General features: G+C 68.8%; 54 protein-coding genes, 2 tRNA genes and 1 riboswitch (2 of these 57 only partly in view). Of the genes, 37 read left to right on the forward strand and 19 right to left on the reverse strand.

From position 1 onward, the window contains the following. Window positions 1-764, forward strand: the 3' portion of a protein-coding gene (locus RIC31_RS25075; RefSeq protein ID WP_350114716.1) for a GNAT family acetyltransferase. The gene continues 304 nt to the left of window position 1, outside the view; only the last 764 of its 1,068 coding nucleotides appear in the window; the start codon falls outside the window, past its left edge; it ends in the stop codon at window positions 762-764. Window positions 765-806: 42 nt separating this feature from the next. Here the strand turns inward: RIC31_RS25075 and RIC31_RS25080 are convergent, their stop codons facing one another. From RIC31_RS25080 to RIC31_RS25100, 5 genes are all read right to left on the reverse strand, one after another. Continuing rightward, window positions 807-1,886 (reverse strand): SDR family oxidoreductase, encoded by a 1,080-nt coding sequence (locus RIC31_RS25080; RefSeq protein WP_350114719.1) that lies wholly within the window; start codon window positions 1,884-1,886, stop codon window positions 807-809. 118 nt (window positions 1,887-2,004) lie between these two features. Continuing rightward, window positions 2,005-2,796, reverse strand: coding sequence for an amino acid ABC transporter ATP-binding protein (locus tag RIC31_RS25085; protein ID WP_350114722.1), 792 nt, complete (start codon window positions 2,794-2,796; stop codon window positions 2,005-2,007). A 34-nt stretch (window positions 2,797-2,830) separates the two neighbouring features. After that, entirely contained in the window at window positions 2,831-4,180 is a 1,350-nt protein-coding gene (locus tag RIC31_RS25090; protein ID WP_350114725.1) for an amino acid ABC transporter permease, read from the reverse strand. A gap of 3 nt (window positions 4,181-4,183) precedes the next feature. After that, window positions 4,184-5,383, reverse strand: a complete 1,200-nt coding sequence (locus RIC31_RS25095) for an amino acid ABC transporter permease (RefSeq protein WP_350114728.1) — start codon at window positions 5,381-5,383, stop codon at window positions 4,184-4,186. Between the two features lie 101 nt (window positions 5,384-5,484). Then, window positions 5,485-6,525 (reverse strand): amino acid ABC transporter substrate-binding protein, encoded by a 1,041-nt coding sequence (locus RIC31_RS25100; protein WP_350114731.1) that lies wholly within the window; start codon window positions 6,523-6,525, stop codon window positions 5,485-5,487. A 324-nt stretch (window positions 6,526-6,849) separates the two neighbouring features. Between RIC31_RS25100 and metC the strand changes: the two genes are divergently transcribed. From metC to RIC31_RS25115, 3 genes are all read left to right on the forward strand, one after another. Further along, the gene (metC, locus tag RIC31_RS25105) at window positions 6,850-8,046 is read left to right on the forward strand and encodes a cystathionine beta-lyase (RefSeq protein ID WP_350114734.1); all 1,197 of its coding nucleotides are present in this window, start codon (window positions 6,850-6,852) and stop codon (window positions 8,044-8,046) included. 17 nt (window positions 8,047-8,063) lie between these two features. Further along, complete coding sequence (locus RIC31_RS25110; RefSeq protein ID WP_350114736.1) at window positions 8,064-8,441, forward strand: winged helix-turn-helix domain-containing protein; 378 nt, start codon at window positions 8,064-8,066, stop codon at window positions 8,439-8,441. 217 nt (window positions 8,442-8,658) lie between these two features. Next, the gene (locus RIC31_RS25115) at window positions 8,659-9,765 is read left to right on the forward strand and encodes an HD-GYP domain-containing protein (protein WP_350114739.1); all 1,107 of its coding nucleotides are present in this window, start codon (window positions 8,659-8,661) and stop codon (window positions 9,763-9,765) included. Between the two features lie 33 nt (window positions 9,766-9,798). On the opposite strand, the gene RIC31_RS25120 is transcribed toward RIC31_RS25115, so the two are convergent. Together RIC31_RS25120 and RIC31_RS25125 are read right to left on the reverse strand one after the other, a co-directional pair. After that, the gene (locus RIC31_RS25120; protein WP_350114742.1) at window positions 9,799-11,400 is read right to left on the reverse strand and encodes a rhodanese-like domain-containing protein; all 1,602 of its coding nucleotides are present in this window, start codon (window positions 11,398-11,400) and stop codon (window positions 9,799-9,801) included. 23 nt (window positions 11,401-11,423) lie between these two features. Further along, window positions 11,424-13,286, reverse strand: a complete 1,863-nt coding sequence (locus RIC31_RS25125; RefSeq protein WP_350114745.1) for an ABC-F family ATP-binding cassette domain-containing protein — start codon at window positions 13,284-13,286, stop codon at window positions 11,424-11,426. 187 nt (window positions 13,287-13,473) lie between these two features. Here RIC31_RS25125 and RIC31_RS25130 point away from each other — a divergent pair, with 187 nt between their 5' ends. After that, a complete protein-coding gene (locus tag RIC31_RS25130; protein WP_350114748.1) occupies window positions 13,474-14,343 on the forward strand; it encodes a DMT family transporter in 870 nt (289 codons plus the stop codon). A 12-nt stretch (window positions 14,344-14,355) separates the two neighbouring features. On the opposite strand, the gene RIC31_RS25135 is transcribed toward RIC31_RS25130, so the two are convergent. From RIC31_RS25135 to RIC31_RS25150, 4 genes are all read right to left on the reverse strand, one after another. Further along, a tRNA-Arg gene (locus RIC31_RS25135) sits at window positions 14,356-14,432 on the reverse strand. Window positions 14,433-14,473: 41 nt separating this feature from the next. Then, entirely contained in the window at window positions 14,474-14,779 is a 306-nt protein-coding gene (locus tag RIC31_RS25140) for an ETC complex I subunit (RefSeq protein WP_350114751.1), read from the reverse strand. A gap of 72 nt (window positions 14,780-14,851) precedes the next feature. After that, window positions 14,852-14,928, reverse strand: a tRNA-Pro gene (locus RIC31_RS25145). 211 nt (window positions 14,929-15,139) lie between these two features. Beyond that, window positions 15,140-15,520, reverse strand: a complete 381-nt coding sequence (locus RIC31_RS25150) for a hypothetical protein (RefSeq protein ID WP_350114754.1) — start codon at window positions 15,518-15,520, stop codon at window positions 15,140-15,142. 292 nt (window positions 15,521-15,812) lie between these two features. Between RIC31_RS25150 and RIC31_RS25155 the strand changes: the two genes are divergently transcribed. Both RIC31_RS25155 and RIC31_RS25160 read left to right on the forward strand, forming a co-directional pair. After that, window positions 15,813-16,475: a class I SAM-dependent methyltransferase gene (locus tag RIC31_RS25155; protein ID WP_350114757.1), complete on the forward strand. Its 663-nt coding sequence runs from the start codon at window positions 15,813-15,815 to the stop codon at window positions 16,473-16,475. Between the two features lie 40 nt (window positions 16,476-16,515). Then, window positions 16,516-17,601, forward strand: a complete 1,086-nt coding sequence (locus tag RIC31_RS25160) for an Ldh family oxidoreductase (RefSeq protein WP_350114760.1) — start codon at window positions 16,516-16,518, stop codon at window positions 17,599-17,601. A 6-nt stretch (window positions 17,602-17,607) separates the two neighbouring features. Here RIC31_RS25160 and RIC31_RS25165 read toward each other — a convergent pair whose 3' ends face one another. Continuing rightward, on the reverse strand, window positions 17,608-18,051 hold the full coding sequence (locus RIC31_RS25165) for a DUF192 domain-containing protein (protein WP_350114763.1): 444 nt from the start codon (window positions 18,049-18,051) through the stop codon (window positions 17,608-17,610). Further along, window positions 18,048-19,280 carry an acetoin utilization protein AcuC gene (locus tag RIC31_RS25170; RefSeq protein WP_350114766.1) on the reverse strand — a complete coding sequence of 411 codons (1,233 nt, stop codon included), beginning with the start codon at window positions 19,278-19,280 and terminating at the stop codon, window positions 18,048-18,050. The genes RIC31_RS25165 and RIC31_RS25170 overlap by 4 nt, the downstream gene beginning before the upstream one ends. 63 nt (window positions 19,281-19,343) lie before the next feature. After that, window positions 19,344-19,454, forward strand: a riboswitch (TPP riboswitch). 64 nt (window positions 19,455-19,518) lie between these two features. On the opposite strand from RIC31_RS25170, the gene RIC31_RS25175 reads away from it, so the two are divergent. Then, window positions 19,519-20,286: an ABC transporter permease gene (locus RIC31_RS25175; RefSeq protein WP_350114769.1), complete on the forward strand. Its 768-nt coding sequence runs from the start codon at window positions 19,519-19,521 to the stop codon at window positions 20,284-20,286. A gap of 19 nt (window positions 20,287-20,305) precedes the next feature. Further along, window positions 20,306-21,244 (forward strand): ABC transporter substrate-binding protein, encoded by a 939-nt coding sequence (locus RIC31_RS25180; protein ID WP_350114772.1) that lies wholly within the window; start codon window positions 20,306-20,308, stop codon window positions 21,242-21,244. Here RIC31_RS25180 and RIC31_RS25185 read toward each other — a convergent pair. Further along, window positions 21,223-22,116: a branched-chain amino acid aminotransferase gene (locus tag RIC31_RS25185; RefSeq protein WP_350114775.1), complete on the reverse strand. Its 894-nt coding sequence runs from the start codon at window positions 22,114-22,116 to the stop codon at window positions 21,223-21,225. The two genes, RIC31_RS25180 and RIC31_RS25185, sit on opposite strands and share 22 nt — an antisense overlap. Window positions 22,117-22,392: 276 nt before the next feature. Between RIC31_RS25185 and RIC31_RS25190 the strand changes: the two genes are divergently transcribed. From RIC31_RS25190 to RIC31_RS25245, 12 genes are all read left to right on the forward strand, one after another. Beyond that, a complete protein-coding gene (locus RIC31_RS25190) occupies window positions 22,393-22,833 on the forward strand; it encodes a Na+/H+ antiporter subunit E (RefSeq protein WP_350114778.1) in 441 nt (146 codons plus the stop codon). After that, the gene (locus tag RIC31_RS25195; RefSeq protein WP_350114781.1) at window positions 22,833-23,144 is read left to right on the forward strand and encodes an MrpF/PhaF family protein; all 312 of its coding nucleotides are present in this window, start codon (window positions 22,833-22,835) and stop codon (window positions 23,142-23,144) included. The genes RIC31_RS25190 and RIC31_RS25195 overlap by 1 nt, the downstream gene beginning before the upstream one ends. After that, the gene (mnhG, locus tag RIC31_RS25200) at window positions 23,141-23,488 is read left to right on the forward strand and encodes a monovalent cation/H(+) antiporter subunit G (RefSeq protein WP_350114784.1); all 348 of its coding nucleotides are present in this window, start codon (window positions 23,141-23,143) and stop codon (window positions 23,486-23,488) included. Before RIC31_RS25195 ends, mnhG begins: the two co-directional genes overlap by 4 nt. 3 nt (window positions 23,489-23,491) lie before the next feature. Then, window positions 23,492-24,064, forward strand: a complete 573-nt coding sequence (locus tag RIC31_RS25205) for a DUF4040 domain-containing protein (protein WP_350114787.1) — start codon at window positions 23,492-23,494, stop codon at window positions 24,062-24,064. Further along, window positions 24,061-24,498, forward strand: coding sequence for a Na(+)/H(+) antiporter subunit B (locus RIC31_RS25210; RefSeq protein ID WP_350114790.1), 438 nt, complete (start codon window positions 24,061-24,063; stop codon window positions 24,496-24,498). The genes RIC31_RS25205 and RIC31_RS25210 overlap by 4 nt, the downstream gene beginning before the upstream one ends. Window positions 24,499-24,500: 2 nt before the next feature. Further along, window positions 24,501-24,890, forward strand: a complete 390-nt coding sequence (locus RIC31_RS25215) for a cation:proton antiporter subunit C (protein WP_350114793.1) — start codon at window positions 24,501-24,503, stop codon at window positions 24,888-24,890. Beyond that, on the forward strand, window positions 24,887-26,389 hold the full coding sequence (locus tag RIC31_RS25220; RefSeq protein ID WP_350114796.1) for a monovalent cation/H+ antiporter subunit D family protein: 1,503 nt from the start codon (window positions 24,887-24,889) through the stop codon (window positions 26,387-26,389). Before RIC31_RS25215 ends, RIC31_RS25220 begins: the two co-directional genes overlap by 4 nt. Beyond that, window positions 26,386-27,876: a monovalent cation/H+ antiporter subunit D family protein gene (locus RIC31_RS25225; protein ID WP_350114799.1), complete on the forward strand. Its 1,491-nt coding sequence runs from the start codon at window positions 26,386-26,388 to the stop codon at window positions 27,874-27,876. The genes RIC31_RS25220 and RIC31_RS25225 overlap by 4 nt, the downstream gene beginning before the upstream one ends. A gap of 16 nt (window positions 27,877-27,892) precedes the next feature. Further along, the gene (locus RIC31_RS25230; protein ID WP_350114802.1) at window positions 27,893-28,171 is read left to right on the forward strand and encodes a hypothetical protein; all 279 of its coding nucleotides are present in this window, start codon (window positions 27,893-27,895) and stop codon (window positions 28,169-28,171) included. Further along, entirely contained in the window at window positions 28,155-29,870 is a 1,716-nt protein-coding gene (locus RIC31_RS25235) for a Na(+)/H(+) antiporter subunit D (RefSeq protein ID WP_350114805.1), read from the forward strand. The genes RIC31_RS25230 and RIC31_RS25235 overlap by 17 nt, the downstream gene beginning before the upstream one ends. 86 nt (window positions 29,871-29,956) lie before the next feature. After that, window positions 29,957-30,631: an SRPBCC family protein gene (locus RIC31_RS25240; protein WP_350114808.1), complete on the forward strand. Its 675-nt coding sequence runs from the start codon at window positions 29,957-29,959 to the stop codon at window positions 30,629-30,631. Between the two features lie 65 nt (window positions 30,632-30,696). Continuing rightward, a complete protein-coding gene (locus tag RIC31_RS25245; protein WP_350114811.1) occupies window positions 30,697-31,806 on the forward strand; it encodes an S-(hydroxymethyl)glutathione dehydrogenase/class III alcohol dehydrogenase in 1,110 nt (369 codons plus the stop codon). Between the two features lie 213 nt (window positions 31,807-32,019). Here the strand turns inward: RIC31_RS25245 and RIC31_RS25250 are convergent, their stop codons facing one another. Beyond that, window positions 32,020-32,700: a GntR family transcriptional regulator gene (locus RIC31_RS25250; RefSeq protein ID WP_350114814.1), complete on the reverse strand. Its 681-nt coding sequence runs from the start codon at window positions 32,698-32,700 to the stop codon at window positions 32,020-32,022. Window positions 32,701-33,047: 347 nt separating this feature from the next. Between RIC31_RS25250 and RIC31_RS25255 the strand changes: the two genes are divergently transcribed. From RIC31_RS25255 to ppa, 5 genes are all read left to right on the forward strand, one after another. Continuing rightward, window positions 33,048-33,509 carry a (2Fe-2S)-binding protein gene (locus RIC31_RS25255; RefSeq protein WP_350114817.1) on the forward strand — a complete coding sequence of 154 codons (462 nt, stop codon included), beginning with the start codon at window positions 33,048-33,050 and terminating at the stop codon, window positions 33,507-33,509. Between the two features lie 54 nt (window positions 33,510-33,563). Beyond that, the gene (locus RIC31_RS25260) at window positions 33,564-35,939 is read left to right on the forward strand and encodes a xanthine dehydrogenase family protein molybdopterin-binding subunit (protein ID WP_350114820.1); all 2,376 of its coding nucleotides are present in this window, start codon (window positions 33,564-33,566) and stop codon (window positions 35,937-35,939) included. A gap of 28 nt (window positions 35,940-35,967) precedes the next feature. Next, a complete protein-coding gene (locus RIC31_RS25265; protein ID WP_350114823.1) occupies window positions 35,968-36,765 on the forward strand; it encodes an FAD binding domain-containing protein in 798 nt (265 codons plus the stop codon). Between the two features lie 106 nt (window positions 36,766-36,871). After that, entirely contained in the window at window positions 36,872-37,345 is a 474-nt protein-coding gene (locus RIC31_RS25270) for an anti-virulence regulator CigR family protein (protein ID WP_350114825.1), read from the forward strand. 67 nt (window positions 37,346-37,412) lie between these two features. Next, the gene (gene ppa / locus RIC31_RS25275) at window positions 37,413-37,961 is read left to right on the forward strand and encodes an inorganic diphosphatase (RefSeq protein WP_350114828.1); all 549 of its coding nucleotides are present in this window, start codon (window positions 37,413-37,415) and stop codon (window positions 37,959-37,961) included. A 45-nt stretch (window positions 37,962-38,006) separates the two neighbouring features. Here the strand turns inward: ppa and RIC31_RS25280 are convergent, their stop codons facing one another. Further along, on the reverse strand, window positions 38,007-38,636 hold the full coding sequence (locus RIC31_RS25280) for a hypothetical protein (RefSeq protein WP_350114831.1): 630 nt from the start codon (window positions 38,634-38,636) through the stop codon (window positions 38,007-38,009). A 185-nt stretch (window positions 38,637-38,821) separates the two neighbouring features. On the opposite strand from RIC31_RS25280, the gene RIC31_RS25285 reads away from it, so the two are divergent. Genes RIC31_RS25285 through RIC31_RS25295 form a run of 3 tightly spaced genes read left to right on the forward strand, consistent with a single transcriptional unit; the run spans window position 38,822 to window position 43,985 of the window. Beyond that, a complete protein-coding gene (locus RIC31_RS25285; RefSeq protein ID WP_350114834.1) occupies window positions 38,822-39,991 on the forward strand; it encodes a CaiB/BaiF CoA transferase family protein in 1,170 nt (389 codons plus the stop codon). Further along, complete coding sequence (locus tag RIC31_RS25290; RefSeq protein ID WP_350114837.1) at window positions 39,988-41,517, forward strand: aldehyde dehydrogenase family protein; 1,530 nt, start codon at window positions 39,988-39,990, stop codon at window positions 41,515-41,517. The genes RIC31_RS25285 and RIC31_RS25290 overlap by 4 nt, the downstream gene beginning before the upstream one ends. Window positions 41,518-41,525: 8 nt before the next feature. Beyond that, a complete protein-coding gene (locus RIC31_RS25295) occupies window positions 41,526-43,985 on the forward strand; it encodes a penicillin acylase family protein (RefSeq protein WP_350114840.1) in 2,460 nt (819 codons plus the stop codon). A gap of 5 nt (window positions 43,986-43,990) precedes the next feature. On the opposite strand, the gene RIC31_RS25300 is transcribed toward RIC31_RS25295, so the two are convergent. Next, window positions 43,991-44,704: an outer membrane protein gene (locus RIC31_RS25300; protein WP_350114843.1), complete on the reverse strand. Its 714-nt coding sequence runs from the start codon at window positions 44,702-44,704 to the stop codon at window positions 43,991-43,993. 124 nt (window positions 44,705-44,828) lie between these two features. Between RIC31_RS25300 and RIC31_RS25305 the strand changes: the two genes are divergently transcribed. Beyond that, the gene (locus tag RIC31_RS25305; protein ID WP_350114846.1) at window positions 44,829-46,067 is read left to right on the forward strand and encodes a threonine ammonia-lyase; all 1,239 of its coding nucleotides are present in this window, start codon (window positions 44,829-44,831) and stop codon (window positions 46,065-46,067) included. Window positions 46,068-46,097: 30 nt separating this feature from the next. Here RIC31_RS25305 and RIC31_RS25310 read toward each other — a convergent pair whose 3' ends face one another. Continuing rightward, entirely contained in the window at window positions 46,098-46,574 is a 477-nt protein-coding gene (locus tag RIC31_RS25310; RefSeq protein WP_350114849.1) for a flavin reductase family protein, read from the reverse strand. A gap of 216 nt (window positions 46,575-46,790) precedes the next feature. On the opposite strand from RIC31_RS25310, the gene motA reads away from it, so the two are divergent. The 5 genes from motA (at window position 46,791) to RIC31_RS25335 (ending at window position 52,146) form a co-directional block, all read left to right on the forward strand. After that, complete coding sequence (motA, locus tag RIC31_RS25315; RefSeq protein WP_350114852.1) at window positions 46,791-47,651, forward strand: flagellar motor stator protein MotA; 861 nt, start codon at window positions 46,791-46,793, stop codon at window positions 47,649-47,651. 88 nt (window positions 47,652-47,739) lie between these two features. Beyond that, entirely contained in the window at window positions 47,740-48,840 is a 1,101-nt protein-coding gene (locus RIC31_RS25320; protein ID WP_350114855.1) for a flagellar motor protein MotB, read from the forward strand. Window positions 48,841-48,970: 130 nt separating this feature from the next. After that, complete coding sequence (locus RIC31_RS25325; RefSeq protein ID WP_502990147.1) at window positions 48,971-50,419, forward strand: circularly permuted type 2 ATP-grasp protein; 1,449 nt, start codon at window positions 48,971-48,973, stop codon at window positions 50,417-50,419. Continuing rightward, a complete protein-coding gene (locus RIC31_RS25330) occupies window positions 50,416-51,396 on the forward strand; it encodes an alpha-E domain-containing protein (protein ID WP_350114858.1) in 981 nt (326 codons plus the stop codon). The genes RIC31_RS25325 and RIC31_RS25330 overlap by 4 nt, the downstream gene beginning before the upstream one ends. Before the next feature lie 15 nt (window positions 51,397-51,411). Beyond that, the gene (locus RIC31_RS25335) at window positions 51,412-52,146 is read left to right on the forward strand and encodes an arginyltransferase (protein ID WP_350114861.1); all 735 of its coding nucleotides are present in this window, start codon (window positions 51,412-51,414) and stop codon (window positions 52,144-52,146) included. On the opposite strand, the gene RIC31_RS25340 is transcribed toward RIC31_RS25335, so the two are convergent. Further along, window positions 52,123-53,031, reverse strand: coding sequence for a hypothetical protein (locus RIC31_RS25340; protein WP_350114863.1), 909 nt, complete (start codon window positions 53,029-53,031; stop codon window positions 52,123-52,125). The two genes, RIC31_RS25335 and RIC31_RS25340, sit on opposite strands and share 24 nt — an antisense overlap. 267 nt (window positions 53,032-53,298) lie before the next feature. On the opposite strand from RIC31_RS25340, the gene RIC31_RS25345 reads away from it, so the two are divergent. Then, complete coding sequence (locus RIC31_RS25345) at window positions 53,299-54,390, forward strand: TRAP transporter substrate-binding protein (RefSeq protein ID WP_350114866.1); 1,092 nt, start codon at window positions 53,299-53,301, stop codon at window positions 54,388-54,390. A gap of 207 nt (window positions 54,391-54,597) precedes the next feature. Continuing rightward, on the forward strand, window positions 54,598-55,584 hold the 5' portion of the coding sequence (locus RIC31_RS25350; RefSeq protein WP_350114869.1) for a TRAP transporter small permease subunit. The gene runs 6 nt beyond the window's last position; 987 of the gene's 993 nt are visible here — the first part of the coding sequence; it begins with the start codon at window positions 54,598-54,600; its stop codon lies off the right edge, out of view.

Here is a 55,584-nt window from a genome sequence, read left to right on the forward strand (position 1 = left end):
CGAAGGCCGAGCTGCTGATCCGGCGCAGCAACGAGCGGGTCCGCGGATTCTACGAGGCCCTCGGCTGGGTCGAGGAGCCGGTGGCGGTGTTCAGCCGGCGATTCGACGATTCCCCGCCACTCGGCGCAGCGACGGTCGAGACGGTCGTTACGACGCTCGAGATGACCGAGCGACCGACCAGTCCGACGACACCTTCGCCGGCCGGCCTGCCGACCGCCCTGGTGCGGGCCCGGCCACCGACCGTCGCATTCTACCGCTGGCTCTACGAGCGGGTCGGCGCCGACTGGACCTGGGTCGCGCGCCGGCTGATGTCCGATGCCGAACTGCTGGCGGCGATCGACGATCCCGCGGTCGAGGTCTACGTACTGCATGTCGGGGGTGTCCCGGCCGGCTATGGCGAGGTCGACCGCCGCAAGGGCCCGGAGTCGGTCGAGCTCGCGTATTTCGGGCTGCTGCCGGAATTCATCGGCCGCGGCTACGGCCGCTACCTGCTAGACGCCGTCGTCGACCTCGCCTGGAGCGCCGGCGCCTGCAGCGGCCTGCGGGTCCAGACCTGCGATCTCGACCACCCGCGCGCGCTGGCGGCCTATCAGCGTGCCGGTTTCCACCCGGTCGGGCAGCATACCGCCACGTTGTCGGACCCGCGGCTGGTCGGACTGCCGCTGCCCGGGCGGCACCGGGCGCGGGCAAGCGGGCCGCCGGCAGGCCCCGGGGCGACCGTCACCGCCCTGCGCCGCCCGGACGGGGGAACGGCGCGGCCCTGAGCCGGATCACGGGCCGGGTCACGGGCCAGGTCACGGGCCGGGTCACGGGCCAGGTCGCGGAATGACCCGGCGCACCCGGTACTCGGCCAGGGCGTCGGCCAAGCTCTCCCAGCTGCCGCGCACCCCTTCGAATCCGGCGCGCCGGATCTTCAGGGTCGAGGACATGTCGTCCCAGCCGATCCGCAGCATGAAGTCGCCGTAGGACCAGCTGACAATCCGGCCGAGGTCCGGCTCCGACAGACCGTGCTCGTCGACCAGGCCCGACCACAAGGCATCCATCCCGGCATGGGTGTCGGCCAGGGTCTCGGTCGCGACGCCGCCCGGCTCGGTGCCGAAGAATGCGGCCAGCCGGGGCCACAGGTCGCGCCAGCGGAAGTAGTCGGCGTTGATCACGTTGAAGGCCTCGCCACCGGCCGCCGGGGTCGTCATCGCCCACAGCATGGCGTCGACCAGCAGCCGCACGTCGGTAATCTGCGACACCGAGTCGAACGCCTCGGGCGTGCCGGGGAACGTCAGCGGACGGCCGCGCGCCTTCGCCAGCGCGCCATAGGCGGCGAGCACGCCGACCGCGTTGTGCGGATAGCCGAGGGAGAACCCGGACAGGATGTGCGGGCGCAGCGCGGTCCAGGTCCAACCGGCCTCGGCCGCACGACCGGACACCCAGTCCTGCTGGTCGAAGTAGAAGTTGGCCCCCGGGGCGCGCGGATCGTCCTCCTCGGCCGGAGTCTTGTAGGCCCCGAACTGGCTGCCGTACCACTTGGTGCCGTGCACCAGCAGGACATGCGCCAGCGGTGCGCCGGCCGCCTCGAGGCCCTCGACCAGGTTGACCAGCATGGCCGTGTTGCGGGCCGCCTCGACAGCCGGATCCGGGTCGGGCGCCCGCCCGGCATAGACGGCGTGGCTGGCGTCGCCGGCGACCGCGGCCAGGGCATCCCGGCAGGCGTCCCGGTCGCCCAGGTCGACCGGCCGATGGACCAGTCCGGGAATCCCCGGGTCGGGTGCGTGCCGCGACAGCCCGACCACCCGCCAGCCCCCGGCGACGAGCCGCCCGGCGATCGCGCGGCCGACGATCCCGGAGACCCCGGCCACCACGGCGGTGCGCTGCGGATCCGGCGTGGTCATGCGGCGATCTCCCGATACTCCGTGTCCGGAAAGTGAAAGAGGCGCGCAGGACCAGGCCCGCGCGCCTCTTCCGGACCGCCCCCCGCCCCCGCGGTGCGGTCGACCTCCGACTGTCCGTCTAGTGCGCCAGGATCTGGCTCAGGAACAGCTTGGTCCGGTCCGACTTCGGGTTCGTGAAGAACTCGCCCGGGGTGTTCTGCTCGACGATCTCGCCCTGGTCCATGAAGATCACCCGGTCGGCGACCCGCTTGGCGAAGCCCATCTCGTGGGTGACCACGAGCATGGTCATGCCGCTCTCGGCCAGGCCGACCATGACGTCCAGCACCTCGGAGATCATCTCCGGGTCGAGCGCCGAGGTCGGCTCGTCGAACAGCATGACGTTCGGGTTCATCGCCAGCGACCGGGCGATCGCCACCCGCTGCTGCTGGCCGCCCGAAAGCTGGCCCGGATACTTCAGGGCCTGCTCGGGGATCTTCACCCGCTCCAGCAGGGTCATGGCGACCTGCTCGGCCTCGGCCTTGGGCATGTTCTTCACCCAGATCGGGGCCAGCGTGCAGTTCTCCAGGACGGTCAGGTGCGGAAACAGGTTGAAGCTCTGGAACACCATTCCGACCTCGCGCCGGATGGCATCGATGTTCTTCAGGTTGGTGTCCATGGTCACGCCGTTGACCACGATATCGCCCTGCTGGTGCTCTTCCAGGCGGTTGATGCAACGGATCAGCGTCGACTTGCCGGAGCCGGACGGCCCGCAGATCACGATCCGCTCGCCCTTGTAGACGGTCAGGTCGATGTCCTTGAGGACATGGAACTCGCCGAACCACTTGTTCACCTGGTTCAGTTCGATCACCACCTCGTCGGAGATGGCGGACGCAATGTGGGAACCATTGGAGTCGAGTGTCTCGAGGCTCATCGTCGGTCGGTCTCCAATTCGTTACGTCGCACCGTCAACGCCGGCCGTAGCCGCCGCCGATCGTGCGCTCGAGATGCTGGCTGTACTTCGACATGCAGAAGCAGATCACGAAGAACACCGCGGCCGTGAACAGGAACGGCTCGGTGTGCATGCCGAGCCACTTGGTGTCCTGGCCCGACGCCTTCGCCATAAGCAGGATGTCGTAGAGGCCGATGATCGACACCAGGGTGGTGTCCTTCAGCAGCCCGATGAAATTGCCCACGATGTTCGGGATCATCAGCTTCAGGGCCTGCGGCATGATGATGAGCGTCATCATCTTCCAGTAGTTCAGGCCCATCGCCTGGGCGGCCTCGTACTGGCCCTTGTTGATGGCCTGCAGGCCGCCGCGCACGATCTCTGCCATGTAGGCGGCGGCGAAGATGCATACCGCGATGATCACCAGGACCAGCTTGTCGAGGTTGACCTCGACCGGCAGGAACAGCGGCATCATGGTGACCGCCATGAACAGGATGGTGATCAGCGGAACCGAGCGGAACAGCTCGATGAAGGCCGTGCAGAACACCCGGATGACCGGCATCTTCGAACGCCGGCCGAGGGCCAGGATCACGCCGGTCGGCAGCGCCGAGGAGATGGCGATGCCGGAGATCACCAGGGTCAGGAACAGGCCGCCCCAGTTCACCGTCGGCACCGGCGCCAGGTCCCAGGTGGCCTGGAATAACAGAGCCAGGACGAAGCCGACGACGAACGCCCCGATCAAGACGTACTTCTGCAGCCGCTCGTCCTTGTTCTCGAACCCGGACAGCCGCATCAGCGCGGCCCGCAGCGAGCCGTAGCCGGCATAACTCGCGGCCACGTTCAGCCAGACCGCCGCGAACGCGGTCAGCGCGATCCCCACCATGATCTGCAGGAACCAGCCGACCTCGCCGCCCAGCAGCATCGCCGCCGCCAGGAACGGATAGGTGAGGACCGCCGATATGCCGGTCGCGATCTTCGCCTTCACCTTCGGGAACCAGAACGGTGCCAGCCAGACCGCGAGGATCACCCCCGCGAGGTTGACCCGCCATTGCTCGACATCGGGATAGCGGCCGTAGAAATAGTTGTTCATCCAGACCGACACGCCGGCCCAGCAGGCCCCGTTGCCCCTGGTGATGTCGAGGCACTCGCGGTAGCTGCCTGCGCTCCAGACGGCGTTGGCGATCCCGTAGAGGTAGAGGGTGTAGGCGAAATAGGCGATCAGGCTGCCGCCGACGATCGTCAGGATCGAATCGAACGGCCCGCCGAACAGGTTCTTGCGCAGCCAGCCGACCACCCCGACCGTGTTGGGCGGCGGCGGCAGGCTGGGCTTCGGCCGGAAGACCGTGTCTTCGTGCATCGTCTCAGCCATGGCTCATCTCTCCTTCAGCTGAACGAGCTTGTTGTAGTAGTTCAGAGCCATGGAGATGCTGAGGCTGACGGACATGTAGAACAGCATGACCATCGCCACGATCTCGATCGCGTGGCCCGACTGGTTCAGAGAAGTCTGCATGAACACCGCGACCAGATCGGGATAGCCGATCGCGATGGCCAGCGACGAATTCTTCACCACGTTCATCCAGTTGCTGATCATCGGCGGAACGACCGCGCGCATGGCCTGCGGGATGATGACGAGGCGAAGCGTCATGCCGGGGCGCAGCCCCAGGGAATAGGCCGCCTCGGTCTGGCCGTGGGCGACCGACAGGATGCCGGCGCGGACCGCCTCCGCCATATAGGCCGAGTGGTAGATGACCAGGGCCAGCAGGATCGCGCAGAACGCCGGCGGAACGCTGACGCCGCCGACGAAGTTGAAGCCCTTGAGCGCGGCGAAGTCGAAGGTAAGAGGCGCACCGGTCGCGAGGAACACCAGCGCCGGCAGGCCGAAGAAGATCCCGAGCCCGACCCCGAAGGTCGGGAAGCGCTGCCCGGTCGCCATCTGGCGCTTCTTCGCCCAGACCGCCGTCGCATAGGTCGCGACGATGGCGATCACGATCGTGATCATGGTGAGGTCGAAGCCGTCACCCGGGACCGGCGCCGGCATGTAGAAGCCGCGGTTGTTCAGGAAGAACATGTCCAGCACGCCGTAGCTCTGGCGCGGCGACGGCAGCAGCGAGAACACGGCCAGGAACCAGAACAGGATCTGCAGCAGCAGCGGCGTGTTGCGCAGGATCTCGACGTACCAGGAGGCCATCTTGGAGATCAGCCAGTTCTTCGACAGCCGCATGATGCCGACGAAGAACCCGAGCAGCGTCGTGAAGAGGATCGCCACCAGGGAGACCACCAGCGTGTTGACGATGCCGACCAGGTAGACGTGGAAATAGGTATCGCCGGCCTGGTACGGCAGCACTGTCCAGGCGATCGAGAATCCGGCGCTGCCGGCCAGGAAGTCGAAGCCGCTCGACATCCCGCGCGCTTGCAGGTTTTCGGAGGTGTTGATGAACAGGTACCGCGCGACGACCACCACTACGATGGCGACGATCGCCTGGTACAGCACGGAACGGACGCGCTCGTCGTTCAGCCATTCGACAATCGAACGGCTCTCTCGTCGAGGCGATCCCTTCTCGAGAACGGCCATAGCCTGACCCTCCGTCTTCGAAACGGATCAACAAAAAATTCGTTTGAGCAAAGGCGGGCGCCCGGTCGAACCAGCGACCGGGCGCCACACCAATCAGTCGCTCACCGGAACGGCGGCGAGTACAGCAGGCCGCCCTTGGTCCAGAGCGCGTTCGGGGACCCGTCCCGCGGGATGTTCATGACGGTCTTCTCGCCCATGAACTCCTCGTAGTTCTCGCCGTAGTTGCCCACCGTCTTGATGATGTTGTAGGCCCACTTCGGATCGAGACCGAGGCCCTTGTTGAGGTCGCCCTCGAGACCGAGCATGCGCTTGATCTCGGGGTTGGTGGTCTCGGCGGCGATCTTGTCGACGTTGGCCGAGGTGATGCCGAACTCCTCAGCCTGGATCATCGCGAACACCGACCACAGGACGATGTCCTTCCACTGCGAGTCGTTCTGCCGGACGACCGGACCCAGCGGCTCCTTCGAGATGGTCTCCGGCAGGATCGTGAAGATCGACTGGTCCGGAGCCTTCGCGCGGGTCGAGGCCAGGCTCGACTTGTCGTTGGTGATGGCGTCGCAGCCACCGGTGAAGAACGTGTTGTCGCGGACGTTGCTGTCCTCGAACACGACCGGCTTCATGTCCAGGCCGTTGGTGCGGCTGTAGTCGCTCAGGTTCAGCTCGGTCGTGGTGCCGGTGGCGACGCAGACCGTGGCGCCCTTCAGCTCGAGCGCGCTCTTCACGCCGAGATCCTTGGTCACCATGAAGCCCTGGCCGTCGTAGAACGAGACGGTGGTGAAATCGAGCCCGAGCTGCGTGTCGCGGAACAGGGTCCAAGTGGTGGTGCGCGACAGCATGTCCGACTCGCCGTTGGCCATGGCCGTAAAGCGGACCGCCGACGTCACCGACTGGTATTCGATCTTGTCCGGGTCACCGAAAATGGCCGCCGAGACCGCACGGCAGTTCTCGACGTCGAAGCCGGACCACTTGCCGGCGTCGGACAGGACGTACCAGCCTGGCGCCGGCGTGCCGACCTGGCAGCGCAGGTGACCGCGGCTCTTGACGATGTCCAGCGTGCTCTGCTGCGCAGACGCCGGCTCGGCAGTGAACGTCAGGGCGGCCAAAAGCCCCGCGCCCAGACCGAAAAGGCTGACCTTCTTCATGTGAAACCCACCCAGTTATCGTTGTGACAAAGACCGAACACCCTGGCCTTTGGCGCCCTCTCGCAAGGATCTTGCCAGACCTTAGGTGTCGGCGTTTCGCGCCTTCAACCCCCTCCCCGGATCCGCACATGCTCAACGCGAGTGCAGCGCGATGCGGAGTGCCGCGAAAGCGGGCAACCGCCCGAAACGCAGACATCACACCATGCTACACCGCACGATGGCAAGCCTCGCTGCCGGCCGCTGGATCATTGCCGGCATTTGCCCTTACCCTCGCCATTGCTCACGGATGTTGTCCGCAGACCCGTTTCCAGAGGAATCACGACGATGGACGACTTGAAGGGGATGGCCGCCCGAACCCGGCTCGTGCACGCCGGCCGCCACCCGCACGACAATCACGGCGTCGTCAATCCGCCGGTCTACCACGCCTCCACCATCCTGCAGCCGTCGCTCGCGGTCTGGGAGGCTTCGCGCAAGCCGGATTTCCCCGGCTATCGCTACGGCCGCGCCGGCACGCCGACCAGCCGGAGCTTCGAGGAAGCGGTCGCCGACATGTATGGCGCCGCCGACGCGGTGGCGGTGTCGTCCGGGCTGGCCGCGATCGCCTGCGCGCTGATGGCCGTGCTGAGGGCCGGCGATCACCTGCTGGTCAGCGACAGCGCATATTTCCCGACCCGCAAGTTCTGCGACCAGATGCTGGCGCGCTACGGCGTCGAGACCACCTACTACGACCCGCGGCTGGGCGGCCGAATCGCCGACCTGCTGCGCCCCAACACCCGCGCGGTCTTCACCGAGGCGCCGGGTTCGCTGACCTTCGAGATGCAGGACATCCCGGCGATCGCCGCCGCCGCGCATGCCCACGGCGCCGTGGTGCTGACGGACAACACCTGGGGAACCGCCCTGCATTTCGACGCCCTGGGCAAGGGCGTCGACATCGTCGTCGAGGCCGTCACCAAGTACATCTGCGGCCATTCCGACGTGATGATGGGGCTGATCGCCAGCACCGCCGAGCACGCCGGCGCGGTGCGCGACATGGTCCGCCTGCACGGCAACTGCTCGGGTCCCGACGACCTGTATCTGGCGCAGCGCGGCCTTCGGACGATGGGGGTCCGGCTGAAGCAGAACGAGGCCAACGGGCTGGCGCTCGCCACCTGGCTGGAAGGCCGCCCGGAAGTTTCCAAGGTGCTGCATCCCGGGCTGCCGAGTCACCCCGACCACGCGCTCTGGCAGCGCGACTTCAGCGGCGCCAGCGGGCTGTTCTCGTTCGTACTGAGGCCGGTGCCGCGGGCGGCGCTGGCGGCCTTCCTGGACGGCCTCAAGCTGTACGGGATGGGCGCCAGCTGGGGCGGATTCGAGAGCCTGATCCTGCCGGGCGACCCGAAGGCGCTACGCACGGCCACCACCTGGGACGAGCCGGGTCAGTTGCTGCGGATCCATGCCGGCCTGGAGGACGTCGATGACCTGATCGCCGACCTCGAAGCCGGTCTCGACCGCCTCACAGCCGCCGCCAAGGCGGCGGCCTGATCCTCGGGAAGTCGACCATGGCGCGGCCGCGAATCCGCCTGCTGATCGGAGACGCCGTCGCGCTGGGCCCCGGCAAGGCCCGCCTGCTGGAGGCGATCGGGACGACCGGCTCGATCGCCGCCGCGGCCCGCACCATGGGTATGTCCTACGGTCGGGCCTGGCAGCTGGTTCAGGCGATGAACGGCGATTTCCGGGCGGCGCTGGTCGAGCGCGCCGCCGGCGGGCGCGGCGGCGGCGGCGCGGCCCTGACCGCGCTCGGGCTGGAGGCCCTCGACCGGTACCGCAGCATGGAGGCCCGGGCCGATGCAGCGGTCGCCGACGATCTCGACGAGTTCGCGGCCTTGCTGCGGACGCCGGAGCCCGGCGATCCGGTAGACGAATCTCCGACGGTTTGATGTGGATCAATGTCGGCGGCGGCGGCCGGTCATATCTTCCAGCTGTCTCTGCGACCCTCCACGACGCAGAAACTCCCAACCACGGCGGGGCCGGTAGCTTGCTACCGGTCCCGTTGTGGTTTCCGGCCCGGGCGTTCACCGCTTCTTAAGCACACCCGTCGCAAGTTCCAGGCTTCTGACACCCTGGATTCGCAACGCTCGTCGGACCGCGCCACGAATGACTCCGGAACGCCTCCTCTTCGCCGTCTCCGACCCTGCCCGCTACGAGGCGATTCGCGTCGTGCTCGCGGAGTCCTTCACGCTGCGACTGGCCGAAACGCGCTGGGACGCGGACTCGGCGGTCGACGATGGGCCGGACATCATGCTGGTCGAGCAGGTCCTGCCCGGCGGCCGGGGTCTCAGGATCTGCGAGCGCGCCCGGTCCCGCGCCGATGGCAAGGATCGACTGATCGTCGCCATCGGCGACGCCGACACGGCGGCGGTCGAGGAGGCGACGCTCGCAAGGGTGATCGACGGGTGGATCCCCCGAAACCTCGCGCCGGGCGCGTTCCTCACCCGGTTCTGGGCGTTGTACGGCCGGCGGGACGATCGCAGGCTGATGATGGCGGCCGGACCGGAGGCGAAACCGCTGGTGGAACGCGGTCGGGCGCTGTTCGCGGAGCTCGACGGCGGCATGATCACGGGCCGCACCCGGGCGCTGCTGTCGGAAACCGCGACCCGGGTCGTCACCTTCGCCGACGCCTGTTCCGCCTCGTCGCTGCTCGAGCTGCTGCAGGGGCATCACGCCTACACCTTCGCCCACAGCCTGCGGGTCGGCATCCTCATGGCGACCTTCGGACGGCATCTCGGGCTCGATGACGAGAACGTCACGCTGATGGCCGAGACCGGCCTCGCCCACGACGTCGGCAAGCTTCGCGTTCCGCTCGAGATCCTGGCGAAGCCCTGCCGCCTGACCGCCGACGAGATGACCGTCATGCGCTCGCACCCGGTGATCGGGGCCGACATGCTGCGCGAGGTGTATCACGACCAGCCGGGACTTCTGGCCGCGGTCCGGCATCATCACGAGCAGCTGTCGGGCGACGGCTACCCGAACGGCCTGAAGGGCGGGCAGATCGACGAGCTGTCGCTGCTGACCGCGGTGGTCGACGTGTACACCGCCCTCACCGACCGGCGCGACTACAAGGCGCCGATGTCCATGGTCGAAGCGATCTCGGTCATGGACTGCATGGCCGGACCGCACCTCGAGCCGCGGCTGTACCGCCGGTTCCTGGAGGTGATCCGCGAACTGGACGCCAGCAACAGCGCGTCGACGGTCGCCGCCTGACGCGCTCACGCCAGGCGGGGAGGTTTCCGGACCTCAGGCCGGAAAGTGGCGGAACGACAGGCCGCCGGCCTTCTTGATCTGCTCGACCAGCGCGATCTCCCAGGTCAGGTAGTCGTTCATGGCCTTCTCGATCTCCGCCCGGTTCTTGCGGTCGTAGGGCCGCAGATAGGTGTCCTGCGGTTCCGACAGCACCGCCGTCATCCCGCTCTGCATCGGCAGCCCGGCCGCGGCCCAGGCATCCGCCCCGCCCTCCAGCAGCAGCACCTCGCGGCCACAGCCGGCCAGGTCCGCCGCGGTCAGCCGCGCCAGCGCCGTCTCCGGGGCGGTCAGCACGATCGCGGCGCCGGCCGGAAGCTTCGACAGGTTCTCGGCGATCGCGGTGCGGCACGCCCACCACGCCCCTTCCGGATGCCGGTCGCGGTAGTCGAGGCCGCGCGCCAGGTCGAGCAGCACAGCGGAGCCGGCCGCCATCCGCCGCCCGGCCTCCGCCGGGGCGATCGATCCGCAGGCCGGGAGCGCGTCGATCCCGAGAACCGGCGCGGCGTAGCGGCCGGACACGGTCTCCTGGCCGTCCAGCCCGCCCTCCAGCACGTAGACGTCCTTCCAGCCGAGCTGGGCCAGCCAGCTGGCGGTCATGTCGGCCCGGACCCGCTTGTCGTCGACCAGCACCACGCGGGCGTTGCGGACCGGCAGGTACAGGTCGGTCGCCTGGACCAGCTGGCCGCCGGGCGCGTGCCGGGAATCGGCGATCCGCCGGGCCTCGAACTCCTCGATGGTCCGCACGTCCAGGATAGCCAGGGTGCGGCGGTCGCGCTCGGCCCGCCAGGCGTCCAGGGTGGCGGCATCCACGGTGCCGACGCCGAAGCGGCGGGCCGCCGCGGCGGATCGTGCCCGGGCCTGGGACAGCGCGGCGTCGTCCGGCGCCGGGGCGGCACGCTCGTTGCCGTGCTCCAGGCCGTAGCCGGCGAGGTGCCAGCCCATGGTGCCGTTGCGCAGCGCCACCACCTCGTTGGGGATGCCGGCATTGATCAGCGACTGGGCGCCGATGATCGAGCGGGTCCGGCCGGCGCAGTTCACCACCACCAGGGTGTCCGGCTCCGGCGCCACCTCGCCGACCCGGTACACCAGTTCGGCGCCGGGCACGTCGATCCCGGTCGGGATGTTCATCACCCGGTACTCGTCCATCGGCCGGGAATCGAGCACCACCAGCTTGCGGCCGGAATCCATGATCGACTTCAGTTCCTCGGCCGACACCGACGGCGTGCCGTAGGCGTGCTCGACGAACTCGCCGAACGCCTTGGACGGCACGTGCATGCCGCTGAACAACTCCAGGCCGGCGGCCTGCCAGGCCGGGGTGCCGCCGTCGAGCACCGAGACGTCGGTATACCCGAAGGCCTCCAGCCTGGCCGCGGCCTGCTCGGCCAGCCCCTCGCCGGCGTCCTCGACCACGATCGGGGTCGACCGCCGTGGGATCCGCTCGCCGGCCAGCAGCTCGAGGCGCGCCAGCGGAATGTTCGCGGCGAGAATCGGGTGCGACGCGGCATAGGGCGCCTGCTCGCGAACGTCGATCAGGGCGGTCTCCTCGTCGCCCTGCAGGCGCGCCTGCAGGGTGCGCGCGTCGATCTTCTTGGCCATCGGTGGTCCTCCCTCGGGTCGGTTCAGGCTGATGCCGCCTCCAGGGCCTCGGCGGCGGCGAGCCAGCGCTCCTCCGCCTCGGCGATCTGGGCGTCGAGCGCCGCCTTCTTCTGGATCAGTTTCTGCATCTCCGCGGTCGAGCCGCTGTAGGTGCGCGGGTCGCCCAGGGTGACGACCAGGGCGTCGCGTTCGCCGGTCAGCTTCTCCAGGCGCTTCTCGGCGTCCTGGGCGGCCTTGCGGATCTCGACGTTCTGCTTGCGGGCCTCGGCGGCCTGCCGGCGCTGGTCCTTCTTGTTGACCCGGCCGCCGGCGTCGGAATCGGCGCGGCGCGCCGAGCCCCGGCGCTCGTCGCGGACCCGTTCCGCATAGGCCGCGATATCGCCGTCGAAGGCGCCGACGGTGCCGTCCGCGACCAGCCAGAGCCGGTCGACGGTCAGCTCCATCAGCCGCCGGTCGTGGCTGATCAGCACGACGGCGCCGGGGAAGTCGTTGAGCGCCTGCACCAGCGCCAGCCGGGCGTCGATGTCCAGGTGGTTGGTCGGCTCGTCGAGCACCAGCACATGCGGGTCGTAGGCCATCACCAGCGCCAGCGACAGCCGCGCCTTCTCGCCGCCCGACAGCTTGCCGACCGCGGTGGTCTGCTTGTCCTGGGTCAGCCCGACCGCGCCGAGCCGGGCCCGCACCCGCTCCGGCGGCTGGGTCGGCAGCCGGCGGCGCAGATGGTCGACCGCGGTGTCGCCGCCGTCCAGCTCGTCGGCATGGTGCTGGGCGACGTATCCGACCCTGAGGCGGGCCGCCCGGTGGACATCGCCGCCGTCCTGCTCCAGCTCGCCGGCGATCAGCCGCGCCAGCGTGGTCTTGCCGTTGCCGTTGGAGCCGAGCAGGCCGATACGGTCGTCCGGGTCCAGGCGCAGGTTCAGGCGCGACAGCACCGGCTTGCCCGGCACGTAGCCGACCGACGCCTTCTCGAAGGACAGCAGCGGCGGCGCCAGGTTCTCCGGCGTCGGAAAGCTGAAGCGGGTCTCCGGATCGGCGAGCGCCGCCGGCAGGACCTCCATCTTCTCCAGCATCTTGATGCGGCTCTGGGCCTGGCGCGCCTTCGAGGCCTTGTAGCGGAACCGGTCGACGAAGGACTGCAGGTGCTTGCGCTGCAGCTCCTGCTTGACCCGCTGCGCGTCCAGCAGCGCCAGCCGTGCCTCGCGGACCCGCTCGAAGGTGTCGTAGTTGCCGGTGTACTGCACCAGCTTCAGCCCTTCGACATGCAGGATCGAGGTCGCCACCTCGTTCAGCAGGTCGCGGTCGTGGCTGACCACGATCAGGGTCTTCGGATAGACCTTCAGGTGGCCCTCCAGCCAGACCGTGGTCTCCAGGTCCAGGTGGTTGGTCGGCTCGTCGAGCAGCAGCAGCTCGGGCTCCTGGAACAGCACCGCCGCCAGCGCCACGCGCATCCGCCAGCCGCCGGAATATTCCGACAGCGGGCGGTTCTGCATCGCCTCGTCGAAGCCGAGGCCAGCCAGGATGCGGGCGGCCCGCGCCGGCGCCGCATGGGCGCCGATGTCGATCAGCCGGGTCTGGATCTCGGCGATCCGGTGCGGATCGGTCGCGGTCTCGGCCTCGGCGCTCAGCGCGGCCCGCTCCTTGTCGGCCGCCAGCACGTGCTCGATCGGGGTCTCGGTCCCGCCAGGCGCCTCCTGGCGAACCCAGCCGATGGCGTTGGCGCGGCCGAACGGCCCGCTCAGCTCGACCGAGCCGGTGTCGGACTGCAGTTCGCCGCCGATCACCTTCAGCAGCGTCGACTTGCCGGTGCCGTTGCGGCCGATCAGGCCGACATGGTGACCGGGCGGGATGGACACGGTGGCGTCGTCGAGCAGGACGCGACCGGCCACGCGGACCGTGATGGAGCGGATGGACAACATGGCCGGGGTGATAGCACCGCCGATGCCGCCGATCCAAGCGGTTCCCCTTCCCCGCCCCGACGACCCGGCGTATGACCGACCGATGGCCCCGTCCGACCCCGCCCTCCCCCGGCCCGTCGCCACCCTGCCGCCTGCCGTTGGACCGGCCGACCGCTCCGTGTCCACGCCGGGCCGCGCCATCCTGCTGATGGTGGCGGCGATGGCGGTGCTGACGGTCAACGACGCGATCGCCAAGTGGCTGACCCAGCGGGTGCCGGTCGGCGAGGTGCTGGCGGTGCGCGGCGCGATGGTGGTGGTCCTGGCGGTCGCCTGGGCGGCGGCGCGCGGCCGGCTGGCCGACCTGCGGGTGCTGCGCTGGCGGCCGAACCTGATGCGCGGCGCCCTGATGGCGACCTCGACCTTCCTGTTCGTGACCTCGCTGTCGCTGCTGCCGATCGCCGACGCCATCGCGATCTCCTTCGCCGGGCCGATCTTCGGGACCGTGCTGGGCGCCATGATCCTGGGCGAGCGGGTCGGCTGGCGGCGCTGGAGCGCGGTCGCCGTCGGCTTCGTCGGCGTCGTCGTGATGGTCCGCCCGACGCCGGAAATGATCCGGCTGGCGGCGCTGATCCCGCTCGGCGCCGCGCTGTTCGGGGCGCTGCGCGACGTGGTCACCCGCCGCCTCGGCACCGGCGGCGAATCGACCCTGGCGATCCTGGTGGTGTCGACATCGGTGGTGGCACTCGCCGGCCTGACGACCCTGCCGTTCGGCTGGGTCCCGCTCGGCTGGCCGGAACTCGGCCTGTTCGCCGGCACCGCGGCGCTGGTCGGCATCGCCCAGTCGCTGACCATCGAGGCGCTGCGCCACGGCGAGGTCGGGCTGGTCGGGCCGTTCAAATACACCAGCCTGGTGTGGGCGGTGCTGCTGGGGGCGCTGGTCTGGGGCGACGTGCCCGGGCCGACGATCTGGCTCGGCTCGGCGATCGTGATCGCCAGCGGCCTGTACATCTGGCGACGCGAGACGATGCCGGCACGCCGCGCGCCGTAGCCGGCGGGGGAGTGGCGCGCCCAGCAGGACTCGAACCTGCAACCGTCCGCTTAGAAGGCGGGTGCTCTATCCAGTTGAGCTATGGGCGCCTGCGCGCCGGGCCGGCCGGCCCGGGAACCCGTGCGACCCCTCAGTGGGTCCAGTTCAGCTTGCGGTCGAAGGCGAAGTTGTCGGCATAGGCCTTCGGGCGCGGTGCCCGCTCGTGCGGCTCGACCACGGTGTAGGCGAAGCCGTGACGCTTGGCGAAGGCGACCGCCTCGTCGCGGCTGTCGAACGGAATGCGGACCTGGTTGGTGGTGTCGCCGGCCGACACCCAGCCCATCAGCGGCTCCGGGATCCGCGCGGTCTCGGCGCGGTACTCCAGGATCCACTGCTTGGTCTTGCCGCGGCCCGACTGCATGGCGTTCTTGGCCGGCTTGTAGATACGGACACGCATGTTTCCGCCGCTCCCGTTCCATCGCGTCCGATCGCGGCCGCGAGTGTCCCTGCCGTGTTGGCCCTGCCGTATTGGTCGGGGTGGACGGATTCGAACCGCCGGCCCTCTGCTCCCAAAGCAGATGCGCTACCAGGCTGCGCTACACCCCGAGTCCCTGCAAAGTCGCGGAATTCCTAGCCTCTCGGGGCGCTCCGATCAAGAGGAGACGGTGCCGCGCCCCACCGACGGCATAAACCGGCACAATTCTCCGGTGCGCCCGGGGCAACCGGCAAGCCCGGCTCCCGCAACTGCCGCCCCGAGAGCGGCGTCACCCGCCTCCGCTTCCGCATCGGCCGCCGACGGGCGGCAGGCCGTCGCGGATCAGCACTTCTTGCGTGAAATCGTGCGCTCGATCGCCAGCTTCTCGCCCTTGTACTGGGCGACCTCGCCTTCGGCGTCGCCGGTCAGGGCGCTCACCGGGATCAGGACGAGAAACACGCCGATCGCGTCGGCGGTCTGGGCGTCGTTCTGGCGCGACGAGGCATCCGCCAGCTTGAACTCCGTTTCGGTGCGCACGCGGTTCAGCTCGTGGCAGCCAAGGTGCTCGTACTCGCTGCTGGCGACGGAAGCCGGCGCGATCGACGACGGCGACTTCGCGCAGGCGGCCAGTGTCAGGGCAACACCCGCCAGACCCAGCCAACGCGCCGCGTTCCCGACACGCGCAACAACATCCCGTTTCCGGGCCACGAAGACTCGTTGCATGACACCCCCCAATTTGCGCCGTCCCGAGCCCTCAGTCGTCGGGACGAACTCCCCCACCGGACCGCCGCCCCGGCCTATCCTGGCGTTGTGTCGGGCGACATATCCACAACGCCAGGATCGCGCGGGACGCGCAACCAATGTTTATCGTTAACGGGTATATTTCGATTCACTGTTGAACAGTCGCCGCTGTGCACGCATCGCGGCCCGGCGACGGACGGCCGGTGTTGCCAAGTCCCAGCGCCCCCCATATAGCGGGCCAGCCCACACCTGCTTACGGACACCAGGAGCCCGCATGTCCCCGCGCACCCTCACGCTCGACGACCGGCTCTATGCCTATGTCACCGATACCGGCGGCCGCGAGCCGGAGGTCGGCCGGCGGTTGCGCGAGAAGACCGCCGCGATGCCGATGGCGGGCATGCAGATCGCGCCGGACCAGGGCAATGCCCTCGCCCTGCTGGTCGAGCTGATCGGCGCCCGGCGGGCGGTCGAGGTCGGCACTTTCACCGGCTACTCGGCGCTGCGCACGGCGCTGGCGCTGCCGGAAGACGGCGAGCTGGTGTGCTGCGACGTCAGCGACGAGTGGACCTCGGTCGGCCGGCCGTTCTGGGAGGAGGCCGGGGTCGCCGGGCGAATCGACCTGCGGATCGCCCCGGCGACCGAGACCCTGGACGGCCTGATCGCCGGCGGCTGGACCGGCACCGTCGATTTCGTGTTCATCGACGCCGACAAGCCGAATTACGACGCCTACTACGAGCGCGCCCTGGTGCTGGTGCGGACCGGCGGGCTGATCGCCGTCGACAACGTGCTGTGGAACGGTGCCGTGGTCGACGACTCGGACCAGAGCGCCGACACCCGGGCGATCCGCGCGCTGAACACGAAGATCCACGGCGACCGGCGGGTCACCATGGCGCTGCTGCCGATCGGCGACGGCCTGACGCTCGCCCGCAAGCGCTAACCGTCTGGCAACCCGGGCCGGCCGGCGCCACAATACCCGGATGGCACGCTATCCGGGCGAAGAGAGCGAGCGGCGGTTTCCCCACCGGGTCCTGCGCGACACCGTCGGCCGGCTGTTCGCCGCCTGCGGCATGAACGCGGACGACGCCGGCACCCTTGCCGATTCGCTGGTGCATGCCGACCTGCGCGGCATCCACTCGCACGGCGTCCTGCGGGTGCCCGACTACGTCCAGAAGCTGACAAGCGACGGCGTCGACCCGGCCGGCCGGCCGCGGGTGGTGTCCGACATCGGCGGCGCCCTGGTGGTCGACGCCGACAACGCAATGGGCCAGATCGCCGGCCGGCTCGCCATCGACCGGGCGATCGCCCGGGCGTCGCGGATCAACGTCGCCTTCGTCGCGGTACGCGGATCCAACCACAGCGGGGCGCTCGACTGGTACACGCTGCGCGCCGCCGAGCACGACATGATCGGCATCGCCGGGACCAATGCGCTGCCCACCATGGCGCCGCCGGGCGGCACCGAGAAGCTCGTCGGGCTGAACCCGGTGTCCGTGGCGATCCCGGGTGGCGAGACCGGACCGCTGGTGCTGGACGTGGCCCTTGGCGCCACCGCCCACGGCAAGATCCGGGTCTACGCCCAGAAGCGGCAGCCGATCCCCGAGGGCTGGGCGCTCGACGCCGAGGGCCGGCCGACCACCGACGCGGCCGCCGCCCTGGAGGGCCTGATCCAGCCGATCGGCGGCCACAAGGGCATCGGCCTCGCGATGATGGTCGGAATCCTGGCCTCGGTGCTGTCGGGTGCCGGCTACGGCACCGAATCGGGCAACATGGCGGACGGCGCGGTGCCGGGCGCCGACGGGCAGTTCTACATGGCGCTCAACGTCGCCGGCTTCCGCGAGATCGACGCCTTCAAGGCGCATGTCGACCGGCTGGTGCGACAGTACCGCGGGAGCCGACGGGCCGACGGCGTCGAGCGGCTTTACCTGCCGGGCGAGATCGAGGCCGAACTGGAAGCCCGCAACCACCGCGACGGGGTGCCGCTGAACGACGGGACGGTCGCCCTGATCGCCGCGGCGGGAGAGCAGCTCGGGGTCGACGTCTCGGCGCTGCTGGCGGCGGCCCGGTAAGCCCCCTCACCCGCCGCCGATACCGGCCCCGGACACCCTGTCGCCGACCGCGAGGCCGAGCCGGTCGACCGTGCCGCCGTTGACCTCCAGCACGTAGCGGGCGCGCCGTTTGGCGGCGATGGTGTCGAGCGAGAACGGCACCGCGCGTTCGTGGATGTCGACGATCCGGCCGTCGTCGGCGATGAACAGCATGTCGAGCGGCAGCGGGGTGTTCTTCATCCACATGGCGATCCGCGTGGTCCGGGCGAACACGAACAGCATGCCTTGGTCGGGCGCCAGCTCGCGGCGGAACATCAGGCCCTGGTTGCGCTCGGGATCGGTGGCGGCAATCTCGACCTGGAACGCATGGCGGACGCCGGCCGCCGTCTCGACGGTCAGCGGCACCCGCTGCTGGGCGACGGCGGCGCCGGTCCAGAGCACCAGCGACAGGGCGACGATCAGAACTCTCATGGGGCCAGCACCGCCTCGATGATCCGATGGATATGGTCGCGCACCGGGCCCGGATTCGGAGGGTCGGCGAGCGTGGTGAACCAGTGCTCCGGCGGGTTGCGGCCGCGGCTGTGGTTCCAGGTCAGGTCGCGCAGCACCCGCTCGGCTGCCGGCACCGGCGGCACCGCCGGGTCGATCCCGTTCAGGGTCGCCCAGATGCCGGCCCAGGCCCTTGCCACCGACCACGGATTGTAGCCGCCACCGCCGACCACCAGCACCCGCGGCGCGGTCGGGACCAGGGCGGCCACCGCGTCCCACAGCGCCCGGTTCGACAGCTCCAGCCTGGCCTGCGGGTCGTCGGCCAGGCCGTCGGCCCCGGTCTGGATCACCAGCGCGTCCGGAAAGAAGCGCTGCACCAGCGGCACCACGGCGGCGTTCACCAGCAGCGCCATCTCGCTGTCGTTCAGCCCGGCCGGCACCGGCAGGTTGCGGGCCATGCCGCCGGCCCGGTCGTCGAGCGCCCCGGTCCGGGGCCAGCGGCCGTCCTCGTGCAGCGACACCGTCAGCACCCGGTCGTCGTCGTGGAACGCGTCCTGGACGCCGTCGCCGTGATGGGCGTCGAGGTCGACATAGGCGACCCGCTCCAGCCCGTGGTCGAGCATCGCCAGGATGCCGAGGACCGGATCGTTGAAGAAGCAGAAGCCCCAGGCCATGTCGCGGCGGCCGTGATGGGTGCCGCCGGCAAGCGAGTGGATGAGGCCGCGCTGGACATGGGCCAGCGCCGAGCCCGCGAGGATCGAGGCGCCGGACGAAGTCGCGGGGCGGCGGAAGATCTCGGCGAACACCGGGTTGCCGTTGCGGCCGATGTTGTAGCGCTCGCGCACCGCCTCGGGCACGTGCCGGCTGCGCTCGGCCTCGACCACGGCGGCCACGTAGTCCGGGTCGTGGAACCGGTGCAACTGATCGGGCTCGGCCTGCCGGCTCTCGGCGTAGTGCGCGTCGTCGATCCAGCCCATGGCCCGGGCGATGTCGACCGCCGGGGTCACCCGCTGGATCGAGAGCGGGTGGCGCTGGCCGTAGACCGAGTGCCGGTAGATCTCGTTCCCCACCATCACCGGTCGCGCCGGGAACGCCACCGGCAGCACCGTCGGGTCGAACCGGGTCCAGGCCGGGTCCCGCCGCGCCGTCACCTCGGGCGCCACGCGATAGGGCGCCGGATCGGGCCGGGAGACGGGGAGAACGGTGTCCATGGCCACAGAAACTGCGTCAGCGAAGCGGCCTTGCCAAGGGGTGGCGCCGCCGCCATGATCGGCTCGCCACTTCGGGGGAGCCGCAATCCGGCGGCTGAGAGGTCCAGGTGACTGGACGACCCCACGAACCTGATCCGGGTCACGCCGGCGGAGGGAGCAAGGAGGCGATGATGCGCGCCCGCGCAACAGGCCGTTCCGAGTCCGACGCAGCGAGCATCCGGGAACCCAGTTCCCGGCGATGATGCGCGTCCACCGTTTCGCCCGTCCCCTGGCGATCGCCGCCGGGCTGGTTGCGCTGTGGCAGGCCGTGGTCTGGGCGACCGCCGCCCCGCCCTACATCCTGCCGGGCCCGGGCCGGGTTCTGGTCGCCTGGGTCGAGCGCAGCGACATCATTCTGAAGCACGCCGGCACCACGGCGACCGAGATCCTGCTGGGGCTGCTGCTCGGCGCCGCCGTCGGCCTGGCGGTCGCCACCACCCTGCACGCGGTGCGTCCGATCCGTCCCTGGCTGCTGCCGGTGCTGGTGGTCAGCCAGGCGATCCCGGTGTTCGCGCTGGCCCCGCTGCTGGTGCTGTGGCTCGGCTACGGCATGGCCAGCAAGGTCGTGATGGCCGGGCTGATCATCTTCTTCCCGGTGGCCGCCGCATTCTACGACGGCCTGCGCCGGGTCGAGCCGCTGTGGCTCGACGCCGCCCGCACACTCGGCTGTCGCGGCCCCCGGCTGTTCCGCCGGGTGCGGCTGCCGGCCGCCCTGCCGGCGCTGGCCTCGGGCCTGCGGGTCGCGACGGCGGTGGCGCCGATCGGCGCGGTGGTCGGCGAGTGGGTCGGGTCCTCGGCCGGCCTCGGCTACCTGATGCTGCACGCCAACGGGCGCATGCAGACCGACCTGATGTTCGCCGCCCTGCTCACCCTCGCGATCCTCTCGGTCGCGCTCTACACCGCCGTCGACGCCGGACTGCGCCGGGCCATGCCGTGGCAGGCCGGCGAGGCGGAAGAACCGCACTAACCCTCCTGGAGACACCTCGATGCGCCTCGCCGCCTGCCTGCTTGCCGGCCTGCTGATCGTCACGGCCGGCCCCGCCCGCGCCGCCGACAAGCTCACCGTGCTGCTCGACTGGTTCGTCAACCCGGACCACGGGCCGCTGATCGTCGCCGCCGAACTCGGCCTCTATGCCGAGCAGGGCCTGGAGGTCGAGTTGATCGCCCCGGCCGACCCGAACGACCCGCCGAAGCTGGTGGCCGCCGGCAAGGCCGACATCGCGATCTCCTACCAGCCACAGCTGCACCTGCAGATCGACCAGGGCCTGCCGCTGGTGCGCTTCGGCACGCTGGTCGCGACCCCGCTCAACACCCTGGCGGTGCTGGCCGACGGGCCGGTCATGACCCTCGCCGACCTGAAGGGGCGCAAGATCGGGTACTCGGTGGCCGGTACCGAGGAGGCGATGCTGACGGCGATGCTGCGCACCGTCGGCCTCGGCATGGCCGACGTCGAGATGGTCAACGTCAACTTCTCGCTGTCGCCGTCGCTGATCGCCGGCCAGGTCGACGCGGTGATCGGCGCCTACCGGAACTTCGAGCTGAACCAGATGGACATCGTCGGCCGGCCCGGCCGGGCGTTCTTCGTCGAGGAGCACGGGGTGCCGCCGTTCGACCAGCTGATCTACGTCGCCCATCGCGACAACGCCGCCGACACGCGCCTGCCGCGGTTCCTGGCGGCCACAGAGCGGGCCGTCCAGTACATCGTCAACCACCCGGACGACGCCTGGGCGCTGTTCGTGAAGAACAACAAGGAGGTCGACGACGAGCTGAACCGCCGGGCGTGGCGCGACACGCTGCCGCGGTTCGCGCTCCGCCCGGCGGCGATCGATTTCGGCCGCTACGACCGGCTGGCCGGCTTCCTCAAGGAGGCGGGCCTAATCAAGGCGGTCCCGCCGGTCGAGAGCTACGCCGTCGCAGTGCGCTGAGCCGCCCGGCCGTCCGTCACCGGCTCGTCCACGAGCCGGCAGGTCTGCAGGAACGCCCAGTAGAGTTCCCGGGCCTGCCGGAACACCGGCCCCGGCTGCAGGTCCCGGCCCTCCCAGCCGGTCACGGTCTGAATCTTGCCGGCATTGCCGGACATCCAGATCTCGTCTGCGTCGTCCAGGTCCGCGACCGTCACCACCCGTTGCTCGACCTGGACACCGGCGGCCTCCAGCAGGCCGGCCACCCGGTTCTTGGTGATACCGTCCAGGAAGGTGCCGTTGGCCTTCGGCGTGATCGCCACCCCGTCCTTGGCGAGCCACAGGTTGGCATGGCTGAACTCGGCGACGTTGCCGTCGGGGTCCAGCACCACCGCCAGCTGGAAGCCGCGGCTCATGGCGTCGCGCCGGGCCCGCTGCGAATTCGGATACAGGGCGCCGGCCTTGGAATCGGTCGGGGCCTGGTCCGGTGCGGCGCGCCGGAACGGCGACAGCGTGGCCCGCCCGGCATTCTCCGGCGGCATCGGCATCTCGAAAACCGACAGGGTGAACACCGTGGTGCCGGTTTCGGGCAGCAGGCTGCCGTCGCGGCAGAAGAACATCGGCCGGACGTAGTAGTCGGTATCGGCCGGCAGCATGCGGATGCCCTCGACGCAGAGCGCATGCACCTGCTCGCCGGTCAGGTCGGGCTGCAGTCCGATCGCCCGGGCCGACCGGATCAGGCGGGCGCAGTGCCGGTCGAGATCCGGGGCGCAGCCATGGATCGACCGGGCGCCGTCGAACACGTTGTTGGCCGACCAGAAGCCGAGGTCGGTCGGGCCCGCGACCAACGGCGGATCATTGCGCCAGGAGCCCTCGTAGTAGTGCACGCCGTTCATGCCATCCTCCCGGTTTGTACGATCGTTACAAGGACAGCATTACTGACCCAATTTAGGACAGCACTCCATACCTATTTCCGCAAAGCCCCCCGCGCCGAATAGGTGTCACCGCGACATCGCCTCGCCGGAATGTCGATTGTTCCCCACCGCACTTGGCGGGCACGCCGGACCTGTGGCATGAATTGCGCCTCCGGTGCAGCCTGCACCGGCGCGGGTCGGCGGGAGGGGGACAGCGGCGGAATGCTTCACGCATTGGTCTTGGGAGCGAGCCTCGCCGTGTTCTGGCTCCTGCTGTCGGGGTACTTCCACGAGCCGCTGCTGTTGTCGCTCGGCGCGATCTCGGTGGTCTTCACCGTCTGGCTGTCGCTCCGCATGGACCGGCAGGACGGTGAACGGGTCCGGATGCGGATCGACTTTCCGATCCTGCGCTACTGGGGCTGGCTGCTGATCGAGATCTTCAAGGCCAACATCGACGTGGCGAAACTGATCCTGGCGCCCAGGCTGGCCCTCAGCCCGCGCATGATCCGGGTAAAGGCGACGCAGTCCACCGACATGGGCGTCGTGATCTACGCCAACTCGATCACCCTGACCCCGGGGACGGTCACGGTCGACATCGACGGCGACGAACTGGTGGTGCACGCCATTACCCAGGAACTCGCCGACGGCCTGACCGGCGGCGACATGGGCGACCGCGTCACCGCCCTCGGGGCGCGTTGATGGACTATGCCCTGATGATGCTCGCCGCCGGCACCACCGGCCTGCTGGTCGCCATGCTGATCACCCTGGCGCGCGCGATCGCCGGCCCGAGCCTTTACGACCGCGTGCTGGCGGTGAACAGCGTCGGCACCAAGATCGTGCTGCTGATCGCCGCCATGGGCTTCCTGTTCGGCCGTCCCGACTTCCTCGACATCGCCCTGCTTTACGCCCTGGTGAACTTCATCGGCACCCTGGCGGTCCTGAAGTTCTTCCGGTACCGGCACCTCGGCCTGTCGGGCACCGCCCAGAGCGAGCCGGAGGGCCCGCAATGAGCCTGATCGCCGACATACTCGCCGGGGTTTTCTTCGCCGCGGGTGCCGCCTTCGTGCTGATCGGCTCGTTCGGACTGTGGCGCCTGCCCGACTTCTACACCCGGCTGCACGCCGCCGGCATCACCGACACCCTCGGCCTGTCGCTGATGCTGGTCGGCATGATGTTCCTGGGCGGCTGGACGCTGGTGACCGTCAAACTGCTGTTCATCCTGATCCTGATCCTGCTGACCAGCCCGACCGCCACCCATGCCGTCGCCAACGCCGCCTACACCGTGGGACTGCGGCCGTTCGGCGTGCCGGATGAGGACCCGCCGGCGGCGGATCGCCCGGACGGGGGGAACTGAGTCATGGAACTGCTGATCGACATCGTCCTGCTCGGCATCCTCGGCATCACCGCGATCGCCATCCTGTGGACCCGGCACCTGTTCGTGGCGACCATGCTGGCCGGGGCCTACAGCCTGACGTCGGCGGCCCTGCTGGTGGCGCTCGACGCGGTCGACGTGGCGTTCACCGAGGCGGCGGTCGGTGCCGGCATCTCGACCGTCCTGATGCTCGGCACCCTGACCCTGACGCGGCGGCGCGAGAAGGCGCACCGCAGGATCGGCGCCGGTCCGCTGCTGCTGGTGGTGGTCACCGGCGCCATGCTGATCTACGGAACGGTGGACATGCCGGCGTTCGGCGACCCCAACGCCCCGGCCATGCAGCACGTCGCGCCGGAGTACATCGCCGGCACCCGCGACGACATCAAGATACCCAACATCGTGACCGCGATCCTGGCCAGCTACCGCGGCTTCGACACCCTCGGCGAGACCGCGGTGATCTTCACCGCCGGAGTCGGCGTGCTGCTGCTGCTCGGCCGCCGGCGGGAAGAGGACGAGGAACCCGGGACCCGCCGGCCGGAGCGGGAGCGCGACGCATGAGGCACCATCTGGTCCTGCGGATCGTCTCCAAGCTGCTGATTCCGTTCATCATCCTGTACGGGCTCTACGTCCAGTTCCACGGCGACTTCAGCCCCGGCGGCGGCTTCCAGGCCGGCGTCATCGTGGCCGCGGCGATCGTGCTGTACGCCCTGATCTTCGGCATCGACCGCGCCCGCAGCGTGTTCAAGCCGGAGGTGCTGATGGCGCTGGCACCGCTCGGCGTGATCCTGTTCGCGGCGGTCGGCTATTACGCGATGGCCATGGGCGGCGCCTTTCTCGACTACGACTGGCTGGTCGCCGACGACACGACCGGCCAGCACATCGGGATCATCACGGTGGAGTTCGGGGTCGGCCTGACCGTGACCTCGGTCATGGCGCTCATCTTCCTGGCCTATGCCGGCCGGACCCAAGACATCGACGACGACGATTGGTGACGATGCTCGAGCTCTTCCTGGCCAAGTACAACTACTGGATCGTCATCGTCCTGATGATGGTGGGCCTTTACGTCGTCGTGGCGCGCGGCAACCTGGTGAAGAAGATCATCGGGCTCAACGTGTTCCAGACCTCGGTGTTCCTGCTCTACATCTCCCTGGGCAAGGTCGCGGGCGGCACCGCGCCGATCCTGACCGGCAAGGACGAGGTGTTCTCAAACCCGGTCCCGCATGTGCTGATCCTGACCGCCATCGTGGTCGGAATCGCCACGACCGCGCTGGGGCTGGCGCTGGTGGTGCGGATCCGCGAAGCCTACGAGTCCATCGAGGACGACGAGATCGACGAGGCGGAGAACCGCGACATGGCGGCCGACCTGGCGGGACCAAGCCGATGAGTTCCACGCTGTCCGCGCTCGCGGGCCACCTGCCGATCCTGCAGGTCGTGGTGCCGCTGATTTCGGCCCCGCTCTGCTTCCTGCTGAAGCGCAGCAACATCGCGTGGGGGTTCGCCACGCTGGTCAGCTGGGCGGCCTTCGCGACCGCGGTCCTGCTGCTGCAGGCGGTGATGGACGGTGGCACCATCCGCTACGAGATCGGCGGCTGGGCCGCCCCGTGGGGCATCGAGTACGTGGTCGACGCCACCAACGCAATCGTCCTGGTGCTGGTCTCCGCGATCGGCGCCGCGGTGATGCCCTACGCCCGGCGCAGCGTGCTCGCCGAGATCCCGGCCAGCCAGCACGGCCTGTACTACACCGCCTACCTGCTGTGCCTGGCCGGCCTGCTCGGGGTCACGATCACCGGCGACGCCTTCAACGTCTTCGTGTTCCTCGAGATCACCTCGCTGTCGTCCTACATCCTGGTCGCCGCCGGCGCCGGCATGGATCGCCGGGCCCTGACCGCGGCCTACAACTACCTGGTCCTCGGGACGGTCGGCGCGACCTTCTTCGTGATCGGCGTCGGGCTGCTGTACATGGTCACCGGCACCCTGAACATCATCGACCTGAGCCAGCGCATCCCGGCCCTGCAGGACAACCGGACCGTCCATGTCGCCTTCGCCTTCGTGGTCGTCGGCATGGGGCTGAAGCTGGCGCTGTTCCCGCTGCACACCTGGCTGCCGAACGCCTACACCTACGCGCCGTCGACCGGCACCGCGTTCCTGGCCGCGACCTCCACCAAGGTGTCGGTCTACGTCCTGCTGCGCTTCATGTTCGTGGTGTTTGCGCCGACCTACGGGTTCATGGCGCTGACCATGGACTACGTGCTGCTGCCGCTGGCACTGATCGCCATGGTCGCCGCCACCATCGCCGCGATCTACCAGTACAACCTGAAGCGCCTGCTGGCCTATTCCAGCGTCGCGCAGCTCGGCTACATGGTGCTCGGCATCTCCTTCGGCAGCGTCACCGGCCTGACCGCGGCGATCCTGCACCTGTTCAACCACGCCCTGATGAAGGGCGCGCTGTTCCTGGCGCTCGGCTGCGTGATGCTGCGGGTCGGCGACGTCACGATCCAGGGCGTGCGCGGGCTCGGCCGGCAGATGCCGTGGACCATGGCGGCGTTCGTCGCCGGCGGCCTCAGCCTGATCGGCGTGCCGCTGACGGTCGGCTTCATCAGCAAGTGGTACCTGGTTCTCGCCACCCTCGAGGACGGCCGCTGGTGGATCGCGGCCTTCATCATGGTGAGCTCGCTGCTGGCCGTGATCTACGTCTGGAAGGTGGTCGAGGCCGCCTATCTGAAGGAGCCGCCGGCCGGCCGCGTGGTTCGCGAGGCGCCGCTGTCGATGCTGGTCCCGACCTGGATCCTGGTGCTCGCCAACATCTGGTTCGGCATCGATGCCGACTACACGGTCACGGTCGCCCGGACCGCGGCCATGGGCCTGCTGGGAGTGGCGCCATGAGCCCGTCCTTTCTGCTCGCCGCCACCCTGCTGCTGCCGCTGATCGGCACGCTGTTCATCGCGCTGACCGGCAGCCGGCCGAACCTGCGCGAGGCGGTCACCCTGGTGACGTCGCTGGCGCTGGCGACCGTCGTCTACAGCCTGCTGCAGGACGTGCTGGCCGGTGCCCGGCCGGCGGTGACCCTGATCGAAGTGGTGCCGGGCCTGCCGCTGGCCCTGGAGATCGAGCCGCTCGGCATGCTGTTCGCCTGCGTCGCCAGCGGCCTGTGGATCGTGAACTCGCTGTATTCGATCGGCTACATGCGGGGCAATCACGAGCACAAGCAGACCCGGTTCTACGTCTGCTTCGCGATCGCGATCAGCAGTGCGATGGGCATCGCCTTCGCCGGCAACATGTTCACCCTGTTCATCTTCTACGAGACCCTGACGCTGTCGACCTACCCGCTGGTCGCGCACAAGGAGACCGAGGAGGCCAAGCGCGGCGCGCGGATCTATCTCGGCCTGCTGATCGGCACATCGATCGGCTTCCAGATGGTCGCGATCATCTGGACCTGGCTGGCGGCCGGCACCCTCGACTTCGCGGCCGGCGGCATCCTGCGCGACAAGGTCGAGCCGACGCTGCTGCCGTTCCTCCTGGCGCTCTACATGTTCGGCATCGGCAAGGCGGCGCTGATGCCGTTCCACCGCTGGCTGCCGTCGGCGATGGTGGCGCCGACCCCGGTCAGCGCCCTGCTGCATGCGGTGGCGGTCGTGAAGGCCGGCGTGTTCACGGTCCTGAAGGTGGTGATCTACATCTTCGGCATCGACCTGCTGGCCGAGACCGGCGCCTCGCAGTGGCTGATCGGGGTCGCGTCGTTCACCCTGATCACCGCGTCGCTGGTCGCGTTGACCAAGGACAACCTGAAGGCCCGACTGGCCTATTCGACGATCAGCCAGCTTTCCTACATCGTGCTCGGCGCGGCGCTCGCGACCTCCTTCGGGGTGCTCGGCGGCGCCCTGCACATCGCCACCCACGCCCTCGGCAAGATCACGCTGTTCATGTGCGCCGGCGCCATCTACGTGGCGACCCACAAGACCGAGATCAGCGACATGGACGGCCTCGGCCGCAAGATGCCGTTCACCTACGGCGCCTTCCTGATCGGCGCGCTCAGTATCATCGGCCTGCCGCCGTTCGCGGGGGTGTGGAGCAAGTGGTACCTGGGGCTCGGCGCGGTAGACGCCGGCATGTGGTTCGTGGTGGCGATCTACATGGTCAGTTCGCTGCTCAACATCGGCTACCTCATCCCGGTGGTGGCGCGCGGCTTCCTCAAGCCGTCGGCCGGGCCGGTGCCGCAGTCGGTGGGGGCCGCCGCCGCTCCCGTCAAGGACGGCATCCAGGAGGCGCCGCTGCTGTGCGTGCTGCCGCCCTGCCTGACCGCGGCCGGCTGCATCGTGCTGTTCTTCTACTTCGACGCCGTGGTCGCCCTGCTGCGACCGCTGGTCCAGTGATGGCCGGGAGGTGACGATGGCGCAACACTCCTCATCCCCCCCGCCGGGCGAGAAGCCGCGCTGGCTGGACGAACCGCGGAACGTGACCAAGGTGGTCTGGGCGCTGGTCGCGGTCTGCGCCCTGCTGTTCCTGAGCGACCTGGTCTACGAGAAGCACCCGGTGTTCAAGGTCGAGTACCTGTTCGGCTTCTACGCGATCTACGGTTTCGTCGGCTCGGTTGGGCTGGTGCTGGCCGCCAAGTGGCTGCGGAAGATCCTGATGCGCGACGAGGACTACTATGACCGCGATCGCTGAGCTGGCGATGCCCCTGAATCCGGGCCTGCTGGTCATCCTCGGCGGGCTGCTGGTGCCACTGATGGCGCCGGCCCTCGCCCGCGTCTACGTGCTGGCGCTGCCGGCGGCGGTCCTGGGCTATCTCCATCTGATCCCGGCCGGCGAGCACGGCGCCCTCGCCTTCATGGGGCTGGACCTGCAGATGCTGCGGGTCGACAAGCTCAGCGTCGTGTTCGGCACGATCTTCCTGATCGCGCTGTTCCTCGGGAACCTCTACGCATGGCATGAGCGCGACCGGATGCAGCGCACGGCGGCGCAGATCTACGCCGGTGCTGCGATCGGCGCGGCCCTGGTCGGCGACCTGGTCTCGCTGTTCGTGTTCTGGGAGCTCACGGCGATCGCCTCGGTGGTGCTGATCTGGGCGGCCGGCACCGACCGGGCGTACCGGGCCGGCATGCGCTACCTGATCGTCCAGGTCGGTTCCGGCGTGATCCTGCTGGCCGGCATCCTGTTCCACGTGCACGGCACCGGCTCGATCGCCTTCGGGAACATCGGCCTGGAGTCCCCCGGCGGGGCGCTGATCCTGATCGCCTTCGGCGTCAAATGCGCGTTCCCGCTGCTGCACAACTGGCTGCAGGACGCGTATCCGGAGGCCACCGTGACCGGCACGGTGATCCTGTCCGCCTTCACCACCAAGCTCGCGGTCTACGCCCTGGCGCGCTCGTTCGCCGGCACCGAGATGCTGATCTGGATCGGCGCGATCATGACCGCCTTCCCGATCTTCTACGCGGTGATCGAGAACGACCTGCGGCGGGTGCTGGCCTATAGCCTGAACAACCAGCTCGGCTTCATGGTGGTCGGCGTCGGGATCGGCACCGAGATGGCGCTGAACGGCACCGCCGCCCACGCCTTCTCGCACATCCTCTACAAGGCGCTGCTGTTCATGGCGATGGGGGCGGTGCTGTTCCGCACCGGAACCTGCAAGGGCTCCGAGCTCGGCGGGCTCTACAAGACCATGCCCTGGACCACCGGGTTCTGCATCGTCGGCGCCGCCTCGATCTCCGCGTTCCCGCTGTTCTCCGGCTTCATCTCCAAGTCGATGATCCTGACCGCGGCGGCCGGCGAGGGCCATTTCGTGGTCTGGGGCGTGCTGCTGTTCGCGTCGGCCGGCGTGTTCCACCATTCCGGCATCAAGGTGCCGTTCTTCGCCTTCTTCGCCCACGACAGCGGGCGCCGGCCGAAGGAAGCGCCCTGGAACATGCTGCTGGCGATGGCCGCCACCTCGGCCCTGTGCATCGGGATCGGCATCTGGCCGGAGCCGCTCTATGCGATGCTCCCCTTCCCGGTCGACTTCGTGCCCTATACCGCCGCGCATGTGTTCACCCAGCTGCAGCTGCTGCTGTTCGCCGCACTGGCCTTCACCTTCCTGATGCGGACCGGCCTGTACCCGCCGGAGCTGCGCTCGACCAACCTCGACACCGATGTGGTCTACCGCAAGCTCCTGCCCTGGCTGACGCTTGGCGTCGGCCGCAGCATCGACGCGAGCTGGACCCGACTGACCTCGGGAAGCATCGCCCTGCTGTCGCTCGCCATCGACGGCGCGGCCCGCAACTTCGGCCCGAACGGCCTGGTCGGCCGGACCGTCCGGGTCGGCAACGGGGTCGCCTGGGTGGCCGCCCTGCTGCTGGTGGTGCTGGTCGTCGGCTACGCCGCCGGCTGACCGCCCTGCGGCCGGTTGTGGCAGCGCCCCGGCAAATTTGTTAAGCGGTATCCGATCACGGACCCGCCCACGAAAGGTCTACCGCCATGGACATGACCGGCCAGCACACGATCCCGGCCCCCCGCCAGACGGTCTGGGAGGCGCTCAACGACCCCGACGTGCTGAAGCAGTGCATTCCGGGCTGCGAGGAGATCGAGCGGACCGGCGACGACGGCTTCGCCGCCAAGGTCTCGGTGAAGGTCGGACCGGTGAAGGCCAAGTTCGGCGGCCAGGTCACGCTGTCCGACATCGACCCGCCGAACGGCTACACCATCTCCGGCGAGGGCAAGGGCGGGGCCGCCGGCTTCGCCAAGGGCGGGGCCAAGGTCAGCCTGGCCGACGCCGAGGGCGGCGCCGCGACCGTCCTGAGCTACGAGGTCAACGCCTCGGTCGGCGGCAAGCTGGCGCAGATCGGCGCCCGGCTGATCGACTCGACCGCCAGGAAATACGCGAACGACTTCTTCGCGACGTTCAGCGAGATCGCGGCCAGCCGCGCCGGCGGTACCGCGCCGGCGGCGGCCGGCGCCGCGGCCGCGCACCAGGATCAACATCACGCCAAGGAGGATACGTCGGTGGCTGCCAGCAATCCGCTCAAGGAAGAAATGAAGCGCCTCGGGATCCCGGACGAGAACGTCTACAACGGCCTGCACTGGGCCGTGGTGGTCAGCTGGGGGCTGCTCGCCGCCGGCGTCGTGCTGTTCCTGGTATCCGCGCACAGCTGACCCGATAACAGCTGACCCGATACCGGCGCCCGCCGCCGGCCGACACGAACATCCGGGAGGAAGCCATGAAGGCACGCGCCGCCATCGCCGTCGAAGCCGGCAGGCCGCTGGAGATCGCCGACGTCGACCTGGAAGGCCCCAAGGCCGGCGAGGTCCTGGTCGAGGTCAAGGCCACCGGCATCTGCCACACCGACGCCTTCACCCTGTCGGGCGGTGACCCGGAAGGCATCTTCCCGTCGATTCTCGGGCATGAGGGCGCCGGCGTCGTGGTCGAGGTCGGCCCCGGCGTGAAGGGCCTGAAGGCCGGCGACCACGTGATCCCGCTGTACACCCCGGAATGCCGGGAGTGCGAATACTGCCTGAACCCGAAGACCAACCTGTGCCAGGCGATCCGCAGCACCCAGGGCAAGGGGCTGATGCCGGACGGCAGCTCGCGGTTCTCGCTGAACGGGAAGCCGCTGTTCCACTACATGGGCTGCTCGACCTTCTCGAACTACACGGTGCTGCCGGAAATCGCGCTCGCGAAGATCCGCAGCGACGCCCCGTTCGACAAGGTCTGCTACATCGGCTGCGGCGTGACCACCGGGATCGGGGCGGTGATCAACACCGCCAAGGTCGAGCCCGGCGCGAACGTCGTGGTGTTCGGGCTCGGCGGCATCGGCCTGAACGTCGTGCAGGGCGCCCGCATGGTCGGCGCCAACATGATCGTCGGCGTCGACCTGAACCCGGCCCGCAAGGAGCTGGCCGCCAAGTTCGGCATGACGCATTTCGTGAACCCGAAGGACATCCAGGGCGACCTGGTGGGGCATCTGGTCGAGCTGACCGGCGGTGGCGCCGACTATTCCTTCGAGTGCATCGGAAATGTGAACACAATGCGACAAGCGCTTGAGTGTGCTCATAAAGGCTGGGGCGAGAGCATCATCATCGGGGTCGCCGGCGCCGGCCAGGAGATCTCCACGCGGCCGTTCCAGCTGGTGACCGGCCGGTCCTGGCGCGGCACCGCCTTCGGCGGCGCCAGGGGCCGGACGGACGTCCCGAAGATCGTCGACTGGTACATGGACGGGAAGGTCAACATCGACGACCTGATCACCCACACCATGCCGCTCGAGCAGATCAACCACGGCTTCGACCTGATGCACGAGGGCAAGTCGATCCGCAGCGTCGTCGTGTACTGAACGGCCGAACGCTACCCCACTGATCGCGGCGGCGGGTGGGTTCCGGAGCCGAACGCTCGCGCGTCCCCTCCGGAATGACGAAATTGGGGAGGACTTGTCCGCCCTTCCTCCCGGATCCAACACTCACTTCGTCATCCCGGAGGGTCCCGGACTTGATCCGGGGCGGCTCCGGGATCCACGAAGCGACCGGCTGAGAACCCGCGATCTCGCCGGTCAGTCGGCGGCCGCAGCCTGTTCCATGCTGGCGAGATAGTCGCCGATCGTCCGGGTCATGTGGGAGACCAGCAGGGCGCGGGCGCTGTCGCGGTCGCCCTCGGCGATCAGGTCGCGCAGCCGGGCGTGATCGCGCAGCGACACCGCGTTCAGCGCCGGGTCGCCGCACAGTCGCGCCCGCAGGGCCTGGATCCGGAACGCGAAGCCGCCGTAGCAGTCGGCCAGGTAGCAGTTTCCGGCATGCTCGAACAGCGCCCGGTGGAACGCCGCATCCAGCACCCGGTAGCGACCGTTGTCCGCCGAATGGACCGCCTCGGCCATGGCGTCGACGATCACGGTCAGGGCGGCGACCAGCGGTTCGCTGCGCCGCTTCATGGCGCCGTCGAGCGCGGTGACCTCGAGGGTCTCGCGCAGTTCCCCGAGTTGCCGGATCTCGTCCGGGCTCATGTCGAACACGAAGCTGCCACGCTGCGGCTGGATCGAGACCAGCCCCTCCATCTTGAGCTGCAGCAGGGCCTCGCGGATCGGCGTCTTGCTGACTCCGAGCTCGAGAGCCAGGGCATTTTCCGAGAGCGGCGTCCCCAACCCGAGCTCGCCCCGCACGATACGGCCGCGGATCTCGTCGGCAGCCAGCGCGGTCAGGGATTTCGGTCGCTGCAGGACCCGAAGCGGTTCGGCCATTCGTTCGATCTTCCTCGTTTTGTCACAGGGAGGGCGTCGCCGTCCGACGGGGATATAGCAGATTCCACGCGCGGATCACCGGCCGCCCCCGACCGTCTCGACACTATGCCACAAATCGGCGTCAGCCGATGCCCGGATCGAATGAATGAGCGGATGGTGATGCGGATGCGGCACCCCTCGGTCCGGCGGGCCGGGTGGTTAACGGCTACCGCCCTCGCCGCTTGACCTGTGTCGAACTGGGAAAGAGACTGGAGCCGAAAAGGGGCGGCGATCCGTATGGCTCGCCTGCGGTATCCCCCTGAAACACAGACATTTCAGATCGCACGCTTCACGAGGGAGATGAGGGCATGCCCACGGTTACCATGACGGTGAACGGCAAGAAGGTGTCGGGCGAGGTCGAGCCCCGCACCCTGCTCGTTCAGTTCCTGCGCGAAAACCTGCGCCTGACCGGGACCCATGTCGGCTGCGACACCAGCCAGTGCGGTGCCTGCGTCGTCCACGTCAACGGCGATTCGGCCAAGTCCTGCACCATGCTGGCGGTCCAGGCCGAAGGCGCCGACGTCGTCACCATCGAGGGCCTCGCCAAGGGCGACGAACTGCACCCGATGCAGGCGGCCTTCAAGGAGCATCACGGCCTGCAGTGCGGCTTCTGCACCCCCGGCATGGTGATGAGCGCGGTCGACCTGGTGAAGAAGAACCCGAAGGCGACCGAGCACGAGATCCGGGAATGGCTGGAAGGCAACATCTGCCGCTGCACCGGGTACCACAACATCGTGAAGGCGATTCAGCACGCGCAACAGTCGGCGTGACCGATCCCCAATAAGCAATAGCAACAGGGAATCGGCCTAACAGGGAGCGAGACAATGCCTGATGGTGGTACCGGTATCGGCGCGGCCGTGAAGCGCGTCGAAGACAAGCGGTTCCTGACCGGTCGCGGCAACTATACCGACGACATCAACCGCCCGGGTCAGACCTACGCCTACATCCTGCGCAGCCCGCAGGCCCACGCCAGGATCAACAGGCTCGACACCTCGGCGGCGAAATCGGCCGACGGCGTGCTGGCGGTGTTCACCGGCGAGGACATGCAGGTCGGCTCCCTGCCCTGCGGCTGGCAGGTCCATTCCAAGGACGGCTCGCCGATGCACGAGCCGCCGCACCCGCCGCTGGCCCAGGGCAAGGTGCGCTGCGTCGGCGACCAGGTCGCCGTCGTCATCGCCGAGACCTACGCCCAGGCGAAGGACGCAGCCGAGAAGATCGTGGTCGACTACGGGCCGCTGCCGGCGGTCGTCGACATGAACAAGGCGCTGGCGGGCGGCACCCTGGTGCATGACGAGATCGGCACCAACCTCTGCTACGACTGGGAGATCGGCGACGAGAGCCAGATCGACGCGGCGTTCGCCAAGGCGGCGCACGTCACCAGGATCGACATCGTCAACAACCGGCTGATCCCGAACGCGATGGAGCCGCGCGCCGCGGTCGGCGAGTTCGACCAGGCGACCGGCGAGTACACGCTGTTCACCACCAGCCAGAACCCGCATGTGATCCGGCTGCTGATGGGCGCGTTCGTGCTGTCGATCCCGGAGCACAAGCTGCGGGTCGTGGCGCCGGACGTCGGCGGCGGCTTCGGCTCGAAGATCTACCACTACGCCGAGGAAGCGATCGTCACCTGGGCGGCCCCCAAGGTCGGCCGGCCGATCAAGTGGACGGCCGAGCGCTCGGAGTCCTTCATCAGCGACGCCCATGGCCGGGACCACATCACCCACGCCGAGCTGGCGATGGACAGCGAGGGCAAGTTCCTCGCGCTGAAGGTCCAGACCAAGGCCAACATGGGCGCCTACCTGTCGACCTTCGCGAGCTGCGTGCCGACCTATCTGTACGCCACCCTGCTCGCCGGCACCTACACGACGCCGCTGATCTACTGCAACGTGAAGGCAGTATTCACCAACACCGTCCCGGTCGACGCCTATCGCGGTGCCGGCCGGCCGGAGGCGACCTACCTGATCGAGCGGCTGGTCGACCGCGCGGCCCGCGAGATGGGGCTCAGCCAGGTCGACATCCGCCGTCGCAACTTCATCCCGACCGACGCCTTCCCGTACCAGACGCCGGTGGCGCTGCAGTATGACAGCGGCAACTACTTCGCCACCCTCGACGCCGCCATGAAGGCCGGCGACGTCGACGGCTTCGAGGCCCGTCGCAAGGCCTCGGAGGCGAAGGGCAAGCGCCGCGGGATCGGCTACTCGACCTACCTGGAGGCCTGCGGTATCGCGCCGTCGGCCGTCGTCGGCTCGCTCGGCGCCCGCGCCGGGCTCTACGAGTCGGCCGAGGTCCGGGTGCATCCGACCGGCTCGGTGACGGTGTTCACCGGCTCGCACAGCCACGGCCAGGGCCACGAGACGACCTTCGCCCAGCTGGTGTCGGAGAAGCTCGGGCTGCCGATGGAGAACATCGAGATCAGCCACGGCGACACCAACAAGGTGCAGTTCGGCATGGGCACCTACGGGTCGCGCTCGCTGGCGGTCGGCGGCGAGGCGATCGTCAAGGCGCTCGACAAGGTGATCGCCAAGGCCAAGAAGATCGCCGCCCATGTGCTGGAGGCCTCGGAGGCCGACATCGAGTTCAAGGACGGCAACTTCACGGTCGCCGGCACCGACAAGAGCATGGCGTTCGGCGCCGTCGCCCTGACCGCCTACGTCCCGCACAACTTCCCGCACCAGGAGCTGGAGCCCGGGCTGGACGAGAAGGCGTTCTACGACCCGCTGAACTTCACCTTCCCGGGCGGCTGCCACATCTGCGAGGTCGAGGTCGATCCCGATACCGGGGTGGTCACGGTCGAGCGGATGACCGCGGTCGACGACGTCGGGCGGGTGATCAACCCGATGATCGTGGCCGGCCAGATCCACGGCGGCCTCGCCCAGGGCATCGGCCAGGCGCTGCTGGAAGGCTGCGTCTACGACGACGACGGCCAGCTGGTGACCGGCTCGTACATGGACTACACCATGCCGCGCGCCGACAACCTGCCGTCCTTCTCGGTCGGCACCGAGAGCACGCTGTGCGCCCACAACTCGCTGGGCGTGAAGGGCTGCGGCGAGGTCGGGGCGATCGGCTCGCCGCCGGCGGTCATCAACGCGCTGGTCGACGCGCTTTGGGACCTCGGCGTACGCGACATGCAGATGCCGGCCAGCCCGCAGGTCGTATGGAAGACCATCCGGAACGCCCGGCCCGCGGCCGCGGCGGAATGACCACGGACGAGACCCGAGGAGACAGACGATGTACGCATTCGACTACCACAAGCCGTCGTCCGTGGCGGACGCCGTCAGCGCCCTGAAAGGGGCCGACGACGGCAAGTTCATGGCCGGCGGGCAGACCCTGATCCCGACGCTCAAGCAGCGCCTGGCTCAGCCTTCCGACGTCGTGGACCTGAGCGGCGTCAAGGAGCTGTCCGGCATCTCGGTGGCCGGCGGCACCGTCACCATCGGCGCCATGACCACCCACGCGGCGGTCGCCGACTCGGCCGAGGTGGCCGGCGCCATCCCGGCGTTGGCGGCGCTCGCCGGCGGCATCGGCGACCCGCAGGTGCGCAACCGCGGCACCATCGGCGGCTCGATCGCCAACAACGACCCGGCGGCCGACTATCCGGCCGGCTGCCTGGCGCTCGGAGCCACGATCAAGACCAGCACCCGCGAGGTCGCGGCCGACGACTTCTTCACCGGCCTGTTCGAGACCGACCTGGCGGATGACGAGGTCATCGTCTCGGTGTCGTTCCCGAAGCCCGAGAAGGCCGCCTATGTGAAGTTCGACAACCCGGCCTCGCGCTATGCCCTGGTCGGGGTGTTCGTGGCAAAGACCGCGGGCGGCGTCCGGGTCGCGGTCACCGGCGCCGGCCAGGACGGCGTGTTCCGGGTGCCGGAGATGGAGAAGGCGCTGACGGCCAGCTGGTCGCCGGACGCGGTCGCCGGCGTCAAGGTCGATCCGGGTACCCTGAACTCGGACATCCACGCCAGCGCCGAGTACCGGTCGCACCTGATCGCGGTGATGGCCAAGCGGGCGGTCGCCGCCGCCGGCTGATCGTTCCCGACCCGACATGTCGGCAGCGGGCCGGTCCCCATGGGGGCCGGCCCGTTTGCGTGATAGGCTGCGGTTCCGGACTTCACCTCCGACAGGAGATCCTTGAATGCTTGGCCGCACCCTCGCCATCGTCGCCTGCCTGGCGCTCGCCGGCGGTTCTCCGGCCCATTCGAAATCGGAGAAGGCCGCCGACAAGGCCGTCACCCACGGCGCCGCCAAGACGGCCGGCAAGGCCAAGACCGGGACATCCGGGACCGACGCGACCGCCGCTGCGGCCGCCGCCGCCGGCGCGGTGCTGGCCGGCGTGCTGCTGTCGGACCAGGACCGCACGACCATCTCCCGATACTTCCAGCAGCATCCGCAGCCGGCGACCGCGTTGCCGCCCGGCATCGCCAAGAACGTCGCCCGCGGCAAGCCGATCCCGCCGGGCATCGCCAAGCGCGGCGTGCCGAACGGGCTGTCCGGCCAGTTGTCGATCCCGTCGGGCTACGAACTGCAGACCATCGGCACCGACGTGGTGCTGATCGAGGCCGGCACCCGGATCATCGCCGACGTGCTCAAGGACGTGCTGCGAAAATAGCCGCTTGATCGCTGCGGCGCACAGGATATGTTGCGCCGCAACATTTCGAGGTCACGAGGACCGGATCATGAGACTCGACAAGATCGCCATCGGCCACAACCCGCCCTACGACGTGAACGTCATCATCGAGGTCGGCCTCGGCTCGGATCCGGTCAAGTACGAGCTCGACAAGGAATCCGGCGCGCTGTTCGTCGACCGCTTCCTGCACACCGCGATGAGCTATCCGGTCAACTACGGCTTCATCCCGCACACCCTGTCCGAGGACGGCGACCCGGTCGACGTGATGGTCGCCGGCCAGGTGCCGATCCTGCCGAAGTCGGTGGTGCGGGTGCGCCCGGTCGGGGTGCTGATCATGGAGGACGAGGCCGGCCTGGACGAGAAGATCCTGACCGTCCCGGTCGACAAGCTGCACCCCTACTACACCGACGTCGGCTCGTGGCGCGACCTGCCGAAGATCCTGATCGACCAGATCCAGCACTTCTTCACCCACTACAAGGACCTCGAGGCCAACAAGTGGGTGCAGGTCAAGCGCTGGGGCGACGCCGAGGAGGCGCTCGACCTGATCCGCGCCGGCATCCGGGCGGCCGACGCGAAGCCGGCCAAGGCCGCCGAATAGCGCGGCCCGGCCAAGCCCGGCGGATCGGCTGCCCCGCCAGGTCGGTTACAACGCCTTCAGGCCGGCCAGCAGTTCGGCCTTGCGCTTCTTGATCGCGTCCAGCCCCTGCTCGCAGCGCGCGTCCAGGGCATTTTCACCGGGCGATCGCTCGGCCTCGCACATCGACCAGCGTAGCCGGCGCCATTCCTCGGTCTCCCGCTCCACCTCGGCGACCTGCTGCGACACGAAGCTTGCCCGGTCCGCGCCGGCCGGAGCCAGCGAGACGGTCACCGTCGGCGGGAACTCGTAGACGTCGGTCCGCTGGGCCGCGCCGGTCGCCAGGGCCGGCAATCCGCCAAGCAGCAGGAACATCGCGCCGGTCGCCGCCTGGCCCTGTTTGGCTTCCGCGCTCTCCTCCGACGCCAGATAGCGCACCGTCGCCGGACCGCCGGCGGCAGGGATGCAGCTCAATTCCAAGACACGGGCGTTCTTCGGTACGAACAGCGTTGCCGGGGCGTCGACAGTCGACGACCAGACCGGGTTGACCCGCGAGCGATGCATCAGCATGGATCGGGCGGCGCACCGGGCCGCCCCCTGATCCGTCGACAGGGTGACCGGTTGCATCCGGACGTCTCCTTCCACCAATTCGCCGTCCTTCGGCGTCGCGCTGCAACCGGCGACCGCCAGCGACAGCACGATGGCAACTCCTGTACGCAACATCTGATGCCCCCCTGCATCCATTGAGAGATATTCGTGGCTATACGGTGATTCGGAAGGCGCCGCCACTCTCCGGCACGCCCTGCCGGCGTCGCCTTGTCCACCGCACGGCCGTGGTCTAAAACCGCCGGAAACTCCAACGAGCGCAGCAGGGAGGCATGCCCATGGCCGCCGACGGCCAACACGCCCGCACCGGTCCCCTCGCCGGAATCACCGTCGTCGACGTCAGCCGTATCCTGGCCGGCCCCTACTGCACCCTGCTGATGGCCGAGCTCGGCGCCAGGGTGATCAAGGTCGAGACCCCGGAGACCGGCGACGACGCCCGCCACTACGGCCCGTTCGTCAACGGCAAGTCGGCGTATTTCCAGTCGATCAACCGCGGCAAGGAGAGCATCGCGCTCAACCTGAAGCAGGACGACGACAAGGCGATCTTCGAGGCGCTGCTGGAGACCGCGGACGTCGTCGTCGAGAACTTCCGGCCCGGCACCATGGAAAAGCTCGGCTACGGCTGGGACAGCCTGCACGCGAAGTATCCCAGGCTGATCTACGCCGCCGCCTCCGGCTTCGGCCATTCCGGCCCGGACATGACCCGGCCGGCCTACGACATGGTCGTGCAGGGCATGGGCGGGATCATGAGCGTGACCGGCCATCCCGGCACCCCGCCGACCCGCATCGGCATGTCGATCGGCGACATCGGCTCCGGCCTGTACGCCACGGTCGGCGTGATCTCCGCGCTGTACCACCGGGCCATGACCGGCGAGGCCACCAAGGTCGACATCGGCATGTTCGACTGCCAGCTGGCGCTGCTCGAGAATGCCGCCATGCGCTACTTCACCTCGGGACAGGCGCCCGGCCCGCTCGGCGCCCGGCACCCCTCGATCACCCCGTTCGAGGCGTTCACCACCGGCGACGGCTACATCATCATCGCCGCCGGCAACGACAGCCTGTTCCGCAAGCTGGCCGACGCCCTCGGCAAGCCGGAGTGGAAGGACGACCCGCGCTACGTCTCGAACCCCAAGCGGGCCGAGAACGTCGAGACCCTGAAGGGCGAGCTCGAGGCGATCCTGAACACCGCGCCGACCGCGCACTGGATGTCGGTGCTCGACGCCGCCGGCGTGCCGGCCGGGCCGATCAACGACATCGGCCAGGCCGTCACCTACCCGCAGGCGGCGGCCCGCAACATGATCGTCGACGTCGAGGACCCGATCACCGGGCCGATGAAAGTGATCGGCAACCCGGTCAAGATCTCGGGCTTCCCCGACCCCACCACGCGCGAGCCGGCCCCCAACCTGGACCAGGACCGCGCCAAGATTCTGAAGGAGATCGGACGATGAACCTGATGGTAAGCGATCTCGACTACGGCCAGGCGCCGTCACTCGAGCCGAACCTGGATCCCTACGCCCTCGCCAAGTCGCTGTCCGGCCGCCACCTGATCGGTGGCGCGCTGGTGCCGGCGGCCTCCGGCGAGACCTTCGAGGTGGTGTATCCGGCGACCGGCGAGATCATCGGCTTCGGCGCCGCCGGCGATTCCGAGGACGTCGACCGGGCGGTGCAGGCCGCCGTCGAGGCCCAGAAGCCCTGGGCGAAGATGCGGGCCCGGGACCGCGGCAAGCTGCTCTACAAGTGCGCCGAGGCACTGGAGGAGCATGTCGAGGAGCTGGGCCGGCTGATCGCGCTGGAGACCGGCAAGGCGCTGCGGACGGAAAGCCGGGTCGAGGCCTCGATCCTGGCCGACGCCTTCTACTTCCACGCCGGCCTCGGCTCCGAGCTGAAGGGCGAGACCGTCCCGCACCATCCGGACATGCTGACGATCACGGTGCGCGAGCCGATCGGCGTGGTCGGCGCGATCATCCCGTGGAACGTACCGCTGCTGCTGATGGCGCTGAAGATCGCCCCGGCGATCCTGGCCGGCAACGCGGTGATCGTGAAGTCCGCCGAGGAGGCACCGCTCACGGTCCTGCGGGTCTGCCAGATCATGAACTCGGTGCTGCCGGCCGGCGTGTTCCAGATGCTGTCGGGCTTCGGCCCGGAATGCGGTGCCCCGCTGGTCGCCCACCGGAAGGTCGGCAAGGTGACCTTCACCGGCTCGGTCGAGACCGGCAAGGTCGTCTACAAGACCGCCGCCGACAAGCTGATCCCGGTGACCCTGGAACTCGGCGGCAAGTCGCCGATGATCGTGTTCGACGACGCCAACGTCGACAAGGCGGTCGACGGCGCCGTGATCGGCATGCGCTTCACCCGCCAGGGCCAGTCCTGCACCGCCGCCAGCCGGATCTTCGTGCACGAGAAGGTCTACGACGAGTTCGTGGCCAAGCTGCGCGCCAAGGTCGACGCCATGGTCATGGGGGACCCGCTGGACGAGAAGACCGACATCGGCACGATCATCTCGCCCGAGCAGTTCTCCAAGGTGCAGGGCTACATCGAGCATGGCCGCAAGGAGCCGGGCGCCAAGCCGATCGAGTGCTCGGCCATGCCGAGCGACCCGAAGTTCAAGGACGGCCTGTTCATCCGCCCGGTGGTGTTCACCGAGGTCGGCCATGACAGCAGGCTGGCCCGCGAGGAGATCTTCGGCCCGGTCACCTGCATCTTCCGCTGGTCCGACCGCGACCAGGTGCTGGCCGCCGCCAACGACACCGAGTACGGGCTGGCCGCGACGGTCTGGACCAACGACCTGAAGGCGGCGCTGAGCTTCACCGAGCAGTTGGAGGCCGGCTTCGTGCAGGTCAACCAGAACCTGGTGGTGCAGCCGGGCCTGAGCTACGGCGGCGTGAAGAACTCCGGCCTCGGCAAGGAGGCGACGCTGGAGTCGATGCTGGAGCACTTCACCCACAAGAAGACCATCATCTTCAACCGCACCTGACCCGGGGCGTGGCGAAGACGCCCCCGGCCGAGACCGGCGGCGGGACCGGGACCGAGAGGCGCCCCGGCTCCCGCCGCCGGCGTTTCGTGGTGGCCGCCGTGCTGGTGCTGCTGGCGCTGAACGTGCTGGCCGCCGGCGGCGTGCTGTGGCTGCGGACCTCGGTGCCGACGGTGGCCGGGACCGTCGAGGGGCTGGCAGGGCTGGCGAAGCCGGCGTCGGTCACCCGCGACTCGCGCGGCGTGCTGTACATCACCGCCGAGAGCCCCGAGGACGCCAGCTTCGCCCTCGGCTTCGCGCACGCCCAGGACCGGCTCTGGCAGATGGAGATGACCCGGCGGATCGGCAGCGGCCGGCTCGCCGAGGTGGTCGGGGAGGCCGGACTACCGGTCGACCGGATGCTCCGGACTCTCGGCCTGTATCGGCTCGCGGAGGCAAACCTGGACCGGCTGTCGCCGGCCGCGCGGGCCCATGTCGAGGCCTATGCCGCCGGGGTGAACGGCTATCTCGACACCCGGTCCGGCGCCCTGCCCCCGGAATTCGTCCTGCTCGGGCACTCGCCGGAGCGCTGGCGACCGGCGGACTCCCTGGTCTGGGGGCGGCTGATGTCGCTGCAGCTCGCCGGCAACTGGTTCGGCGAGATCCTGCGCGCCCGCATGCTGAAGGCGGGCCTCACCCGGGCCGACCTCGACACCTTGTGGGCCGAGCGGCCGCAGCCGCCACGCGCCGGGGCGGACGCCTCCTCCCCGGCCGTCGGATCCGGCACCGCCCTCTCCCTGCTCGACGCCGGACGGCTCGACCGGATCGCCGCCGCCCTGCCCGACGTGCTGGCCCCGCGGCTTGCATCCAACGTCTGGATCCTCGACGGGTCGCGGACGCCGACCGGCAAGCCGGTGCTGGCCGGCGACCCGCATCTCGGCTTCACCGATCCCGGCCTGTGGTCGCTGGCCCGCATCGAGACGCCGGGATACCGACGGGTCGGCGCCTTCGTTCCCGGCGTGCCGTTCCTGCTGCTCGGCCACAACGGCCGGGTCGCCTGGTCGATGACGACGACCACCTCCGATACCCAGGACCTGTTCGTCGAGAAGCTCGACCCGGCCGATCCCGGCCGCTACCTGACCCCCGACGGCAGTGCCGCCTTCGCGACCCGCACCGAGACCCTGCGGGCCGGCGACCGCACGCTCGAACTCACGGTGCGCGCGACCCGGCACGGGCCGGTGGTGTCCGATGTCATGGAGAGTGCGGCCGACGCCGCGGCCGCCGGAACCGTTCTGGCGCTCGCCTCGCCGGTGCTGATGGCCGACGACGACACCGCCGAGGCGCTGTTCCGCATGGGCGAAGCGACCGATGCGGATTCCTTCGTCGCGGCGCTGCGCGGATTTCACGCGCCGCAGCAGAACGTCGCCTTCGCCGACGTCGACGGCCGACTCGGCATCGTCTCCGCCGGCCGGGTGCCGGTCCGCGTCGGTGACGGCTTCCTGCCTTCACAGGGCTGGACCGGGACGCAGGACTGGCGGGGCTGGCTGCCGTTCGAGGCGCTGCCGAAACTCCGCGACCCGGCGTCCGGCGCGATCGTCAACGCCAACAACCGGGTCTGGCCGTCGGAGCAGGACCGGTTCTTCGGCCGCGAGCCCGACGCGCCGTACCGCGCCGATCGGATCGCCGAGCGCCTGGCCGACGCCGACGGCTCGGTCGAGGCCATGGCTGCCCTCCAGCGCGATACCCGGTCGGGATACGCCCGCGACCTGGTGCCCGTCCTGCTGCCTCTGGTGGCCGGCCGGGCGCCCGACAAGGCCACGCGAGCGGCCCTGACCCTGCTGCGTCTGTGGGACGGCGACATGGCGGCCGGGCGGCCGGAGCCGGTGATCTTCGCCGCCTGGACCGCCGCGCTGCACGAGCGCCTGCTGGCCGACGACCTGGGCGGGCTGCTGCGCGGGTATCAACGGATCCGCGCCGCGACCCTGCTGCGGATCCTCCTGCACGAGCCGGGCTGGTGCGACGACCGCCGCACGGCGACCATCGAGAACTGTGCGGACATCGTCGCCGGGTCGCTGTCGGAAGCGATGGCGGCCATGACCCGGCGGTTCGGGGAGGACGTCGCCAAATGGCGCTGGGGCGACGCCCACCAGGCCGTCTTCGAGCACCGGATCTGGAGTCGACTGCCGGTGATCGGCGGCTTTCTCCAGCGCCGCGCGGTCACCGGCGGCGGCGACTATACCGTCAGCCGCGGCTCCTGGACCTGGGGGGACGGCGAAAGGCCGGTATTCCCGCACAACCACGGAGCGTCGTATCGCGCGGTCTACGACCTGGCCGATCTGGAACGATCGCGGTTCGCGGCGGCGCTGGGGGCTTCCGGCAACCTGTTCTCGCCGTATTTCGGCTCCTGGCAGGGCGACTGGACGGCGGGGCGCAGCTTCGCCATCCCCGTCGATCCGGACGACGACACGGCCCGCCTGTCGCTGCGGCCTTGACCGGCTCAGAACCGGATCTTGGCGCCCACGGTGAACTTCTGATCGAGGCGGCTCTCGCCGAGCGAGCCCGGCCGCTCGGTCTCGCCGAGATACATCGCGCGGTACTCGGCCGAGACCGCCCAGCTGTCGCCCAGGTCGAAGTCGGCGCCGAAGCCGATCTGCGCGGTCGGCGCCATCTCCCTGCGCGCCGTCGGGTCGGTGCCGCCGACAAGGCTGGTGGTCCGATCGGCTCCGAGATAGCTCACCCCGACGCCACCGACGACACGCGGCGTTACCAGGGTGCCGGTGTCGAAGTCATAGGCGCCCGAAACCAGGAAGGCATAACTGCCGTCCGGCTCGGACCGCGGCGAACTCGATCCGGCCGTGAAGGTGATGACATTGCCCGGCGAGAGGCGCGAGAAGGACACGCCCACCCCGATCCGGGCCGGCCGCGGCTCCAGTGACAGCGCATTGCCGGAACGCGGCTCCGCGGAGTCCGGGCCGCCGACGATGTACCAGGTGGTGGAGGAAGCGGGAGCCGGGACGGACTTGTCGTCGGCGACAGCCGCGCCGGAGGCACACAACACCGCGCCGGCGAAGAGAATCGCCAGCGGCGTCATGAGCCTTCTGCTATGCGGTTGTGCAGCCAATTCGCCGCCCTCCGCGTGAGGCGGCGTCCGGAAAGCCGGGCCCGCCGCTAAGCGTACTATCCCCTTGCCTCCCTCGAAGTTCTGTACCACGGGAGGCGTCGAATGCCAACGTGAGTCAGCCGGTCCGGAGATAGACTGCCACGTCAAGACTAACGAATTCTTGACGTGGAAACGCCGGCCACCGGTCGGTGCAACCCTGCCGAGAGATCCTGCCATGCCGCTTCCGGTCGACCTGAACGCCATCCGCGACGCCGCGGGGATCATTGCCGGCTCGGTCGTTCGTACCCCGACGGTCCACAGTCCGAGCCTGTCGAAGGCGCTCGGCTGCCAGCTGTTCCTGAAGCTCGAGACCCAGCACTACACGAGCTCCTTCAAGGAGCGCGGCGCCCTGGTGAAGCTGAGCGGCCTGGACGCCGCCGAGCGCCAGCGCGGGGTCATCGCCATGTCGGCCGGCAACCACGCCCAGGGGGTCGCCTACCACGCCGCCCGCCTCGGCATCCCGGCCACCATCGTGATGCCCGCGACCACGCCGTTCTCGAAGGTCGAGCGGACCCGCTCGCACGGCGCCCGGGTGGTGCTGGTGGGGCGCACCCTGGCCGACTGCCGTTCCGAAACCGAGCGGCTGGTCGAGGAGCACAAGCTGGTCCTGGTACATCCCTACGACGACCCGGACATCATCCGCGGCCAGGGAACCGTCGGGCTCGAAATCCTGGAAGCCGCGCCCGACATCGACACGCTGGTGGTGCCGATCGGCGGCGGCGGCCTGATCAGCGGCATCGCGATCGCCGCCAAGGCCCTGAAGCCCGGCATCCGGATCCTCGGCGTCCAGGTCGACAGCTTCCCGTCGATGTACGAGGCGATCCACGGCCTGACCGCCTCGTCCGGCGGCTCCACCCTGGCCGAGGGCATCGCGGTCAAGTACCCGGGCAGGCTGACCCAGCCGGTGGTGGCGGAACTGGTCGACGATATCGTGCTGGTGCCGGAGCGCGCCATCGAGCGGGCGGTGCAACTGCTCATCGAGGAGCAGCGGGTGGTCGCCGAAGGCGCCGGCGCCGCGGGTATCGCAGCCCTGCTGCATGAGCCCGGGCGGTTCGCCGGGCACCGGGTCGCGACGGTGATCTGCGGCGGCAACATCGATTCCCGGATACTGGCGTCGGTCATGATGCGCGGGCTGGTGCGCGACGGCCGGCTGGTCCGACTGCGGATCGAGATCTCCGACGAGCCCGGGGTGCTGGCGACCGTCGCCCGCATCATCGGCGAGACCGGCGGGAACATCGTCGAGATCTACCACCAGCGCCTGTTCCATGACGTGCCGGTGAAGCAGGCCGACCTGGATGCGGTCATCGAGACCCGCAACGCGGACCACGTCCGCGAGATCATGTCGCGGTTCGCCGAACTCGGCATGAAGGCCCGGCTGCTCGGCACCAGCGCGCTCGGGGGCGAAGTGATCTGAAGCCGGCTGCCCGGGAGCACCGGCGTCGCCTCAGGACAGCCCGCGGTAGTCGCCCCGCCAGTAAAGCAGCGGCGCCTCGTCTCGCATGACCTGGGCCCGCAGCACCCGGCCGACCAGGATGACGTGGTCGCCGCCATCGTGGCGGGCGTGCACCCGGCAGTCGAGGGCGGCGAGCGCGTCGGACAGGATCGGCGCCCCGGTCTCCCAGGTCGTGACCCCGTCGTCGACGAAGCGCGCCGCCACCGGATCGGCGAACCGGGCCGACTTCTGGGCCTGACCGGCGGCCAGGATGTTGACGGCGAAGCAGTCGGCGGCGGCGAAGGCCGGACCGCTGCCGGCCGCCCGGTCGAGACAGAACAGCACCAGCGGTGGATCCAGAGAGACCGAGGTGAAGCTGTTGACCGTGAGCCCGGTCGGCCGGCTGTCCGCGCCGCGCGTGGTGACGATCGTCACGCCGGTCGCGTAGCGCCCCAGCACGGCCCTGAAGTCGGACGGATCGATCGGCATGCGGGGCCTCGGCTGACGACGCTCGGGGCGCCCTTCATATCGCGGGAATCGCTTTCGCTCAAACATGATGGACACAGCCCGGCGAATGGCCCGCACCCAAAACGCCCGCCGCTGCAGCGGTTTGCGCGATCGTCTTGGCAAATCAGCTAAGTTAACGAATTATAAGACGATCAAAGGGATGATGTGCCCCGGGAAAACCGGACACGGGAGCCGACAATGTTCGTGATCATCGGCTGGGTTGTCGTTTTCGTCTGCGTGATCGGCGGCTACATGGCCATGGGCGGCAAGCTGGGCCCGTTGTGGCAGCCGTTCGAACTGGTGATCATCGGCGGCGCCGGTGTCGGCGCTTTCATCACCGCCAATCCGAAATACGTGCTCGCGCAGGCCGGCCGCGGCTTCAAGTCGGCTCTCAAGGGGCCGAAGTACACGAAGGACGACTATCTGGAACTGTTGTCCCTGCTCTACGCGATCTTCAAGCTCGCCAAGACCAAGGGCATGCTGGCGATCGAATCGCATATCGAACGCCCCGAGGAAAGCAGCCTGTTCCAGGCCTTCCCGAGGTTCTCCGCGGACCACCACGCCATGGAGTTCCTGTGCGACTATCTGCGCATGATGACCCTCGGCACCGACAATCCGCACGAGCTGGCCGATCTGCTCGACGAGGAGTTGGAGACCCACCACGCCGAGGACGCGCAGATCCAGAGTGCCTATCAGACCATGGGCGACGGATTCCCGGCCCTCGGCATCGTCGCGGCGGTGCTCGGCGTGATCAAGACCATGAGCTCGATCACCGAGCCGCCGGAAGTGCTCGGCAAGCTGATCGGCGGCGCCCTGGTCGGCACGTTTCTGGGAATTCTGCTGTCCTATGGCTTCGTCGCCCCGCTGGCGTCCGCCATGGGCAACACCTTCGCCGCCGACGCCAAGTATCTGGGCTGCATCCGTGCCGGCCTGCTCGCCCACGTTTCCGGATATGCCCCGGCCGTTTCCGTCGAATTCGCCCGGAAGGCCCTGATGAGCAAGGACCGGCCGTCGTTCTTCGAGGTGGAGGAGGCGGTCGCAGCGCTGCCGCCGGTCTAAATATCCGAATGGCGACTTGAAGACCGAGAATCTGGCCCCGACCTTGCAGTGTCGGGGATCGGGTGAGACTTGAGGAAGGTGCCGGTCGGTGGACAACCACGCGACAATCGTAATCAAGAAGCTCAAGAAGGGCGGGCATGGTGCCCACCATGGCGGCGCCTGGAAGGTCGCCTACGCCGACTTCGTGACCGCGATGATGGCGTTCTTCCTGCTCCTGTGGCTTCTCAATGCCACGACCGAGGAGCAGAAGATGGGCATCTCCAACTACTTCGACCCGACGGCGATCTCGCGCTCGACGCGCTCCGGCTCGGGCGGCGTCCTCGGCGGAACCTCGATCACCGTCCCCGGCGCGCTGAAGTCGCCGAGTTCGCCGCCGCAGATTTCCACGCCCCAGGTGGCACGGCCGCAGGCCGAACGCACCGAAGCGCTCGATCCGGATTCCGACGATCCCGAGAACATCGAGTCCCGCCTCGGCTCGCGCGAGGACGAGGAAGGCACGGTCAACCAGGAGGTCGTCGAGCAGCTGCTGCGGGAGCGCGAGCAACAGCAGTTCGAGGACGCCGAGGCGGCGATCAAGGAGGCGATCGAGAAGACTCCGGAACTCGGCGAGGTCGGGGAGTCCCTGAAGATCGATTCCACCCCCGAGGGCCTGCGCATCCAGCTGATCGACCAGGAGAAGATCGCTCTGTTCCCGAACGGCAGCGCCGCCATGTACGAGCAGACCCGGCAACTGCTGACCAAGGTCTCGGAGATCATCTCCACGCTACCCAACCAGATCGAGATTACCGGGCATACCGACTCCAAGCAGTTCGCGCCCGGCTCGACCTACACCAACTGGGACCTGTCCTCCGACCGCGCCAACGCCTCTCGGCGGGTGCTGGTCGCCAACGGCATCGACGAGAAGCGCATCGACGAGGTGGTCGGCAAGGCCGACCGCGAGCCGCTGGCCGAGGATCCCGCGGACCCCACCAACCGTCGGATCAGCATCATCCTCAAGCATCTGTCGGCGACCGGGGACGAGGCCAAGAAGATCGCGGCGGAAGAAACCCGGCGCCGCGCCGCGCAGGCCGGCGGCGCCCCGGCCGGGTCCCCTGCAGACACCGGCGCGCCTTCCGGCACCCCCGATCGCGGCGGCCCGCCGGCGGTCGACCGCGGCGGTCCCGCGCAGCTGCCGAGGGCCGGCGGCTGAGCCGGCCCGCCGCCCCGGAACCTCCCCGCCGGTATGCCGGTTGTGGTCCGACGGCGATGCTCTTAGCCTGAATGGTCCGGCCATGCCTCCCAGCGAGGCGGGCCTCCGGTCCGGCTGCGACGGGGAGATCATGAGCGACGGTTCCGACCTGCTTACCGCCTACGACCGGCAGAACCACTGGTGCGAGATGTTCGGAGGCGACGGCGCCCCGGCAGAGCACGCGGCGATGGTCCGAACCCGGCTCGGCAGCCTTACGCTTTCCGACCTCGTACGTCGCGCCGAGATCGCCGAGCGTGAACTCTACAATCTCGGGATCACCTTCACGGTCTATTCCGAGCGGGACGTGATCGACCGGATCCTGCCGTTCGACGTGATCCCGCGGATCATCTCGCCCCGCGACTGGGACATCATCGAGCGTGGTTCGAAGCAGCGCGTGGCGGCGCTCAACATGTTCCTGCACGACGTCTACCACGACGGCCGGATCATCAAGGAAGGCGTGGTGCCGGCCGAACTGATCTACGGCAACGCCTACTACCGGGAGCAGATGCGCGGTGTTTCGGTCCCGCACGGATCCTATGTGAACGTCTGCGGCGTCGACCTGGTGCGCGACCATCTCGGCCAGTTCAAGGTCCTGGAGGACAACGCCCGCACCCCGTCCGGCGTGTCCTACGTGGTCGAGAACCGCCACATGATGCAGCGGACATTCCCCGACCTGATGGATGAGATCGGCATCCGGCCGGTCAGCGACTACGGCCAGAAGCTGCTGGAGGCGGTGGCGGACCTGGCGCCGGAGCAGGTCGGCGACCCGCAGGTCGTCCTGCTGTCGCCCGGGGTCTTCAATTCGGCGTATTTCGAGCACGTGTTCCTGGCCCGGGAGATGGGCGTGCCCCTGGTCGAGGGCTCCGACCTGTTCGTCGAGGAAGACCGGGTGTGGATGCGAACCACCGCCGGCCGGGCGCCGGTGCACGCGATCTATCGCCGGCTCGACGACGCGTTCCTCGACCCCGAGGTGTTCAACCCGGAGAGCCTGCTCGGCGTGCCCGGGCTGTTCTCCGCCTACGCCAAGGGCAATGTCGGCCTCGCCAACGCGGTCGGCACGGGCTGCGCCGACGACAAGGCGGTCTACGCCTACATGCCGCGGATCATCCGGTTCTACCTGGACGAGGATCCGATCCTGGACAACGTGGAGACCCATATCTGCCGGGAGCGCGAGGGCTTCGAGTACACCATGGCCAACCTCGAGAACCTGGTGGTCAAGCCGGTCGGCGAGTCCGGCGGCTACGGCATCGTGATCGGGCCGCGGGCGACCAGGGAAGAGATCGACGAGGTTCGCGCCAAGCTGCAGGCCGACCCGGCCAACTTCATCAGCCAGCCGATGATCGACCTCTCGGTCTGCCCGACCCTGATCGACGGCACGATCGAGCCGCGGCATGTCGATCTGCGGCCGTTCGTGGTCACCGGCCAGTCGTCATGGGTACTGCCCGGCGGTCTCACGCGGGTCGCGCTCCGGCGCGGATCGCTCGTGGTCAACTCGAGCCAGGGCGGCGGCTCCAAGGACACCTGGGTGCTAGAACCATGACGATCGGAACCAAGTTCCTCCTGGCCCGCTATGCCGACTGCTCGTTCTGGCTGGGCCGCTACATGGAGCGGGCCGAGAGCCTGGCGCGCATCCTCGACGTCAACCTGCACTTCTCCCGGGACTCCCGCGGCAGCCAGAACTGGCGCTCGATCGTCCAGCTCAACGCCGACGAGGAACGCTTCGACGAGGCCTATGACGTCGCCTCCTACGCCAACGTCGTGCATTTCTACGTGCTGGACCGCGACAATCCGTCGTCGATCATCTCGACGATCCGCGCCGCCAAGGAGAATGCCCGGGCGCTCCGGCCGACCATCTCGACCGAGATGTGGAGTCACCTGAACGTGTTCAACAACACGCTGTCTGCCCTGACCTCGGACGACCTGAAATACAGCGAGCTGTCGCGGGTCTGCGCGATGATCAAGGAGGAATGCCAGACCCACACCGGCATCACCGAGGGGACCTTCTTCCGGGACCAGACCTGGTACTTCTACCTGATCGGCCGGGAGGTCGAGCGCGCCGACCAGACCAGTCGCCTGCTGGACATCAAGTACCACCTCCTGCTGCCGCCCAACCAGGCGGTCGGCAGCCCGGTCGACGTCAGCCAATGGAACGCAATGCTGCGGTCGGTCGCCGGCTACCACGCGTTCCGGCGTGAACATCCCCGCGGCATGTCGCCGAAACAGGTGGCCGCGTTCCTGCTGTTCAACATGAGCTTCCCGCGATCGATCGCGCTATGCCTGTCCGAAATCGACGGACACCTGCATCGCCTTCGGTCGGGCTTCGGCCTGCGCGCCGGCGCCAGTGCGATGGAGATCCTGGACGAGACGCGCGCCGCGCTCGCCGACCACAGCCCGGACACGGTCATCCAGTTCGGCCTGCACCAGTTCTCCGACTACGTGCAGCGCCAGCTGATTGCGGTGACGGCGGCGGTTCGGGCAGAATTCTGCGGGGTCGTCCCCGAGCAGAACGCCGCCTGAGCGGAGAATGCGAGTATGCACGACGCAACGCTGGCGCCGCCCCTCACCTTCTTCCACACGCTGCCGATGCCCTGCCCCTACCTGCCCGGGCTGCAGGAGCGGCGACTGGTGTGCGACCTGTCGACGCGCCGCGGCCGGCACGCCCACGACACCCTGGCGAGGGCCGGCTTCCGGCGCACCCAGCACCTGGCGTACCGGCCTGCCTGCGCGGGCTGCACCGACTGTGTGCCGGTCCGGCTGCGTGCCGCCGACTTTCGCTGGACCCGCGGTCACCGGCGCGTGCTCAGGAGCAACGGCGACCTGATCGGCGAGGACGTCCCGAACGAGGCGACGCGCGAGCAGTTCGAGCTGTTCTCGCGCTACCAGGCCGGCCGCCACGGCGACGGCGAGATGGCGCTGATGGACTATCCGGACTACGCCGCAATGGTGGAGCGCTCGCCGATCGAGACCTCGCTGATCGAGTATCGCGACGCCAGGTCGGTGTTGTGGGCGGCGGTGCTGATCGACCGCCAGGACGACGGGCTGTCCGCGGTCTACAGCTTCTTCGAGCCGGGCGCCGACAAGCGCGCGCTCGGCAGGTTCATGATCCTCGATCTCGTCCGACGCGCGGCCGCGCGCGGCCTGCCGTTCGTCTATCTCGGCTACTGGATCCGGGGCAGCCGCAAGATGGCCTACAAGACCCAGTTCCAGCCGGTGGAGTGCCTGACCGCCGGGGGCTGGGAGGAGCTAACGATTTCCGGCGAGGAGTGACGCCCCCGCGCCGTCGCCCGCCAGGACCTCGTCGAGCGCCGCGGTGACGATCCCGGTCATTCCCCAGCCCCGCACCCGTTCGTACGCCTCCTCGCCCCGCGCCCGCCAGCTCCCGTCCGCCACCATCGCCCGGCAGGCGTCGACCAGCGCGGCGTCGTCCGGAAAGGCGCTGGTCGCGGCGAGGTAGCCGTCCGGGTCGGGTACCGTGTTGGACACGCAGCAGCGCCGGTTGTTGGCGAGATACACCACGCGCTGCGGACTGACATGATCGGCATGGGCCAGGTTGAGATCGATCTTGGAGCGGCCGATCCGGGCATTGCGCAGCAGTTCGTGCGGCGCGTGCGAGGAACCGGCCAGCACGTCGACCGCCAGCCCGGCCTCGCGCAGCTGCTGCAGCACCCGGGCTCGCGCCGGATAGGGATCGACGTCGCCGAAGAAGAACACGTCGACCGGCCGTTCCGCGGCGTCCGGGATCTCAGCCACCGCCGGATGGCAGCCGTAACGCATATAGACCGGTCGCGGCGTCACCGTCCGGTAGCTCTCCATGTCTTCCCGGAACAGGCACAGCACTCCGGCGGCGTTCCCGAAGAACCGCCGGAACGGCTCCCGGTCGTCCGGCGCCTCGGGCCCGGCGCCATGGGCGATTCCGCCGAGCGTCTCGACCCCGAGCACCAGGTAGCGTGCCCGCCGGCCGGCCAGCGCCTCGACCAGTTCCGGAACGCGAAACGCCATCGGTGGAACGATGATGGTGAGCGCGTCGGTCGCGATCCGGTTCTGCGACACCGTCACGTCGTGCCCGGCGTCGACCAGGGCGTGGTACAGCAGCGCGATCACGTTGCGGTACATGTTGAAGCGGTTTCCGACGCAGCAGATGTCGAGGCGCATAGGGAACTTCCGGGAAGAATGCAGAATCGACGGCGAGTGTGGCGGCCAGCCGGGCGGCATTCAACGATCCATCGGTTTCAGGGCAGAAGACATAGGGTTCTGCCGGTTTTATGGGCAGGGACGCTTGTTGCACCAGCATGTCGCTCCACTATAATCCGCGCGACCTGCGTGGTTCAGGGCCACGCGTCGCACGCGTAACAGGGAGTGCGATTCAGGGGGACAATCCGCCGATTGGTATGGCGGACGGCAACACGATGGGAGAAAACCATGAAGCGTCGTTCATTTCTTACCGGGGCCAGCGTAGGCGGCATTGCCGCCGCCGCAAGCGCGCTTTCGGCGCCGGCGATCGCGCAGTCTCGCGTCGAGATGGTTATGGTCTCGACCTGGCCGCGCGACTTCCCGGGCCTCGGCACCGGGGCGCAGCGCCTCGCCAAGCGTATCCAGGAGGTCTCCGACGGCCGGATCCAGGTGCAGTACTTTGCCGCCGGTGAGCGGGTCGGCGCCTTCGACGCGTTCGACGAGGTCGCCTCGGGCAATGCCCAGGCCTACCACGCCGCCGACTACTACTGGAAAGGCAAGCACCCGGGCTGGGCGTACTTCACCTCGGTGCCGTTCGGCCTGACCGAGAACGAGATGGGCGCCTGGATCCACCACATGGGCGGCCAGGAGCTGTGGGACGAGCTGGCCGGCGAATTCGGCCTGAAGTGCCTCGCAGCCGGCAACACCGGCGTGCAGATGGGCGGCTGGTTCAACAAGGAGATCAACTCCTCCCAGGACCTCAAGGGCCTCAAGATGCGTATCCCGGGCCTGGGCGGCGACGTCATGGCCAAGCTGGGTGCCTCGCCGGTCTCGCTGCCGGGCGGCCAGATCTACGAGAACCTGGTCTCCGGTGCGATCGACGCGACCGAGTGGGTCGGCCCGTGGAACGACTACTTCCTGAAGTTCTACGAGGCGGCGAAGTACTACTACTACCCGGGTATGCACGAGCCGGGCGGCTACGATTCGCTGGGTCTGAACAAGGCGTGGTGGGACAAGCTCTCGAAGTCCGACCAGCTCCTCATCAAGGCCTGCGCTTCCGAAGAGACCGATTTCATGATGGCGGAGTTCAACGCCAACAACGGTACCTACCTGCGGAAGCTGACCCAGGAGCACGGCGTCCAGCTGCGTGAGTTCAACGACGACGTCTACGATGCGTTCGGTCGTGCCTCGGCCGAGGTGTACGAGGAGGTCCGCGCGCACAGCGACCTCGCCAATCGCATTCATGAGAGCTTTGCGAAGGCGCGGTCCGATGTCGGCGCCTGGATGAAGCTGTCCGAAGGCGCGTACTACGCCCAGCGCAACCGGGTGCTGGGTCTCTAATCCGGTCGCGGATTCGAAAATCGACGGACGGGGTCTCCTGACCCCGTCCGTTTTCGAATCGCCATACGGACTTCCCCGAACTAAGACGGCGTCCCAAGCCGCGCGATACTCGGCTCACGGTTCCATGCCGGACGGCTTGAACCGGGTCCGATCCATTCGTCGTGAAGATCGCGGGGCGACCGCGGTTGCTAACGGAGACTGCCTGCCATGGCGACCATGGAACCAGCATCCCGCTACCCGTCCAAGGGCGGCTTTCCGGGACCGGGCTTCACCCGCGCGGTCGGGTGGATGATCGTCGGCCTGACAGCCGCGTTCCTGATCAACACCTACCTGTCGATCTGGCACGGCTGGCCGGGCGCCCAGTCGGCCTTCTCGAAGGGTGGCCTCGGTATCGTCCAGGCCGCCCTGTTCGTGGCCGGCGTCGTCGGACCGGTCCTGTTCGTGTCGCGCACCGACCGGGGGCTGCGGCAGGATTCGCAGCTGCTGTCGAGCGTGGTGGCCTACATCGTCCGGGCGGCGTTCTGGGCGGTGGTGCTGATCGGGCTCGCCGACATGCTGATCTCGTTCCTGCGGGTCGAGAACCTGCTCGTGACCATGGTCGGGCACGAACTGGCGACCGAACTCGGTCGCTCGCAGTTCCGGGGGCCCGTCATCCACATGCCGCTGCTGGTGCTCGCAATGGCTATCGCGGCATGGACCCGGACCATCGGTTTCCAGTGGCTGGCGCTGCTGGTGGTGGTCGCCGAGCTGCTGATCGTACTGACCCGGTTCATCTATTCCTACGAGCAGGCGTTCCAGGGCGACCTGGTGCGGTTCTGGTACGCGGGCCTGTTCCTGTTCGCCAGCGCCTACACGCTGTACGAGGACGGTCATGTGCGCGTGGACGTCCTGTATTCGGGGTTCTCGCCGCGCGCCAAGGGGATTTCCAACGCGCTCGGCTGCCTGTTCATGGGCGTCACGCTCTGCAGCGTGATCCTGGTCTTCGGCATGTTCGACAAGACCAGCGTGATCACCGGCCCGCTACTGAGCTACGAGGTCTCGCAGTCCGGCTTCGGCATGTATGTGAAGTACCTGATGGCCGGGTTCCTTGGAATCTTCGCCGTTACCATGATGATCCAGTTCGCCGGCTATCTGATGGACAGCGTGGCCGACATGCGCGGCGAACCGGGCCACCGCGACACCGAATCCCCGATG

Source organism: Thalassobaculum sp. (assembly GCF_040219615.1).
Taxonomy (GTDB): domain Bacteria; phylum Pseudomonadota; class Alphaproteobacteria; order Thalassobaculales; family Thalassobaculaceae; genus Thalassobaculum_A.

Bases quoted from the DNA above. Each gene is read 5' to 3' on its own strand.
- RIC31_RS25080 (WP_350114719.1), bottom strand. From the start codon at position 1,886: ATGACCACGCCGGATCCGCAGCGCACCGCCGTGGTGGCCGGGGTCTCC.
- RIC31_RS25085 (WP_350114722.1), bottom strand. From the start codon at position 2,796: ATGAGCCTCGAGACACTCGACTCCAATGGTTCCCACATTGCGTCCGCC.
- RIC31_RS25090 (WP_350114725.1), bottom strand. From the start codon at position 4,180: ATGGCTGAGACGATGCACGAAGACACGGTCTTCCGGCCGAAGCCCAGC.
- RIC31_RS25095 (WP_350114728.1), bottom strand. From the start codon at position 5,383: ATGGCCGTTCTCGAGAAGGGATCGCCTCGACGAGAGAGCCGTTCGATT.
- RIC31_RS25100 (WP_350114731.1), bottom strand. From the start codon at position 6,525: ATGAAGAAGGTCAGCCTTTTCGGTCTGGGCGCGGGGCTTTTGGCCGCC.
- metC (WP_350114734.1), top strand. From the start codon at position 6,850: ATGGACGACTTGAAGGGGATGGCCGCCCGAACCCGGCTCGTGCACGCC.
- RIC31_RS25110 (WP_350114736.1), top strand. From the start codon at position 8,064: ATGGCGCGGCCGCGAATCCGCCTGCTGATCGGAGACGCCGTCGCGCTG.
- RIC31_RS25115 (WP_350114739.1), top strand. From the start codon at position 8,659: ATGACTCCGGAACGCCTCCTCTTCGCCGTCTCCGACCCTGCCCGCTAC.
- RIC31_RS25120 (WP_350114742.1), bottom strand. From the start codon at position 11,400: ATGGCCAAGAAGATCGACGCGCGCACCCTGCAGGCGCGCCTGCAGGGC.
- RIC31_RS25140 (WP_350114751.1), bottom strand. From the start codon at position 14,779: ATGCGTGTCCGTATCTACAAGCCGGCCAAGAACGCCATGCAGTCGGGC.
- RIC31_RS25150 (WP_350114754.1), bottom strand. From the start codon at position 15,520: ATGCAACGAGTCTTCGTGGCCCGGAAACGGGATGTTGTTGCGCGTGTC.
- RIC31_RS25155 (WP_350114757.1), top strand. From the start codon at position 15,813: ATGTCCCCGCGCACCCTCACGCTCGACGACCGGCTCTATGCCTATGTC.
- RIC31_RS25160 (WP_350114760.1), top strand. From the start codon at position 16,516: ATGGCACGCTATCCGGGCGAAGAGAGCGAGCGGCGGTTTCCCCACCGG.
- RIC31_RS25165 (WP_350114763.1), bottom strand. From the start codon at position 18,051: ATGAGAGTTCTGATCGTCGCCCTGTCGCTGGTGCTCTGGACCGGCGCC.
- RIC31_RS25170 (WP_350114766.1), bottom strand. From the start codon at position 19,280: ATGGACACCGTTCTCCCCGTCTCCCGGCCCGATCCGGCGCCCTATCGC.
- RIC31_RS25175 (WP_350114769.1), top strand. From the start codon at position 19,519: ATGATGCGCGTCCACCGTTTCGCCCGTCCCCTGGCGATCGCCGCCGGG.
- RIC31_RS25180 (WP_350114772.1), top strand. From the start codon at position 20,306: ATGCGCCTCGCCGCCTGCCTGCTTGCCGGCCTGCTGATCGTCACGGCC.
- RIC31_RS25185 (WP_350114775.1), bottom strand. From the start codon at position 22,116: ATGAACGGCGTGCACTACTACGAGGGCTCCTGGCGCAATGATCCGCCG.
- RIC31_RS25195 (WP_350114781.1), top strand. From the start codon at position 22,833: ATGGACTATGCCCTGATGATGCTCGCCGCCGGCACCACCGGCCTGCTG.
- mnhG (WP_350114784.1), top strand. From the start codon at position 23,141: ATGAGCCTGATCGCCGACATACTCGCCGGGGTTTTCTTCGCCGCGGGT.
- RIC31_RS25205 (WP_350114787.1), top strand. From the start codon at position 23,492: ATGGAACTGCTGATCGACATCGTCCTGCTCGGCATCCTCGGCATCACC.
- RIC31_RS25210 (WP_350114790.1), top strand. From the start codon at position 24,061: ATGAGGCACCATCTGGTCCTGCGGATCGTCTCCAAGCTGCTGATTCCG.
- RIC31_RS25215 (WP_350114793.1), top strand. From the start codon at position 24,501: ATGCTCGAGCTCTTCCTGGCCAAGTACAACTACTGGATCGTCATCGTC.
- RIC31_RS25220 (WP_350114796.1), top strand. From the start codon at position 24,887: ATGAGTTCCACGCTGTCCGCGCTCGCGGGCCACCTGCCGATCCTGCAG.
- RIC31_RS25225 (WP_350114799.1), top strand. From the start codon at position 26,386: ATGAGCCCGTCCTTTCTGCTCGCCGCCACCCTGCTGCTGCCGCTGATC.
- RIC31_RS25230 (WP_350114802.1), top strand. From the start codon at position 27,893: ATGGCGCAACACTCCTCATCCCCCCCGCCGGGCGAGAAGCCGCGCTGG.
- RIC31_RS25235 (WP_350114805.1), top strand. From the start codon at position 28,155: ATGACCGCGATCGCTGAGCTGGCGATGCCCCTGAATCCGGGCCTGCTG.
- RIC31_RS25240 (WP_350114808.1), top strand. From the start codon at position 29,957: ATGGACATGACCGGCCAGCACACGATCCCGGCCCCCCGCCAGACGGTC.
- RIC31_RS25245 (WP_350114811.1), top strand. From the start codon at position 30,697: ATGAAGGCACGCGCCGCCATCGCCGTCGAAGCCGGCAGGCCGCTGGAG.
- RIC31_RS25250 (WP_350114814.1), bottom strand. From the start codon at position 32,700: ATGGCCGAACCGCTTCGGGTCCTGCAGCGACCGAAATCCCTGACCGCG.
- RIC31_RS25255 (WP_350114817.1), top strand. From the start codon at position 33,048: ATGCCCACGGTTACCATGACGGTGAACGGCAAGAAGGTGTCGGGCGAG.
- RIC31_RS25260 (WP_350114820.1), top strand. From the start codon at position 33,564: ATGCCTGATGGTGGTACCGGTATCGGCGCGGCCGTGAAGCGCGTCGAA.
- RIC31_RS25265 (WP_350114823.1), top strand. From the start codon at position 35,968: ATGTACGCATTCGACTACCACAAGCCGTCGTCCGTGGCGGACGCCGTC.
- RIC31_RS25270 (WP_350114825.1), top strand. From the start codon at position 36,872: ATGCTTGGCCGCACCCTCGCCATCGTCGCCTGCCTGGCGCTCGCCGGC.
- ppa (WP_350114828.1), top strand. From the start codon at position 37,413: ATGAGACTCGACAAGATCGCCATCGGCCACAACCCGCCCTACGACGTG.
- RIC31_RS25285 (WP_350114834.1), top strand. From the start codon at position 38,822: ATGGCCGCCGACGGCCAACACGCCCGCACCGGTCCCCTCGCCGGAATC.
- RIC31_RS25290 (WP_350114837.1), top strand. From the start codon at position 39,988: ATGAACCTGATGGTAAGCGATCTCGACTACGGCCAGGCGCCGTCACTC.
- RIC31_RS25305 (WP_350114846.1), top strand. From the start codon at position 44,829: ATGCCGCTTCCGGTCGACCTGAACGCCATCCGCGACGCCGCGGGGATC.
- RIC31_RS25310 (WP_350114849.1), bottom strand. From the start codon at position 46,574: ATGCCGATCGATCCGTCCGACTTCAGGGCCGTGCTGGGGCGCTACGCG.
- motA (WP_350114852.1), top strand. From the start codon at position 46,791: ATGTTCGTGATCATCGGCTGGGTTGTCGTTTTCGTCTGCGTGATCGGC.
- RIC31_RS25325 (WP_502990147.1), top strand. From the start codon at position 48,971: ATGAGCGACGGTTCCGACCTGCTTACCGCCTACGACCGGCAGAACCAC.
- RIC31_RS25330 (WP_350114858.1), top strand. From the start codon at position 50,416: ATGACGATCGGAACCAAGTTCCTCCTGGCCCGCTATGCCGACTGCTCG.
- RIC31_RS25335 (WP_350114861.1), top strand. From the start codon at position 51,412: ATGCACGACGCAACGCTGGCGCCGCCCCTCACCTTCTTCCACACGCTG.
- RIC31_RS25340 (WP_350114863.1), bottom strand. From the start codon at position 53,031: ATGCGCCTCGACATCTGCTGCGTCGGAAACCGCTTCAACATGTACCGC.
- RIC31_RS25345 (WP_350114866.1), top strand. From the start codon at position 53,299: ATGAAGCGTCGTTCATTTCTTACCGGGGCCAGCGTAGGCGGCATTGCC.